Raw genomic sequence first — 57,671 nt, 5'->3', positions numbered from 1 at the left:
TGTGGTCTGCCGCGGCATTGCCCGCGACGCCCAGGCCCATTACGACGCATCGGCCGCCATCATGGCACGCTGCCCGTCGCGCGTGGTGCGTTCGCCGCGCATCATGTACGAGGTCTATCACGAGATCCTGACGCGCCTGCTGGCCCGTGGCTGGCTGGCCCCGCGCACGCGGGTGCGCGTCAACAAGGCCAAGCTTGCCTGGATCGTGCTGCGGCATGCCATTGCATGACCCGATGTTTTCTGCCGATGTGATGCACGCGGCCGCGGCCGCCGCATCGCCATGAGAGAAGTGCCCCCGAATTGATGAACCAGGCTGCAACGATCACCCGCCCTCATGACGACGCGCTGAACCGGCGCTCCACCGAGGCGTCCCTGCCCGACCCGCTCGACGACGGCATCGCGCATGCCGTCGATGCGCTGCTGGCGCAGCAGCAGGCCGACGGCCACTGGGTCTACGAACTCGAAGCCGATGCCACCATCCCGGCCGAGTACATCCTGATGGTGCACTTCCTGGGCGAGACGCCCGACCTGGCACTGGAAGGCAAGATCGCCAGCTACCTGCGCCGCATCCAGAATGCCGACGGCGGCTGGCCGCTGTTCCACGAGGGCAGCTCCGACGTCAGCGCCAGCGTCAAGGCGTACTTCGCCCTGAAGATGGCCGGCGACGACCCCGAGGCCGAGCATATGCGCCGGGCACGCGGCCGCATCCACGCGATGGGCGGCGCCGAGGAAAGCAACGTCTTCACGCGCACGCTGCTGGCGCTGTACGGCGTGATGCCGTGGCAGGCCGTGCCGATGATGCCCGTGGAAATCATGCTGCTGCCCGAATGGTTTCCGTTCCATCTGTCGAAGGTCTCGTACTGGGCGCGCACGGTCATCGTGCCACTGCTGGTGCTGAACAGCCTGCGGCCGCAGGCGCGCAACCCCCGCAACATCGGCATCGATGAACTGTTCGTGCGGCCGTGCCAGGCGGCGCGCCTGCCGCGCCGCGCGCCGCACCAAAGCCCGTTGTGGGTAGGCGTGTTCCGCGTGCTGGATGCCGTGGTACGCGTGGCCGAACCGCTATTTCCCCGCAGCATGCGCCAGCGCGCCATCGAGCGCGCCCGTGCCTTTACCGTCGAGCGCCTGAACGGCGAGGACGGCCTGGGTGCGATCTTCCCGGCGATGGTCAACTCGGTGCTGATGTTCGACGTACTGGGCGTGCCACCCGACGATCCCGACCGGGCCATTGCCCGCAAGTCCATCGACAAGCTGCTGGTGGTGCGTGACGACGAAGCCTACTGCCAGCCATGCCTGTCGCCGGTTTGGGACACCTCGCTGGCGGCCCACGCCCTGCTGGAAGTGGGCGAGCCGCGCGCCATTGCCGCGGCATCGCGCGGGCTGGACTGGCTGGTGCCGCTGCAGGAACTGGAATTGCGCGGCGACTGGACCGTGCGGCGCCTGAACGTCCGGCCCGGCGGCTGGGCCTTCCAGTACAACAATGCGCATTACCCCGACGTGGACGACACGGCCGTGGTGGCCGCCGCGATGGACCGTGCCGAGCGCGGCGACTGCTCGAACCGCTACACGCCCGCCATCGCGCGCGCCTGCGAGTGGGTCATCGGCATGCAAAGCAGCAACGGCGGCTGGGGCGCGTTCGAGCCCGAGAACACCCATCTCTACCTGAACAACATCCCGTTCGCCGATCACGGCGCGCTGCTGGACCCGCCCACCGCCGATGTATCGGCGCGCTGCCTGGCCATGCTGTGCCAGTTGGGCCAGATGCCGGCCAATAGCGAACCGGCGGCACGCGCGCTGCGCTACGTGCTCGACGAGCAGGAGGCGGACGGCAGCTGGTTTGGCCGCTGGGGCACCAACTATATCTACGGCACGTGGAGCGCGCTGTGCGGCCTCAACGCGGCCGGCATCGGCGCCGGCGCGCCCGAGATGCAGCGCGCCGCGCAGTGGCTGGCGTCAATCCAGAACGCCGATGGCGGCTGGGGCGAATCGGGTGACAGCTACAAGCTCGAGTACCATGGCTACGAGAAGGCACCCAGCACCGCATCGCAGACCGCGTGGGCCATGCTGGGCATGATGGCTGCCGGCGCCGGCGATCACCCGGCCGTGGCGCGCGGCGTGGAATACCTGCTGCGCACCCAGGCCAGCCACGGCTTGTGGGACGAGCCGTACTTCACGGCGGTAGGCTTCCCGCGCGTGTTCTATCTGCGTTACCACGGCTATTCGCGGTTTTTCCCGCTCTGGGCGCTGGCGCGCTTCCGCAACCTGCTACGCGACGGCAACCACGCCGTGGCCTGGGGCCTGTGAGCGCCACGGCGTCCCCGCAATCGCCGGTACTGGTGGTCTGCGGGATGGATTTCGAAGCCCGCATCGCGGCCGGCCCCGATGTGCAGACGCTGTACGGCCAGCGCGGCGTGATGCTGGCGCGTGCGCTGGACATCCGACTGATGCAGGGCTGCGCCGGCGTCATCAGCTTCGGCGTAGCCGGCGGACTCGATCCCACGTTGCCGCCGGGCGCCGTCATCGTCGCCACGGCCGTGCGCAACGGTCAGACGTCGTATAGCACGGCGCCCTACTGGACTGCCGCGTTGCGACGTGCCCTGCCTCACGCCGAAAGCGGCCTGCTGGCCGGCTCAGACACGCCCGTGCTGACCGTGGCGGACAAGACCGCGCTTCATAATTCGCACGGCGCCCTTGCCGTCGACATGGAATCGCATATCGCCGCACGCGCCGCCCAGACGCTGGGCATCCCGTTCGCCGCGCTGCGCGTGGTGATCGACCCCGCCGACCGCGCCGTGCCGCCGCTGGCATTCGCCGGCATGGCCGAAGACGGCAGTACCGACGTCGGGGCAGTCATCCTCGGACTGCTCAAGGCACCGCACCAGCTCGGCGGCCTGCTGCGGCTGGGACGCGACGCTTCGATTGCGAAGAAGGCGTTGGCGGAGGCCCGCAAAGCAGTGGGTGCGGGCTTTGCGCTGCCGGCGGTGATAGCTGTTTAGCAAAGTGCGATGGGCGCGCATTGCGCCCCGATTCAGCCTAGGCAGTAGCCACGCCCTTGGCAGCCATACAACGTCCTGTCGCAGACCTGCATCACATGATCCGGACGCTCCCCGCTGAAAGCAGCCAGATCGACAGCAGCGGAATGGCGGCCAGCACAATGACACCGTCAGCCGCCACGGTGAGCGGAGTCAAAAGAACCATCGCCTGCTTCAGTCCCTTGTGCAACTCCACCACTGAGACCTCATAGGAGCGGTTTAACTGCTTCAAACCGGCTGGCATGTCAAAACCGCTCGCTGAGTAGCGTTTGCCCCTGAGGTCATAGCGCAATCGCGCTTCCGTCTTGGACCCCGTGAACCCAAGCGATTCGGCCTGCGCGAATTCCTCATCGTTAGCATCTTTCAATGTCAGCACGACATTGCCAGACACCGAGGCATCCTCTCTGACAAAAAAGTCGGAAATCCCGGCAGTCAGCTTTTCCTGTAGCGGCGAACGCAGGATCTTAGAAAATTGCGGCTTGACATCGAAGATGTAGTGGAACTTTGGCCCTATCACCACAAGCTTCCGCCCGTCCTCGGTCATCATGACCTGATCGATAACCTCCTTGTACTCGTAGGTATCCGGGCTCCGCGCGGTCTCTAACAGCGCCTTCGTTGCACAACCCGATGCTCCCAATAAGGGCAAAACGGAGAGCATCAGGAATTGGCGCCGAGAGTGTTTTGTACGTGCGACGGGTCGTTGCATGGATAGATGGCCTCTTCTTCGTTGTGTGCCGTGATACGAGCCCGGCACAAATCTTGAAAGCCTATCGACAGTCCGCCCCAGGTTCGATCGGCAAACAACGAAATTGGAGCGCCGTGCGCAATCGCCGTTATCGGTGGCTCCTCTGCGCCGCCCCCGCCCCGCTCCCATCCCCGCTTGACAGCCCTCCCCATCGCTCCTATTCTCACAATCATTCCTTCTTTAAGATCGTTGTTCTGTACAATAGAACACAAGAAAATGGAGACAAGCATGACCCGTCTGCCCTTGCGCCGCAAGTTTACCTACACGTTGCTGGCCATTGCCGCCGCCCCGGCGCTGCTGGCCGCCCCCGTCATGGCCGCCGAAGCCTACCCTGCGCAGCCCATCCGCCTGGTGGTGCCGTTCCCGCCGGCGGGCGGCACTGACGTGCTGTCGCGCCTGGTGTTCAACAAGGTGGGCGTGGCCACCAAATGGACCGTGGTGGTAGAAAACCGTGCCGGCGCGGGCGGCAATATTGGCCTGGACCTCGTGGCCAAGGCGAAGAACGACGGCTATACCATCGGCATGGGCCAGACCGCCAACCTGGCGATCAACCCGACGCTGTACCCCAAGATGCCCTATGACGCGGTGAAGGACTTCACACCCGTCGCGCTGGTTGCCGCGCAGCCGGTGGTGCTGATCGTGCGCCAGGACGCGCCGTACAAGACGCTGGCCGATCTGGTGAACGCCGCCAAGACCAAGCAGCTGTCGATGGCATCGGCCGGCACCGGCACCGTGGGCCACCTGACCGGCGAGATGTTCCAGCGCCGCGCCGGTATCAAGGCGCTTCACGTGCCGTACAAGGGTGCATCGCCCGCGCTGACCGACCTGATGGGCGGCCAGACCGATTTCTACTTCGCCACGCCGCCCATCGCCATGCCGATGATCAAGGCCGGCAAGCTGCGCGCGCTGGCGGTGACGTCGGCCAAGCGCGTGGCGCTGCTGCCCAACGTGCCGACCGTGGCGGAACAAGGTTATGCCGGGTTCCAGGCCGAGGACTGGAAGGCACTGGTGGCACCCGCCGGCACGCCGGCCGACGTGGTGGCCAAGCTCAACGCCGAAGTCAACAAGGCGCTGAAGGACAAGGACACGATCGCCAAGCTGCATGACGAAGGCAGCGAGCCGCGCGGCGGCACGGCGGCGGAACTGGCCACCTTCATCAAGAGCGAGAACACGCGCTGGGGCGCGATCGTCAAGGAATCGGGCGCTCGCGTCGATTGATCCGCGCCGACTAACCATTTCCTGGCAGGACTGTATGTACAAGCCGCTTCGCAATATCCGCGTGCTCGACCTCACCAACGTGCTGGCCGGGCCCTTCTGCTGCCACCAGCTGGCCCATATGGGCGCCGAGGTCATCAAGGTGGAAACGCCGGGTACTGGCGACCTGGCGCGCCAGTTGGGCGCCGACGCCGAACTTAACCGTAACCTGATGGGGGTGTCATTCCTGGCACAGAACCCCGGCAAGCGATCGATCACGATCAACCTCAAGCACGCACGCGGCAAGGAAGTCTTCCGCAAGCTGGTACAGAGCGCCGACGTGGTCGTGGAGAACTTCCGCCCCGGCGTGATGACCCGGCTTGGCCTGGGCTACGACGAGCTGAAGCTGGTGAATCCCCGCCTGATCTATTGCGCGATCTCGGGCTTCGGCCAGGACGGCCCGCTGTCCGACCTGCCGGCCTACGACCAGATCATCCAGGGCATGTCAGGCGTGATGAGCATCACCGGCGACAAGGACAGCGCGCCGCTTCGCGTGGGCTATCCGGTTTCCGACACCATCGGCGGCATGACGGCCGCGTTCGCGATTGCGGCGTCGCTGGCCGACCGCGACCGCACCGAGGGCTATTTCCTCGACGTGTCGATGCTCGAAGCGACCATGGCCACCATGGGCTGGGTGGTGTCGAACCACCTGGTTGCCGGCAAGGACCCGGTGCCGATGGGCAACGAGAACATGACTGCCAGCCCTTCGGGCACGTTCCGCACCGGCGACGGCCCGCTCAATATCGCGGCCAATAAGCAGGAACAGTTCGAGGCCGTGTGCCGCGTGGTGGGCCGTCCCGACCTGGCCGGCGACCCGCGTTTTGCCGAGCGCCAGTCGCGCCTGGCCAATCGCGCCGCGCTGACCGCCGAACTCGAAGCCGAGCTGGCGAAGAAGCCCGCCACGGAATGGTGGCAGTTGCTGAACGAGGCCGGCGTCCCCGCCGGCCCGGTCCTGAAGGTGCCGGACGTGCTCGCGCATCCGCAGGTACGAGATCGCGGCATGATCGGCGACTTTGCCAACGTGCCCGGCGTGGGCCGCGACATCCGCCTGGTCGGCACGGGCTTCAAGGTCAATGGCACGGCACCGTCGGTGGATACCCCGCCGCCGCAACTGGGCCAGCATACCGACGACATTCTTGGCGAACTCGGCTACGCGGCAGACGACATCGCCACCCTGAAACAGGAGCGCGCACTATGAGCGAAGCATTTCCGATGGACGCGGGCCGGCAGGCCTCGCAGGACTGGTGGCGCACGAAGATCATCGACATGAAGCCCGGCGAGATCCGCTACAGCGGCTACCCGATCGAGCAGCTGATCGGCAATGTGTCGTTTGCCCAGATGATCTGGCTGATGCTGCGCGGCGAACTGCCCGAGAAGCGCCAGGGCGAATTGCTTGACGCGGCCCTGATGGCTGCCGTCGACCATGGTCCGCAGGCACCCAGCATCGCCATCGCCCGCATGGCCGCCACCTGCGGCGTGGGGCTGAACAACGCGATGGCTTCAGCCGTCAACGTCCTGGGCGACGTGCATGGCGGCGCCGGCGAGCAGGCCGTGGAGCTGTACCAGGACATCGCGCGGCGCTTCGACGAAGGTGTGCCGTTCGACGACGCCGTGGCCGCTGGCCTGGCAAACTACCGAGACCTGCACGGCAAGTTCGTGTCGGGCTTCGGCCACCGCTTCCACCCCCTGGACCCGCGCGCCCCGCGACTGCTGGCGCTGGTGGACCAGGCCGCCGACGCGGGCGTTGTCTCGGGCCGCTATGCCGCCATCGCACGTGCCGTGGAAAAGAAGCTGGGCGAAGGCCGCGACAAGGCAATCCCGATGAACATCGATGGCGCCACCGCCGTCATCTACGCGGAACTGGGGTTCCCGGCACCGCTGGCACGCGGCCTGTTCTGCCTGTCGCGCTCAGTGGGCATCCTGTCGCACGCCTGGGAACAGACCCAGCAGGGGGGCCGCAACAAGGGCCCGATCCCCCGTCAGTTCCTGTGGACGTACGACGGCCACCCGCAGCGGGATGTGCCGACGGGGGACGCTGCAGCCTGACGGCTGCTACGCGCGAGACGCTGGCGTTCCCGCCACCGCCGGCGCCCGATCCTTGAAGATGCGCGCAGGCAATACGAAGTTGCGCAGCCATAGCATTTCCAGCGGTCCATGGCCAACTTCCGAACGCAGCAGGTAGCGAATCGGATCAGTCATTGCCGCTGGCGCCGCTACACGCGGCAGGCGAGCGTTCAGGCTTTCATTGTTACCGGCTCCATCACCGCGTACGCCGGTTTCGGCCACCGAACGCGCGGTCGGAGCCGGCGATACGGGCGACGCCTGAGCGTCCGCAACCGCCTGCCAGCTCAACTGGAAAGTTGCGCTATCGACGGGCGTGACGCTCGCCCGCTCCAGCATCCGCACGAAACCCCAGGCGCCGGCAAACTCATGATTCTTGCTCGTTCCAGCCGTCTCGGTCTGCCACTGCAAGCGGGTGCCTGGCTCCTGCAGATTGTCGGATGGCCAGTGCATGGACATCCAGGCTTCCTTCTGATTGAAGTAACGCAGCGCCCGGTTGTCGACGATCAGTAGCGTATCGGTCAGGCCCGGTGTCGGGATCGGCTTGAGATGGAAGCGGTAGCGCGGTTCCCCCTGTGCAAGCATGTGCGTGGCGATGCGCTGCAACGTGTTGATACGCCGCAGAAACTCCGGATCGAATGCGAGCGACTGCCCGCCTGTCGTGGTAGGCAGCCATTCATCGCCTCGCAGTTCCAGCACCCCGGCAAGCTGGGTCGACAAGAATGCGGGGATCAGCCCACCCTGCGGCCGCAGAAAGCGCGCCAGTTCCGCTAGCGACGCGTCGTTTTCCGTGTCGAAGAACGGATAGCGGCCTGCGAACGAGCGCGTCCATGCCGTGGCGACACCCAACCGCCAGCTTTCATTCAGGCTCGCCAGCGCCGGCTGGACGATAGCCTGGCTGGCCTGGGCAATCGGCCGCACAAACAGCGCGTTGCCCATGCCGGCCCATTGGGCGCCGAGACTGGCCGCCATCCGCTGCGCATAGGCTTGTGTGTCGGCCAGTTCCGAGGTCTTGCCTTGAAACAAGGCCTGCGCCATCTGGCGCGCCTGCGCCTCGACATCGCTGGCCATGGCAATCTGCTGCAAATGGAGTCGAACCGCCGTCACGCGGTCCATGAACCGCTGCAGGCTCAACTCACCACTACCGGCATTGCGGGACGGGTCTACAAGGCGCATCACCGGGCCGAATGCGGCGTGCAAGGGACCGTCCGGATCGGCCCTCGATTTCACGGGTGCCGGATCGTTGCCGCTCAGGATTTCCCGGGTCTTGTTGACCAGTGTGTCCGACAGTGACGCGCTTCGCGTACCGGCTCCGCCCTGGTACTCCAGCGCACGCATCAACGCCATGACCGGCGACTGGCGCGCGTCAGCCATCAGCTTCAGCTGATCGGCCACGCCGGGCAGCGTTCGGGCCGGCTCCCATTGCAGCCCGTTCATGAACTGCTGCCAGTGCTCGGCATAGTCGGCAAAATAGCGGTCTGCCAGCGCCTTGCGGATCTCTGCGGGCGTTCCATCCGGGCCCTTGCCGATGGGCAACTGCTGTCCCACCGCGAGCGTCCAATCGCCCGCCACGTCCTGTTCGGTGGCGGCCTTCTCCATGGCGCTGGCCACGTAGCCCTCGAAGGCCTGCCGCGTAAAGACGCCAGGCACCACGGCGTCGCTTCGCAGCAGCCCGCGCGTATCCGTTCCCGCGGCGAGCGACGCCAGCGTCTGATCCGGATACTTGTTGCCAACGCCCTCAATCATGTTCCGATAGATGGTATCGACGGCGTTGCGCTCGCCCATGACGGCCAACAGCGTCTGACGTGCCCCATGGATCGGTTCGGCGCTTGCGGCGATGCGCCACTCCGGATTCGCCTTCAGATGCTCGACGAAGAATCTGGAGAATCGTTCGCCATAGTCCTGTTTGAGCGCCGGACCGATACGCGCATCGGTGGACCAATGCCGCGCAAGTTGTCCGGCCAGGAAAGCCGGATCGACCCGGTCCGGATGCGCCAGCATCAGATAGGCCTTGAGCGTGTCGTGGCCCGCCAGCGCCCATTTGCTCGTTTCATCGCTCAGGCCAGACGTCGGCAATTGGGACAGGTCGGCCAGCGACGCTTCGAGATCCCGCACCACAGGCCGGATCAGGATTTCACGGCTGGCCCTGGCATACGGCTGCATCAGGGCGGCCAGGACATCGGCGTCGCGATTCATGCCGAAGCGCATCAGTGCGGGCGCGTGGTGCCCGGCGCGGTACGCGTATCGCGCGATCTGTTGCTGCATGACATCCAGCGCGTTCAGTCGCGTAGCCGCATCGGACGCGGATTCCATGTCACGCACGGCCTGGCGCGCAACCCGGATATCGGTGTCTGTCTGCAGGCTTGAGAACATCATGCCGGCCGTCCATATCCCGATGCCTGCCAATACGAGACCGGCTCCGACCGTCAATGGATGCCAGACGGCGCGGCGCCCCGGCCTGCGTTGCGTCACCTCGGCAATGTGTTGCCACACCGACAAATCCGCCGCAGTACCGACGCTGCGGCTTTTTGTCGGGCACAGGCACGAACACGATGCCACGCACGCCCATCCGCTGCCGTACATGGCCTGCCACAGCGGCTGACATGGCGATCAGCTTGTCGACCTGGCCGCCCAGGTCCTGGGACAATTGGCCGAGATGGCGCGCGCACACATCCATCGGCCATCCATTCAGACTCCAGCAAGCCAGTCGATGCCGCAGCGCATGCAACGCGACTTCGACATCCGAAGCGTTGGCGCGCTCGGGAATCTCGCAACCGACAAGCGGCACCTCGGCAGCAGGCAGTGGAATCGCCGGCCCCACCTGCATCGCGAATGTCGGCGCGGACCACCGCAGGACATCTCCAATACGTAGCCGCCAGGTAGCAATGATTTGCGCCTGCCTGCCCTGGCGTGCCTCTTGCGTATGCTCGTCGAACAGCATGACGACGGCATCGAGCGGCCGCCAACGCCGCAGTCGGCGGAATTGCCGGAGCCACGCGATATCCGGCTGACCATCCTCGTCGTACTGTGCCAGCACCAGCACCGCATCGGGCGTCATAAGCCAGCCCTGTGCCTTCAGTTCCGGCAGCAGCGCGGCGGCAGTCGCGTGAGCGCCCGCATCGGCATCCGCCACTAGCAACCAAGGCTGGCGATAGCGCCAGCGCAGGCCGTACTTGTGGCGCAGCGCATCACGCAACGTGGCCAGCGACGGCGCAAGGCTTGGCGGTGCCGGGCGCTTTGGCGCCAGGGCCGCCTGGGTTGTATCCGCCATACTAGATTGGCGGGTGTTCAGCCAATCCCGGACATGTCGCATCGCTTCAATACAGCGGACTCCATACTGGAATGACACGGCGATGGCCAGCAACAACGCGGCCAGTGCCACGCCGGATAGCCATTCACTCCGGCGCTCGGCCGTTTCAATGCCAAGATCCTTGCCCCAAACAAGAATCGCACCACCGACAAGCAGTGCGATCAGGAGAATGGACAGGACATCAATTCGCAGCTTCTTCATCGATAGAAAGTCAAAGGCGAGAAGGGGCGGCTTGTGGACGATTCAGGACGAAGTGCGATCACTCGTCTGCCATACGTCCGTGTACGAGTCGAACTGGGACGCAATGAGCAGGGGACTCGGCGAACAGCCACACGCGCAAATATCGTCGCTCAATGCCGCCTCCCTGCCGCTCGCGTTCCGCATCGATTGGCGTGGCCCCTGACATGCGATGCGCCCTACCGTCTTGCATTGCGGGCACCAGACAGGATCGCCTTCGTAGGCTTGCTCGCGGCCACCAAGCGTGTCGCTGGCGTCTCCACCCAGCACGGTTCCACTGGACGACGTGGCGTCACCCCGCAAAATGTCATAGCGTCTGGTCATGGCAATCGTTTCGTGAGGGTTCTGTGTCCGGCACACCGTGCGCCCGGTTATCGCGCCTCATCACGGCGCAGTCAACGCTGGTGCCCTGACCCGCCATGACGACTTGCTTTGCAGTCGCGTCCGTCAGTGTCGCAGCAGCGCAAGACAGGGCGAGCCATCCGGCAGCGACCCCTGCGTGACCCACGGTTTGGTCGAGATCCGTGGCATGGAAGGCCATACCGAGCTTCATCGCCGTCTGTCGCAGCGCCCCCACCTGGCTGGCATCGAGCCCGGCTTGCCACGCGCCGGCCAACTCACCGGCCCCGATTCCGGCCCAACGCAGTGCGCGGGAAAACGCTTCCTGGGGTTCCATCGCCGAGCCGCGCACCGGGCGGTGCAGACTCGCAGCACGATGGATGCCATGCTTTTGTGCCAGCGCATCGGGCATCAACAATACGGCAACACCTGCCTCTGCCGATCCATCGGGGAGCGATGCATGCAGTACGGGACGAAGCTGAACGCTGACGAACAACGTTGCTCGCGGCTCGCCGCCCGCGAGCAATCGGTCCAGCCATCGGTCGAGCGCCATCAGGTCATCTGGCAACGCCGGGGTTTCCACCAACGCAGCTCGCGCGAACCTTGCGCCCCAGCATTCGTCCCACAGCCGCCGGTTCTGTTCGAGCTGCAACGCGTTGACGACGTGCAAGCGCACGTCGAGTGGCACAGCCAACGGCAACGCCTCGATGCGGGGAGCCAGTTCGGTCAGCAACTGGTCCAATAGCCAAGGCGTCAATAGACTTGCACGCTTGAAGTCCGCATTTATGGTGCCGGGCTCCATCGGAACGCCGGCCATATCGAACCATCGCGCCTTGACTGGCGCGGTGTCGTAGGCAACAGGCTTTTGTGTCTTGATGCGCAACGCACCCTCCCGTACGCCATCGGCGGAATTCTGCCTGGAATCCGCAGAAAACCGGTGCGCGGCGCCAATCAACGCCAGCGGGATGCTCGCGGCACTGAACACCTGTTCTTTGAAAGCGACGACGGCGGCGTTTCGCATCTCGGCATCGAGCCTGTTCGATTCATGGCGCGCAAACCGGCGCAGGACGACGAATGCCGGCATGGCAACCGGGAAGAGGATCAACGTCGCCCAGAATCGCCAGGTGTCCGTAGGCATGCCATCCGGCCAAAGCAGCAGGACGGCGGCCACACCCACCAGGACCGCGACAACAAACAGCACACCCCAGAGCCGCCAGGATGGGGGCTTTTCCTCAAACGTCTCTTCTGAAGGCAGCAAGGAGAAATCGACGGCCATATCAATTATCCGGTGCGTTGGCGGAATGACTGGAAACGTTTGCGCCGAACGAAAGCGTCTGCCGTGTTCGTCCGCTGTCTTGGCTGCTGCGTCGAACCGAATCGCGATGCATCAAAGTGCTCCAGGCCGCAGGCGGAAACTGTCGAGCAGCGTGTCCCAGGCCTGAAGGGCGCCGGCTTCGTCTACGGGGGAGGTGGCCTGCTCCGGAGGAAATCCTTCGCGAGGCATCCCTCCCAGATTCAATCGAATCGTCGTGTATGGCCGGCCATGGTCATCCTCGGTACCCGGTGCCATCAGATAGAAGCGAAAAACCTCAACACCATCCTCCTTCATCGACAGCAGCACTTCCTCCGCTTGCATCCCAGCAAACTCACGTTTGCGCTCGCGCAGCACTTTCACTTTGCTGAGCAGCAGGCGGCCATCCAATTGACGGCGCAGGTCGGGGACGGTCTTGAGCAGCGAGGCTTGCTGATCGATGTCTAGCGAACTGCGCATAGTGATGATGAATGTTGCAGGACGGCCAGGCATCAGCAGGATGGTCTGGTCGACCGATTCCGTGCCGCCTCTCGTGCTGCCAATCAGTGCGCCCTTTATGCAGAATCCTCGTGCTGTCGGGACGGACCAGTCGCCACGGTATGTGGTCTGACGGTACCACTCGCCGTCGCTCCGAAGAAATGTCTGCACGTCTCTGCTATCAAGTAGTCCGGTTACGGCCAACTGATTGCTACCCGCAAGGATGTATCCCTCGCGTACGAGAGCACTATCTGGAAACAGTGCCGATTTCTTATGGAAGAAGATTCTGGAATTAACCGACGGCGTATCCGTTTTTTCCAGCCACGGCATATCTGTTTCGATAAACATCGACTCTAAACCTCTAGCCAACATCTCCTTGTATGGAATGGTGTAGGTTCGCATCCTGCTCCTCAGCTCCGTCTCCCTAGATTCGACCAGACGCTGAAACGCATGCTGACTTACGTTTTCTTTTATTTCGATGGCGTTACCGTTGTACTCATACCTCTCATACGACATGCTGCTCTCTGCCGGTCTGTCGAACAGCAGCCGTCCAACACACCATGGTTTCAAGTTGGCAATTACTGGATTTTCTTTCACGTCAGAATCGGTCGATCGATAAGGGGTACAAGCGTGCAATCCCACTGCGAAAATAGCCAAGAGGAGGCGGAACACGCGTGCTCCAGCGAATGAGTTCTTCATGAGCAGCCCTCCTTCTTCGCCTTATGGACTACCAGTGCCACGCGATAGAGTGTGGCCCACCGCGTCCAACCCAAAACCCAACGCATCAAAGTGCCCCAGGCCGCAGGCGGAAACTGTCGAGCAGCGTGTCCCAGGCCTGAAGGGCGCCGGCTTCGTCTACGGGGGAGGTGGCCAGTTCTGCCGGAAAGTCCTCGCTGGGCTCGGCACCCAGGTCCAACTGGATCTCCGTGTATGGCCGGCCACGATCATCCTCGGTGCCCGGCGCCATCAGATGGAAGCGAAAAACCTCAACACCATCCTCCTTCATCGACAGCAGCACTTCCTCGGCCTGCATCCCGGCGAACTCACGTTTGCGCTCGCGCAGCACCTTCACTTTGCTGAGCAGCAGGCGGCCATCCAACTCCCGGCGCAGGTCGGGGACGGTCTTTAGCAGGGAGGCTTGCTGATCGATGTCAAATGAGTTACGCATTGTGATGATGAACGTTGCAGGGCGGCCAGGCATCAGCAGGATGGTTTGATCGACAGATTCGGTGCTGCGGGCCACGCCACCAATTAGCGCACCTTTGATACAAAAGCCTCGTTCGGTTGGAACAGACCAGTCTTCGCGATAGCTTGTCTGGCGGTACCAGTCACTATCGTCGCGAAGCACTCGCTGAATAGCAGTTCTTCCCAGCAGACCGGATAACGTCAATTGCGTCGTAGCAGCAAGAATGTACCCTTCACCCTGAAAAACGTCTTTCGGAACGTCTTCATCCTTCTTGAAGACAAACAACCGCGACTGAGGCGATGGTGACGCCATTGTTTCCAGCCATGGAGCGCTAGTCTCGATGTCCATGGATTTCAACCCCTTAGCCAGCATTTCCTTGTAAGGGATGGTGTACGTCCGTTTTCTGCTTCTAAACTCTGCCTCTTTCGCTTCGACCATACGCATAAACGTGTGCTGGCTTACGTTTTGCCTTATTGCGATGTCATTGCCGGCATACGTGTACTTCTCATACGACATGCTGCTCTCTGCCGGCCTGTCGAAAATCATTCGTCCAATACACCATGGCTTCAAGTTGGCAATTACTGGATTCTCTTTCATATTTGTCTCGATGGATCGGTAAGGAGCACAAGCGCTCAATCCCACCGCAAAGATCGCCATGATGAGGCGGAGTATGTATGCTGCCGTGCATGAACTTCTCATGAGCGGCCCTCCTTCTTCGCTTTATGGACTGCCAGTGCCACGCTGTAGAGCGTGGCCCACCGCGTCCACGGATGCCTGAAGCTGAACTGGTGTTCGTAGCCCTTCTGCCTGAATGCCATTTGCACGCCTTTGGCGGCATTTCCCGGGACGCCGGGAATTACGCCACGGGCCTGTGCTTCCGCAGACCATGCAGGCACAGTGCCATCGCCTGGAATAACACTGTTATCCATAAGACCATCCTTCCGTGGATCAGGTGCTCGCATTTCGCTCCACGCCGTCATGGTGACGGTCTGCCCGCCCACTATCAGCTTCAATACACCCTTGTGGTCGTCCTTATGGAGGTTCGCGCGCTTTAGTTCATCAGCCGAGGCGTCTTCCGGGATATCGCCCTGCCAGATAACCTTGCCAAATGTCAATAGCTCGTGCTCTGACGCGCTGACTTCACGTTTTGCTCCCCTTTCACCTGCTTCGTATCGCGGCGATTTAAGAGCACCACTCCCGAACATCGCAACGGTGTTGGGGTGATATGAGTTTGCTAATGCTGCCTGCCTCTCCACTACCAATTCCATGGTCCTTTTGTAGTAACCATGAACGTCAAGCTTGGTCTTGGTTCGCTTTAGATACTTCGCCACCACCCCCGCCGGATCCAGCAGCTTTGGATCTGGCAGCAACCCATACCGCGCATCGCTGACATATAGATCCTCTAACGCACTCGTTTCCGGAAACCGCAATCGCTCACGCCCCTTGGCATCCACCACGATCCACCACGGCTCTCCGTTGTTGTAATCGGGCATGGGTGCCAACTCCATCGGTCCTTGCGCATAGCTGGCCACTGCAATAAATTCGCGGGCATTGGCGCCGAACAGGCTCTGATTGATGAACCGTTCCAACCCACTTCTACCCTCGCCGCCAGCACGGAATCGTCTGGCAAACACTGGGGCACCCGTGGCCGGCTGGGCGCCATGCAGCACGGCAAGCATGTCGTCGGCGCCGCCGCATAGCACGGCAGCCATGCGCGCCACCAAACCACCCATCGAATGCGTAACGATGATGGCCTTGTCCGTATGGTTTTCTCTGCAGATCTCGCGGATACCCATGATGCGGGTCACCGTCTGGGCTTCTTCGTCCTTGAAATCAAGCCCATCAAGTACGTCCCTGCCCGAAAGTTCATTCGATTGCAAAAAGTTGTAGCCGATGGCATAGACCGGGTATCGATAGCTGACAAAGGTCTTGAATACTTCGGAATCCAGTGTCAGGGCTTCACCGGCGCCGTACCCACCGTATTCCGACGGGTGGGTACCCAGTACAGGCTTCAGGGCCGACTTCTCACCGTCTTCGCTTCCATTCGCCCACTCGCCAATGGGCTCGCCATACTGCATCGGTTTATTCAGCGCCACTTGCAACCATTCCAACGTCCGCTGATAGCTCCAGCGATGCAGGGTGCTCCAGCCGCGCCGGCGTGCTTCTGCGGCGTCGATCCCAAGCCTGGCTTCGTCGATGGAAATCAAGGGACCACGAGGGTCCACTACCGCGGGCTCCGGGTCGAAGCGGGCGGCGCGCGAGGCGGCACCCCGGAACCACCCGGCCAGGACAGAGAAGAAGCCCGCTAGGCTAGAGGAGACACCATCCATGTTGGCCGGATACCAGACCGATTCCCCGGTCTGACTATTCGCCAACAAACTCCCCATCACCCCCGGCAGAAAAATGACCGGTATGGGCGTTCGCGGATCGCAGTGAATTTCCTTGACGCACCGATCACTGTCAGGCGTAAGCACGGCGGACGCAACTGGCGTGCCGTCGAAGTCAAGGCCGGTGGGGAGCCGGACGGTTGGGCTGGCGCCGTCATGCGAGACATCGGCCGGAGCTTGCGGATCGGTGCTTTGCGGACTATCCATCGTTCAAATAGAAGAAGGGTGACAGTCGGGCAGGCGGTTCACGCCTTGCCCGCCTTAGGAAGAATCCGAATCCTGATGCGCTCGACATCCTGGTTCTTCTGGACGGAAGTCCTGCCGGATGCATCGGTCACGCCTGCGATTCGCGACCCGTCGTCGCGCAGGATCTCGTAAGGGTGGTCCCTCAACGGGTCCCCGGTGATCTCGTTACGGAGCACGTAGGCGTCGTTGAAGGCCGTCCTGGGCATTTCGTTCATCGACTGCGCCAGCGAAGCCGGCCCCTGCCGCGCCATGCCATTGGATCGGATCGTGCGTTCCCCGCGCGTTCCGTCTTCAATGCCGGTCGCCGACATGCGGAGATACGAGCCCCCGCACTTGAGCAGCAACTCGTCCTTGGCCTCGATCACGACCCGCCCGTTGGCGCTGGTGACGGTGATGTTCTGGTCCGCCATCAGTCGCATTTCGTCACGCTGCGCCTGTATCTCCACCTTGCCCCTGGCGGCGAACAGCTTGATGCCCAGTCGTTGGGCAAACATGGAGATACGCTCTCCCGCCGCCACCGTGAATCGCTTGATCGCACTCACGTCGACATGGTTCGTGGCCGTCGCAATCAGATTTTCGTTGGCCGAAAGTTGAAGATCGGCTCCCGATGCCAGCGCCATGCCGGCCGGCGCGGTGGCTAGCAGCCCTGAGCGTTTGAGCTGGTCCAGCGTATCGTCCAGCAGGGCCCTTTGGCGGGCGCAGTCCGCCGCCTCCGCTTGCGCCGTCCTGGCAGCTTCTGCCAGCGCTTCGCTCGACTGCAGCGCTTGCTGCAGCAGGCTTCGGACGCGCTCCATCTCCAGTTGCTGCCCGCTCGCCGCGGGCTGATCGTCCGCCGAGATCAGCACCCCCTTGCCTGCACGGATGGCGCCCCACCCTGACGTCCTCAGTTCAAAACCATCCCCGCGTTGTTTGCTCTCCGCATCGACGAGGTACCCAAGGTTGAGCTGGCTCTTGCCGCCGTATTCCGTCGACAGCTTGATGCCCTCATGGCCCTCCCAATCGTCCATGCGCAGCTTGTTGTTCCGCTGGGTACGGATGACATTGCGCGATGGCCAGCGGCCCTCATGGGTAATGAGATCCGGCTGCACGCTGTTGTGCAGGGCGTGCGCGATGTAGGGACGGTTCGGATTGCCGTCGTGGAAGGCAATGGCGACCTCCGTACCCTCCAGCAGCGGGAAGTGAAAGCCGGTCTGCAGACCGCCTGCGAAAGGCTTGGCAAGTCGCAGCGGCACGCTTTCGCCGCCTGGGCGCCACGCGTCGAAATCGAAGTCGAAGCGGACAACGTAGCGCCCCTCCCGGGTCAGATAGGCGTACTTGTACCGATCTGGCGCGCTGATCCTGCCGCTCAGCGTGCCGGCGATGCGTGGCCACTTCCTTTCGTCGATCGGTAGACGATAGCGCCTGTCCGATGGAATGGCCTTGTACGTGTTCCGATAGGCCTGGTCCCGCCCACCCTTGTGAATGACCTCGGTAACGACCTGTCCGTGCGGCGCATCGGGCAGAACCGCATCCATGCGCAGGATGCGCGCGGGGCAGAGTTCCAGGATATTGGTCTCACCCTCGTAGACGATCTGGCCGGCCAGCGCCGCTTCATGACGAAGCTGCGCCTCCCATCTGGCACCTTTCCAGTCCAGGTGATGGGTGCCGAAGACATAGGGCTGGCCGTAGTTTCCCTTGTCATTGAAAGCGAGATTGGCCTCGTCCCTTAACCGCTCGTAGGCATGGTCCGGGTTGTAATCGGCGGCCATGAATGACGCCGCCACGGTCCGCGCATGGGTCTGCAGCGAAAACACGGTCTCGGCGCCGGATTCCAGACCCGCCGTCTCGCGATACGGCACGTGCAAAGCCGGCTGATAGATGTAGTGGTCGATATCGTCGGCGACGGTAAAGACCTCGCCAAGATGGGTCCCGAACCTGCTTGGCACGAAGTAGCTGTACAGCCCTTCCTGCTCCATGAGCAGCCGGACGAAATCCCAGTCCGTCATCTGGTACTGAAGCCGGAACTTGTGCTCGGGATATTCGCGACGCGTCCGGAACGCGAACTGGTGGCCTTCCAGGCCGTGGCGACGCAGGATGGCCTCGATGATCTGCAGTGCCGTCTTCTGCTGGTAGATGCGACTGGCCGTGGTCAATTCAAGCAAGGCCACCGTGGGCCTCAGCTCCATTTCGTAGGCACAGAAATCGCGGGTGGTCCTGGTTCGCGAGAATTGCGAGATCCAGCCGGAGAACAGGCGCGGCACCGATCCGTCCGCTGGCGTCACCCTGAACGTGGCCGGCTTGCGCAGGTAATTTTCGCGCGCCAGTTCCAGCGGATGTGTCAGCACCGCCTTGAGGCGATAGGGCTCGCCCAGACGTTCAATGGCTTCGAATGACACCACTGACAATGCCGCGGCATCCGGTGCGGCGGGAACGTCGAGATGATAGGACTGCCGCCCCGTCAACGCGCCTTGCAGCGCCCTGCCAACCGTACTGAGCGTATCCACGACACCAGCCATGTTCCCTGCTCCGTGATTTGAGACGAACCGTGCGAACGGGGGGCGGCACACAGGCCACGCACCTCGCGGCGCACGTTATCCGGTTTCAAACCAGCGGGGAATATTGGTTTTGCGTCCGCTACAACTAACTCAAACGAAATCCCGAAATCAATTTTTGCCGATATACGGAGCCGAAATTCATCGGTAGCGGCTTGTCCCTTCCATCGCCAGTCGGAACATTCCGATGTCAATGAAAATCCCGGCTCCCCACCATCAGCCTGCCCAGCAGCGGGCTCAGGTCCACCAGTTCCTGGGCCACCAGGTGCCTCACGTCGCCCTGCCGTTGCCAGGTGCCGATCACGCCCATCAGCGTGGCGCCCAGTACCTCCTTGCGCTGGCGTTCGACCAGGTCGGGCCAGATGATCACGTTGATCGATCCGGTTTCGTCCTCGATGGACGTAAAGATCGTGCCGCTGGCCGTGGATGGACGCTGGCGCACCGTCACGATGCCGCACGCCCGCACGCGGCGGCCGTTGCCCAGGCGTGACAGCTGCTGCGCGGTGATGTACTTGAGCGCGGCCAGCCGACGTCGCAGCAGCGTCAGCGGGTGGCATTTCAGTGACAGGCCCAGGCTTGCATAGTCGGCCGCCACGTCCTCCCCGATCTTCGGCTCGGGCAGCGCCAGCGCCAGTTCCTGCGGCGGCGCCTCGTGCAGCAGGTCGCGATGCGCAGTCTGCACCGCCGCGCCGCGCGCATGCCAGCGCGCCTGGCGCCGATGGCCGGCCAGCGACACCAGTGCGTCGGCGGCGGCCAGCACGTCGATATCGTGGGCATCGAGCCGCGCGCGGCGCGCCAGGTCTTCCACGTTCTCGAAGGGCCGTTCGGCACGCGCGGCCTCGATGCGCAGCGCCGCAGCCTCGCGCATGCCCTTCACGCGATTCATGCCCAGCCGTACGTCGCGATGCAGCTGCCCTGGCCGCCGCGGTTCCAGCGCGCTTTCCCAGCCGCTGACCGTCACGTCCACGGGCTGCGCTTCCACCTTGTGACGGCGCGCGTCCTGCACCAGTTGCGATGCCGAATAGAATCCCATCGGCAGGCTGTTGAGCAGCGCGCACAGGAACGCGTCGGGGTGGTGGCACTTGATCCAGGCACTCACATAGACCAGCTTGGCGAAGCTGGCCGCATGGCTTTCCGGGAAGCCATATTCGCCAAACCCCTCGATCTGCTTGCAGATGGCCAGCGCGAAGGCCTCCGGGTAGCCGCGCGACGTCAGCGCACGCACCAGCGCGTCCTGGTGCTTCTTCAGGTCGCCCCGGCGGCGCCACGCGGCCATCGAGCGGCGCAGCTGGTCGGCCTGGCCCGGCGTGAAGCCGGCCGCCTCGATGGCCAGCTGCATCACCTGTTCCTGGAAGATCGGAATACCCAGCGTGCGGCCCAGCACGCGACGGATCACGTCGTTGAAGTAGGTGGGCAGCTTGCCCGTGCGGCGCAGGTCCTCGCGCCGCTTCAGGTACGGATGCACCATGCCGCCCTGGATCGGCCCGGGCCGCACGATCGCCACTTCCACCACCAGGTCGTAGTACTGGCGCGGCTGCAGGCGCGGCAGCATCGACTGCTGCGCGCGCGATTCGATCTGGAACACGCCGATGGTGTCGGCCTTGCAGATCATCGCGTAGGTGGCATCGTCGGTCTCGGGCAGGTCTTCCATGCGCGTGGGGAGGCCCGCGCGATCGGGCTCGGGATTCGGAATCATCGCCAGCGCACGCCGGATGGCGGTCAGCATGCCCAGCGCCAGCACGTCCACCTTGAGCAGGCCCAGCGACTCCAGATCGTCCTTGTCCCACTGGATCACGCTGCGGTCCTTCATGGCGGCGTTCTCGATCGGCACCAGCCGCGACAGCTTGTGCCGGGCGATCACAAAGCCGCCCACGTGCTGCGACAGGTGGCGCGGGAAGCCGCGCAACTGCTCGGTCAGGCTGGCCCATTGCTGCACGGCCGGCGAATCGGGGTCCAGCCCGTAGCGGGATATCCGCTCGATGAATTCGGTGCCGCCGTCCCACCACGCCTGGCCCTTGACCACCTGCTCCACCACGCTCGGGTCGATGCCGAGCGCGCGCCCCACGTCGCGCAACGCGCTGCGCGACCGATACGTGATCAGCGACGCCGCCAGCGCGGCACGATGGCGGCCGTACTTGTCGTAGATGTACTGGATGACTTCCTCGCGCCGCTGGTGCTCGAAGTCGACGTCGATATCGGGCGGCTCGTCGCGCTCGCGCGACAGGAAGCGCCCGAACAGCAGGTTGGCCTGCTCAGGGCTGACCTCGGTGATATGCAGGCAGTAGCAGACCAGTGAATTGGCCGCCGAGCCGCGCCCCTGGCACAGGATGCCCAGCTTGCGCGCATGGCTGACAATGTCGTAGACAGTCAGGAAGAATGGCTCGTAGCGCTTCTCTTCGATCAGTTCAAGCTCGCCTTCGAGCTGCTCTTTCCATTCGGGCTCCATGCCGTGCGGGAATCGTTCGTCGATGCCTTTCCTGACCGCCTGCCGCAGGTAGCCGATCGGCGTCAGCCCGTCGGGCACCAGTTCCTCGGGATATTCGTAGCGCAACGTGTCGAGCGAGAACCGGCACTGGTCGGCGATATGCAGCGTACGCGCGAGCGCCTCGCGCGGATAGAGCCGGGACAGCACCTGCCGCATGCGCAGGTGGGCTTCGGCATTGGGCGCCAGCGCCATGCCGCAGGCCGGCAGCGGCTGGCCAAGCCGGATGGCGGTCAGCACATCGGACAGCGGCTTGCGCGAACGCACATGCATGTTGACTGCACCGGTGGCCACCAGCGGCACGCCGGTATCGCGCGACACCTGCTGCAGGCGTTCGCGGTGCAACGCTTCGGCATGGCCCTGCAGCAGTTCCAGCGCGATCGATACGCGATCGCCGAATACGTGCCGGCACCATTGCGCCTGTGCGCGCAGCACATCGGCATCGGCGCAGTAGTCGGGCAGCAGGATCGCAAGGCAATCGGGCATGCCGCGCAAGTGGTGCTCGTCGGGCTGGGGATCGGCGATATCGGACGGATACAGCACGTAGCTGCCCTTGTCGGCACGGCGGCGCCCGAGCGTGATGAACTCGCTGAGATTGCCGAAGCCCTCGCGGTTCTGCGCCAGCAGCACCAGCCGGGGCGGCGGCATGGTGTCGCCCGGTGCCGCCGTCAGCGTGAAGCGGCTGCCGATGATCAGGTTGAACGCGTCGGCCGCCGCAGCCAGCGTTTCAAGCATCGCGTGCCGGCGTGCCGCGGCATCGGGGTCTTCGCCGAAGTCCACCGGCGCCCCTTCCTCCTCGCCATCCTCGCCATCCTCGCCATCCTCGCCATCCTCGCCACCCTCGCCACCCTCGCTGCCTTCGCCACCCTCGCTGCCCTCCTCGTCTTCTTCCTCGACGAAGGCCACGATGTCCTCCACCTCGTCCAGATCGCCCGCGCTTTGCCCCGCCGCCAGGCGCCGCGCGCTGCGGGCCACGGCTTCCCACATGTCCTCGCGCAATACCTTGATGGCGTGGTGCGCGCGGGCGGTGCCGGCCACCGAACACTCGTCGGTCAGTGCCAGGCCGCTGTAGCCCAGCTGGAACGCGCGGGAAATCAGCTCCTGCGGATGTGACGCGCCAGTCAGGAACGTGAAGTTGGAAATGCAGTGCAGCTCGACATAGTCGGGCAACGACGGCAACAGGGAAGGCAATCCGGGCAACATCGCCAAACTCCGGGCACTCAGGCAAACAGGCCGTGCAGGAACCAGCGGTATTCGCCGCCGTCTTCCTGACCGTCGCGCAGGGGGCGGCCTGGGCGTTCACGATAGACCCAGCAGCGCAGCCCGTCGGCGCGTTCGGCAATGAAATAGTCGCGCGTGGCCAGGCCGCCATCCCACCAGCCGGCCTCGATACGCTCGGGGCGCGTCAGCATGACCAGCGGCCCCTGGTACACGGGACGGTGCTTTTCCACACGCAGCGGCTGCGGCGCTTCCAGCAGCCAGAGCGGCCGCTCCGGCGGCAAGGCCCCGGCCGCCGGGCTGCGCGCGGGCGTCTCGCCCACCGGGCACCACTGGTTGGCGCGCTCGGGACGATGGTCGGCCAGCGACTGCGGCTGCAGCACGTTGTCGCGGCCCAGGCGGGCGACCAGCGTATCGATCAGCCGGCCCAGTTCGGCCGGTTCGGCGCCGGGCTCCGGAAACAGCGAATCGCTCTGCGGCACGCAGGTTTCCATCGTCTCCACGCGCAGGCCCAGGCCGCCTACCGGCGCATGAAAACGCACCTTGTCGAGCTTCTCGCGCAGCAGCTTCGACAGATGCACGGGATCGCGGCTCGGCTGCGCCAGCGCCAGCGGCACCGGCGTGCTGTCGGTGTCCTCTCCCAGCCGGTAGCGTTCATGTTCCAGTACCAGCACGCAGCGCGTCACGCCGGCCTGCTGCGCCGCCAGCCAGCCCGACAGCGCCAGCAGCAGCCGCTGCGCGCCGGCCAGCACGCCTTCGGCCGATTCGATGCGGCCCGGCAACTCCATGCGTTGCGCAAACGCGGGCGGCGCTTCGAACCATGCAAAGCCCGAAGGAACCTTGCCATAGGCCTGGTCCAGCCGCGCCAGCAGTTCGGTGCCGATACGGCGTGACAAACCCGCGCGCGGCAACTGCCGCACCTGTCCAAGCGTGTGGCAGCCAACGCCTTCGAGCCAGTCCGGATCGGTGTACGCCTGCAGGCAGGTCACGGGCAGGCGGTCCAGCAGGCGCATCATGCGCGGCGCCTGCACCGCGCGCCGGGCCGGCCGGACGATGCCGCGCGGCGTGCGGCGCAGCGGCTGGCGCGCCAGCCATGCCGCGCCCTGCGCCGTGGTGCCGCTGCCGACCTGCACGAACGTGCCCAGTTGCCGTACGCGGGTGCGGATCGCCCGGCACAGCGCGCGATGCCCGCCGAACAGCCGCAGGCTGGCCGTGACGTCGAGCATCACCGTGGCCGATTCGGGTTCCGGGTCGATCGTCACGGCCGGCGTGAAGTGCAGCAGCGTCAGCGCCACCGATGTCACCAGACCGGCTTCGGCGACCGGGTCGCGTTCAAGCTGCAGCACATCGGCAGACAACGCCTGCACGCCGCCGCGCCGCATGCCGTAGCACACGCCCAGCGCCGCGGCCGGGCCATTGGCCAGCACCACGCGCTCGTGCGCCATCACGGCCACCGGCAGTTGCTGCAGCGTACCGTTGCCATGCGCGGCGGGGGTGCCGGCGGGCTCAGGCCAGCTCGGTTGCAGCGCGTCCAGCGGCAGGCGCGGCAGATGCACCGCGATCCAGTACGTCATGGGCAATCGGATCGAGACCCGCCGCGACGGCGGGCGTGGGAACGGCAGGCATGCCCGTGCGCCGGGGCACATGGGCCATGCCTTCGAGTGGCAACAGCAACGGCGTGTCGCGCACCGGGCCGCGCCGCTTGTGGAAGGTGATCGACATCAGGTTGCCGGGCTGCGGCGACAGCGCCAGCCGCAGCACCGCTGGCGACGAGTCGTGCAGCACCCGCATGGGCCGCAGCACCCACACCACGGTATCGCCGGCCTGCGCCAGCACCTGCAGGCGCCGCAGCGCCTCGGGCCGCGCGCCGGCCAGCCACACCAGCACCGCGCCAAACGCCTGGCTGCGCAGCATCTGCTCGGCCGCCCAGAGCATGTCCGTGCGCTGCGAGGCCATCGTGGCGGCCACCGGCGGCCGCACCCAGTAGAGCTGCCGTGCGGGCAGGCGGCCATCGTTCAATTCGCCCGCCAGTCCGCCAGCATTCGGCAGGTAAGGCGGATTGACCAGCGCGATGCGCCGCCCACCGGCCGCCAGCGTGCGCAGCGCCGGCATCAGCAGGCGCAACTCGCCTGCTCCGTCCTGTGTCAGCAGCAGTTCCGTCACCGCACCGGCCGGCCAGCCGCCGCCCGGCAACTCGGCGGTCAGCGCGTCATAGCCGGTCGGACAGACGGGCAGCCGGCCGGCACGGCCCAGCTGGCCCGCGCGCCACAGGCCGGGATACCGCTGTTCGAGTTCGCGCACCGATTCGCGGGGCGGCTCGGCAAGCGGGAAGGACGGGGGCGCATGGTCCTCCGCCAGAAGCGAAGGCTGCCCATGCGGGGCGGGGGTCATGATCGGGTTGTCGGCCCACGCGCAATCGGCGCAGACATAGGAATTCGTCGAATACTGTATGTTTATACAGTATCGAGGCCGGCGCAAGGGGTACGCTATCCAAGTGTCTGAATCGACGCTTATGAAGTGATTTTTGCGTCCTTGCCACACTTCCACGTGGACGATTGCAAACAAGTGTCAAGTGTCATTGTGAAGTGTCAGGCAGTGCGGAAAAATGCCCGGCATGAAAAGGAATACGCGCGAATGCGTGCATCTGCTGATTGAAGGTCTGCAGCGTCAGGGCCCGGTGCGCCGTGACGGGCTGGCCGACGCCTGCGGCCTGTCCGCCGAGGAGACCACGCGCGCCCTGAAAGCCGCGCGGCAGATGAGCGTGATCGACCATGTGCCCTACGGCCCCGGCACGCCGCCGGCCGCCGTGTTCTATCAGCTGACCGGACGCCAGTTGCCGCCGGCCCGCAAGAGCACGCGAATTCCGCCGGCCCCCGACGACCGCTTCCAGCCGCTGCTGGAAGCCTGGTGGAACAGCAGCGAACTGGACCGGGCCTGATCCAGGCTGAACGCAGGATGACCGGCCGCCCCGCCCCGATGGGCGCCTCGGCTACCTGTCCCGCCGGTAGCGGGCCTGCATGATCTGGATCCACTCGCCGTTGTCGGTCTGCATGAATGACGTCAGCGTGCGGTTGTCGTCGTCCTGAAACGCAATCACATCGCGATACTTCGCCATCTTGCCCGGCACCACGGTGCCATCCGGACCGAACGCCGGACCATCGGCGCGGAGGGTCAACGTCTTGCCATCGGCCTCCAGGTCACCCTCGTAGACCCACATGTGGGTCATCATCGAACCGATGAAGGTGCCCACGAAATGCTTGCGGGCGGGGTCGTAACCCAACGTCATGACCGTCACGGCCGGCCCGCAACCGGGGAATTCCCCTTCGGAGCGGGTCTGCACCCAGGTGTCGCCAACCTTGCTCACCTGCTCGGGGATCTTCCACTTCTCGGCAGGGCCTTCGGGGCCCATCTGCGCTTCGCCTTCTGCCGTCCAGTTGCCAACCAGCCTGTGCAGCCAGCGATGTTCGTTGGTGATTTCGACATTCATGCCAGGGTCTCCTGTGGATACGTTCGGATCGATCTCGCTGCCTTGTGTACAGCGTACACAAATCGTAGGAGATGAACGGATCGATGTCCACATCGGCGTGCCGGCATGACAGAAACTTAATCTTGAGGCGCGTAGATCACTTTTAGCAACGGAAAGCGCTTTGAGACGGAAGAGCAAGACATTGAGTCGCCCGCGTCTGCTGCACCGCCCATGTCTGCGTACTATCCGATACGTCAACACGAACCGAATGCGAGCCAATCATGGGCGCCCCCACCCTGTCCCCCACCTCCTCCGCCGCGGTCCGAACCATTCCGCTGTCGTTCTTCGGCATGGCCGTCGGCACGCTGGCGCTGGCCAATGTCTGGCGCGGTGCCATTCACGTATGGGCCGTGCCCGCGTTGCCGGCCACGGTACTGACGTGGGTGGGTCTGGCCATGTGGGTGGTGTTGCTGGGTGCCTATGCGCGCAAATGGGGGGTGGCACCGGCGGCCGCCCGCGCCGAGATGGCCGATCCGGTGCAATCGTCGTTCGCTGCGCTGATTCCGACTTCCACGCTGCTGGTCACACAACTGGTACATCCCTATGCGCCGCAGATAGCCGTTGCGCTGTTCATCGCCGCGACGGTCGGGCAACTGGCGCTCGGCGCCGCGCTCCATGGCCGGCTCTGGCAAGGCGGCATGCGGCCCGAAGCCGTGACGCCGGCCGCCTACCTGCCAGCCGTGGCGCCGGGCTTCGTGGGCGCCACCTCTGCCGTGCTGTTTGGCTGGCAGACCATCGGCATGCTGCTGTTCGGCGCCAGCCTGCTGTCGTGGATCGCCATCGAATCGGTGTTGCTGAATCGTGCGGCTGTCAACGCGCCGCTGCCCGAGGCACGTCGTGCGCTGCTGGGCATCCAGATCGCCCCGCCCGTGGTGGGTGGCACGGCCTACCTGGCACTGACGCAGGGTCATCCCGACCTGTTCGCCTACGCGTTGCTGGGTTATGGCCTGTACCAGGCGCTGCTGATGCTGCGGTTGCTGCCGTGGATCGGCACGCAGCGTTTCTCGCCGGGCTACTGGGCATTCAGCTTTGGCGTGGCGGCCCTGCCCGGCATGGCGATCCGCATGGTCGCCCGGGGTGCCGGCGACCTGGACGGCGCCGCGTTCGCGTTGTTCATAGCGGCCAATGCGATCATCGGGCTGCTGATCTGGAAGACCGTGGCGCTGCTGCTGCGCGGCAAGCTGCTGCCCACGCCAACGGTGCCCGCCGCCTCCGCGCCCGTGGGGGCCACCGAGACGGCCTGACCGGCTGCCGCCTGCCGATTACTGCGGCAGGCGCTTACTGCGGCAGGCGGACCTTCGGCACGATGAACTGGTTGCCCGGTGCGCGCATCACGTCGCACTGGGCCTCGCCCTTGCGCGCCTCGCCGGCCTGGTTCACGAATTCAATGCTGCCGACCACGCTGTAGACATCCTCGGCCACGCGGCGCGAGGTGCCCTGCACCCAGCGGAATCTGTCCGGGTTCGGCAGTTTGGCCTTGACGGCCTCCATGCAGGCCACTGGCGCCTCGGGCGCTTCCGGCCGGCCGCCACGCTGCCCCATTTCGATATTGACCGGTGCATCGGCGGCGGCTGCCACCATCGGCAGTCCGATGGCCACGCAGGCCAGGGCCGGCACGAGCTTGCGGCGCATGTATGTTGTCACAGGTGTACTCCAGAACGAAAACGGCCGGCACGCGCGATGCATGCCGGCCGGTTGCCATTGTACTGCGGCGGAAATCCCTTACGCGCTCACGCCATTACACGGACATGTCGCGCGGTTCGGGCTTGCGGTCGTCGAACCAGCGATACAGCGTGGGCACCATCACCAGGGTCAGCAATGTCGACGTGATCAGCCCGCCGATCACCACCACGGCCAGCGGCCGCTGCACCTCCGAGCCCGGGCCGTCCGAGAACAGGAACGGCACGAGGCCCAGCATGGCGATGGTAGCGGTCATCATCACCGGCCGGAACCGCTGGGTGGCGCCGCGCACCACCGCATTGCGCAGCGACATGCCCGACTCGCGCAGCGTGCGGATGTACGACACCAGCACCACCCCGTTCAGCACCGCCATGCCCCACAGCGCGATAAAGCCCACCGATGCCGGCACCGACAGGTATTCGCCGGTGACGAACAGCCCGATGATGCCCCCGATCGATGCAAACGGCAGCACCGTGATGATCAGCGTGGCAAAACGCAGCGAGTTGAACAGCAGGAACAGCAGGAAGAAGATCGCGGCGATGGTGATCGGCACGATCACCTTCAGGTGGCCCATGGCGCGCTCCATGTTCTGGAACTGGCCGCCCCACTCGTAGTAGTAGCCCTCCGGCAGCTTGACCTTGGCCTCCGTGGCCGACTGCAGTTCGGCCACGAAGCCGCCCAGGTCGCGGTCCTTCACATTGATCATCACCACCACGCGGCGCTTGGCCATTTCGCGGCTGATCTGCGCCGGGCCATCGCTGACCTCGATCTTCGCCACGCTCTGCAACGGCACCTGCACGCCGTCGGGCGCCTGCACCAGCAGCTGGCGGATGGCCTGCACGTTGCCGCGGAACTCCTCCGGCAGGCGCACCGCCGCCGCAAAGCGGCGCTCGCCCTCGAAGATGTCCGTGGCGCGCTTGCCGCCGATGGCGATCTCGATGATGTCGTGGATGTCCGATACGTTCAGCCCGTAGCGCGCAATCGCCTGCCGATCGATTTCGATCGACAGGTACTGCTGGCCCGAAATCCGCTCGATACGCACATCCTCCGAGCCCTTGATGCCGCCCGCCACGCGCGCGATCTCGCCGGCCAGCCCGCGAAGGCGGTCGAGATCATCGCCGAAGATTTTCACGGCGATGTCGGAACGCACGCCGCTGACCATCTCGTCCACGCGGTCCGAGATCGGCTGCGCCATCACGATCTGCACGCCCGGAATGGCCTTGAGCTTTTCGCGGATGGCGTTGGCGATATCGTCCTGCGTCCAGCCGTCGGGCCACTCGTCGCGGTCCTTGAGGCTGGCGATCGGCGTCGACTCGTTCTGTCCCTGCGGGTCGGCCGGGCTTTCGCCCCGGCCCACGCCGGACACCACCGACTTCACGCCCGGCACCTCAAGCACCAGCTTGTTGGCCTGCCGCTCCAGCTTGATCGACTCCTCCAGCGAGATGTTCGGCACGCGGTCCAGCGCCGGCACGATCGACCCTTCCTTCATTTCCGGAATGAACGACGTCCCGAGCATCGGCACGATCAGCACCGTGGCCACGAACAGGCCCACCGCCGACAGCACCGTCTTCCTGCTGTTGAGCAGCGCCCAGTGCAGCATGCGCAGGTAGTGCCGCTTCATGAACGCGATCACGCGCGTGTCATGCTCGGCACCGCCCTTGAGCAGGTACGACGACAGCACGGGCGACAGCGTCAGCGACAGGAACAGCGAGATGGCCAGCGCAATCGAGATCGTGATGGCCAGCGGCGCGAACATCTTGCCTTCCATGCCCTGCAGCGTCATCAGCGGCAGGAACACCAGGATGATGATGCCCACCCCGACGATCACCGGCGTGGCCACTTCCTGCACCGCCTTGACCAGGACCTGGTTGCGGGTCAGCCCCGACTTGTCCGCATGGCCCAGCCGCTCGAACGCGTTCTCGACGACCACCACCGAGCCATCCACCATCAGGCCGATGGCGATGGCCAGCCCTCCCAGCGACATCAGGTTGGCCGACAGCCCGATCCGGTTCATCACCATGAACGTCAGCAACGGCGTCAGCACCAGCGTGGCCAGCACGATGACCGACGAGCGCACGTCCCCCAGGAACAGGAACAGCACGATCACCACCAGCACCACCCCTTCGAGCAGCACCTTGGTGACCGTCCACAGCGCGGCGTCCACCAGTTCGCTGCGGTCGTAGTACGGCACGATCTGCAGGCCGCCGGGGATCATGCCCTTCGCGTTGATCTCCGCCACACGCGCCTTGACGCGGCTCACCACCTCCTTGGCGTTGCCGGCGCGCATCATCATCACGATGCCGCCCACGGCTTCGGTCTGGCCGTTCTTGACCACGGCCCCCTGACGCACCTCGTGGCCGATCGTCACCTGCGCCACGTCGCGCAGGTAGACCGGCGTGCCGTTGATCTCCTTGAGCACGATGCTGCCGATATCGTCCACGCCCTTGGCCAGACCCACGCCGCGAATCAGGTACTGCTCCGCGTAGTGCGGCAGCACGCCGCCGCCGGAGTTGGCGTTGTTGCGCGCCAGCGCCTGGTACACCTGCTGCAGGCTGACTTCGTAGTGACGCATGCGCTCCGGGTTGACCAGTGCCTGGTACTGCCGCACGTAGCCGCCCTGCGAGTTGATTTCGGCCACGCCCGGAATCGAGCGCAGCAGCGGCCGCACCACCCAGTCCTGCGCGATGCGGCGCTCGGCAAGCTCTTCCTGGGTCAGTTCGCGGTTACCGTCGTCGGGGCGGTCCAGCGTGTACTGGTAGACCTCGCCCAGGCCGGTGGATACCGGCCCCAGCACCGGCGTCACGCCTTCCGGCATGCGGCCTGACACCTCGATCAGCCGCTCCATAACGAGCTGCCGCGCGAAGTAGACGTCGGTCTTGTCCGTGAACACGAGCGTGATCAGGGACAGGCCGGCCTTGTTCAGCGAGCGCATCTCCTCGAGTCCGGGCAGGCCCGTCATCGACATTTCGATGGGCACGGTGACAAAGCGCTCCACCTCTTCGGGCGAGCGGCCGGTGGCTTCGGTGGCGATCTGCACCTGGACGTTGGTCACGTCCGGGAACGCATCGACCGACAGCTTGCCGGCCGCGCGCAGGCCAAAGAAGAACAGCACCACCGCCACCACGCACACCACCAGCCGCTGCTTGATCGCGGCCTCCACAAGCGATGTCATCATGGCGGCTTACCCCTGTTCCAGGCGCTTGCGCTCGTTGTCGAGGTGGAACGCACCCTCCACGACCACGCGATCGCCTGCCTTGATACCGCTCTGCACCACGCGCATGCCGTCGCTTTCCGAACCCAGCTTCACCTTGGTCAGGCGATACTGGCCGGGCGCCGTTTCCACGTAGACCTGCTCGTCGTTGCCGTCGCGCACCACGGCGGAACCGGGTACCACCAGCGTATCGACGGGCTTGCCCGCGATCAGCATGCTGGCCAGCATGGCCGGCTTCAGGCGCCCTTCCTTGTTCTCCAGCTCGGTACGGACCAGCACCGTGCGCGATTGCGGATTCACGGTACGGCCCACGTAGATCAGCTTGCCCGTGATGCGGCCGTTGGTATTGGCCAGCGACGGCACCTCGATGTCGACGGCCTGGCCTTCGGCCACCTGGGCGGCCTGCTGCTCGGGCACCTCGGCCACCACCCAGACGCGCGACAGGTCGGCCACGGTGTACAGCGCGTCGGCCGGCTGCACCACCTGGCCCTGGGCCACGTTGCGCTCCACCACGGTGCCGCTGATGCTCGAAAACACCGGCGAATACGACTCGATGCTGCCGTTCTTCGCCAGCGTGGATATGGCCTGCGCGGACATGCCCAGCACGCGCAGCTGGTCGCGATAGGCGCGCATCTCCGCGGCGGCTATCGCGTATTCGCTCTGGCGGCGCTGCAGTTCGGCGCGGCCGATCACGTCGGCGTCGAACAGCTGGCGCGCGCGCTCGGCGTTGCGGGCCTGCAGGTCGTTCTGGGCCTCGGCCTTCAGGAAGGCCATCTGCGCGGCGCCAAGTTCGCTGCTGTGAAGGCGGGCCAGCACCTGGCCGGCCTTCACTTCATCGCCCAGGATGGCGTAGAGATCGGTCACACGGCCGGTGACGGTGGCGCCGATGCGCGACACACGCTGTTCGTCGAAGTCGATACGGCCCGCCACGCGCAGCATTTCGCTGAACGGGGACGATGCCACGGGTGCCACCTTGAGGGTCTTCTGCAGGTTGTCTTCGGCCTTGACGATGCCGGGCGGCAGCTTGGGCGCCTCGGCAACGGCTTCGGGTTCCTTGGAGCAGCCGGCCAGCGACATCACCATCACGACAGCGGCGGCAATGGAAAGCAGGGAATGAGAGGGACGCATGTTCAGTTCAGATTCTGTGAGACGGGCCGGGAGGGCACGACGGCAGCGGCGCCAGGCGTGGCCGACATGAGCTTTTCGATCTGGATGGCGGCGATCTGCAGTTCGTACTGCGCGTTGATCAGTTCACTGCGCGCATTGCGCAGCACGCGCTGCGCGTCGAGATAGTCGAGAATGCCGCGCTCGCCAAAGCGGTAGGCGGCTTCCGCCACGCCCAGCGCCGACTCGGCTTCCCGCACGATGCCCGATTCCAGCGCGGTGACCTGCGCCTGCGTGATCTCGTACTGCTGGTAGGCGGTGTCCAGCTCCTGCGTGAGTTCGAACTCGCGCGCCTCCAGCGCGGTGCGCGCCTGCGTGGCCTGCGCCGTGGCTTCGCCCACCGGGCCGCTGCGGCGGTCCCACAACGGAATCGTCATCACCAGGCCGATCTGCGAGACGTTGTTGTCCGGCTGGCGATCGGTACTGGCGCGCAGCGACACCTCCGGCCAGCGCAGGGAACGCTGGTAGTCCACGCCCAGGCGGGCGCGTTCCAGTTCGCTGCGGCGCTGGTTCAGTTCGGCGTTATTGGCCTGCATGCTGTCGCGCAACAAGGCCAGGTTCGGCACGTCGGGCGTATTGGCCAGGCTGCCCACCAGCCCGAAGCGCGCGGGCATGGCGCCCCCCACCTGCTGGCGCAGGGTGGCCTTGGACTGATCGACGCGCAGTTCGGCCGTCTGCAGCGTCTTCTGCGCCGCCAGCAGTTCGGTATCGGCCTTGATCAGTTCGTAGCGTGGCGCCTCGCCCACATCCACGCGCACCTTGGCGCGCTCCTGGATCTGGCGCATCAGGTTCAGGTCCTCGCGCGCGGCGGCCAGTTCGGTCTCGCGCCGCAGCACCTGGAAGTACGCCGTCTTGACCCGCGCGGCCAGTTCGGCACGGAAGGTCTGGCGCTGGGCCTCGGATGCCTCCAGCCCGCGGCCGGCCATCTGCTGGCGCAGGTTGCGCTGGTTCGGATAGTCGAACTTCTGGACGACAGCGTACGACGGCGCATTGCCACTGGCCACGCCAGGCTGCTTGCCGGACAGCCGCCCGTACATCACTTCCACCTGCGGGTTCGGATACGCACGGGCGCTGCTGATGGCGGCGGTGGCCGCATCCACATTGGCCTGCGCGGCCTCCGCGCCCTTGTTGGTCGATTGCGCAAGTTCCAGCAGCTGCGGCAACCCGAAGGATTCCGCCTCGGGCGTGGTGGCGCGCGGCATGGCCTTGGCCGCCGGCTTCATGCCCGGCGCCGTGATGCCGGCGGATGTCGCGCTCGGCAACTGGCCAGCGCCGGCCTGCGTCCCGGTATGGGCCATCTTCGCGGGCGCGTTGGCGGGCGCATCGGCCGGTACGGACTGGACGGCCCAGGCCGGCGCCGCCACGAACGACAGCGACGCGACCCAGGTCAACGATTTCTTGGTCTTCATGTCGGAATGGTTCAAACGGTGCGGCTTGCCCGGCCACCCACGACAGGCGTGCCGCGTGCCGGCCGGCATCGGGACACCGGGGGCAAACGGCAAACGCTTTCAGCCGCGACACAGGACGGTCGCGGGCATTACGGGGCGCAAGGGCAAGGACGAGCGCACCGTCCGGGCATCAGCCGGGACGGTGGCCAGTAGACTCAGGCGAGGAGATTGGGCGGCCGGAACAGGCCTTCGGATTCGAACGTGGTACGCGCCGTGGGCGCCTGGAAGCGGTCGCTCACCGATTCAGCGGGTTCGAAATTGGGCAGGACAAAGAGGGCGCTGGTTTCGTCGACCGCATCGAACAGGTCCAGCGGGTCGAGCAGGTCAGCCGACCAGATATTGCAGTAGCCCGGCGGCGGCCCATCGTCGACGATCTCATCGTCGGCACCGAAATCGGGATCGCCCGGCAACACCAACTGGGCGAGGTCGTCGCCGGTCGCCAGCGATGCATAGTCCGGGGCGTCGGCCTGTGCCGCATCCACCACCTGGATCGCCTGCTCCACCTGCGGCACGGTCGCGCGCACGTTCGCCGCTGCCGAAAAGGACAGCGCGGACAGGCACATGGCAGTCAGCAGGAAGAGGACGAAACGTAACAAGATGGGGGCGCGTTTGCAGACATTTGGCAGACAATGCCGACGACATTGCTGCGGTACAGCATTGTAACCGAACGCAACAATTGACTCAGAAAACGGCTATGAGTTCCTTTGCGTCCGCTCCCGCGCTCCCGTCTTGTATGGCTGTATGTCTCAGGCGGCCCTGGCAGCCAGGGCGGGATAATCGGTCAGCCCCTGCGCGCCGCCACCGAACAGCGTGTTGCGGTCGTGCGGGGTAAGCGCGGCGCCGGTGCGCAGGCGCTCGGGCAGATCGGGATTGGCCACGAACGGACGGCCGAAGGCGATCAGGTCCGCCCAGCCTTCCCGCAGCGCGGCGTTGGCCCGCTCGGCGTTGTACTTGCCGGCGTAGATCAGCGTGCCCGGAAATACGTCGCGCAGGCGCCGCTTGAACGCCAGCGGCATATGCGGGGCGTCGTCCCAGTCGGCCTCGGCAATGTGGATGTAGCCCACGCCAAGCTCGCCCAGCCGCTTCGCCGCCGCTGTGTAGGTGGTTTCCGGGTCCGCATCGACGCAACCGTTCAGCGTGGTCAGCGGCGCCAGGCGCACGCCGACCCGATCCTTGCTGCCCGTGCCTTCGATCAGCGCCTGGGCCACCTCGCCCAGGAAGCGCAGGCGGTTGTCCAGCGATCCGCCGTATTCGTCCGTGCGGTGGTTGGCCCCGGAATCGATGAACTGGTTGACCAGGTACCCGTTGGCGGCGTGCAGCTCCACGCCGTCGAAGCCGGCCGCCATCGCATTGCGCGCGGCCTGGCGGTATTCGTCGACGATGGCGTGAATCTCGTCCACGGTCAGCGCACGCGGCTGCGATGCCTGCACAAAGCCCGGCGTGCCGTCGCGCTCGGCCACGAAGACGTTGACACCCTGTGCCTGGATCGCCGACGACGAGACCGGAGACCGGCCGTCCAGCAGGCTGATATGGCTAAGCCGCCCCACGTGCCAGAGTTGCGCGAAAATGCGGCCGCCAGCGGCATGCACGGCGCGCGTTACCTTGCGCCAGCCGGCCACCTGCTCGGACGTATGGATGCCGGGCGTCCAGGCATAGCCCTTGCCCAGCGGCGAGATCCACGTGCCTTCGCTGACGATCAGGCCGGCACCGGCGCGCTGAGCGTAGTACTCGGCCATCAGGTCATTGGGCACATCGCCGGGCTCGCTGGCGCGCGAACGCGTCATCGGGGGCATCACGATGCGGTTGGGCAGGGTCAGGCCGCCCAGTGTCAGGGGCTGGAACAGCGGCGCTTGCGAAGCGGTGTCGATCGAAGAAAGGCTCATCGGAAACTCCTGTGTGGATCGGTCGGATCAGTCCCACGCCGGCGCCAGGGCTTCGGGGCTGACCTCGCGGCCGTTGCGCTCCAGCGCGGCAATGGCGGCCATGTCGTCGGCATCTAGCTTCAGGTCGCGCGCCAGCAGGTTGCTGGCCAGGTTTTCGCGCTTCGTCGACGACGGAATCACGGCATAGCCAAGCTGCAGCGCCCAGGCGAGCGTCACCTGGGCCACCGTGGCGTTGTGCTTCGCGGCGATGCGCGCCAGCACCGGGTCCTTCAGCACCTTGCCGTAGGCCAGCGTCATGTACGACGTCACGGCGATGCCCTGCTCCTTCAGGTATGCGGTGAGCTTGCGGTTCTGCAGGTACGGGCTCAGTTCGATCTGGTTGGTCGCGATCTCGCCCCGGCCCACCACGTCGATGGCCTGCTGCGTCAGCGCGATATTGAAGTTCGACACGCCGATCTGGCGCGTCAGGCCACGCGCCTTGGCCTCGGCCAGCGCGGCCATGAATTCGGGCAGCGACACGCCGTTGCCCGGGGCCGGCCAATGGATCAGCGTCAGGTCCACGTAGTCGGTACGCAGCTTGTCCAGGCTCTCGCGCAAGCTCGGCACGAGCTTGTCAGCGGCGTAGTTCGCGGTCCAGATCTTGGTGGTGACGAACAGCGTGTCGCGCTTGACGCCGCTTTCGCCGATGGCCTGGCCCACGTCGGCCTCGTTGCCATAGATCTGCGCGGTATCGATGGCCCGGTAGCCCAGGTCCAGCGCGTTACGCACCGAATCCACGGCGGCCTGACCTGTCAGACGAAACGTGCCAACACCAAAAGACGGGATGCTCATCGGTAACTCCTGTGAAATTGCGGATTCAGTCCCGCTGGGATGACCGCAGTATGCCGAAGCTACCTTTGCCGATTAAGCCGCGTATCGGCGAATAAATGTTGATCTTAAATCAACAATCAACCGCTCAGTCATCCATCTCCTGCAGCGCGCGCCACTGGATCTTGCCCGTACCGGACTTGGGCAGGGCGTTCAGGAAGCGCACCATCCGAGGCACCTTGTAGGTCGCCATGTGCTCCCTGCACCACGCGATAATCGACGCCTCATCGGTGCCCGGCGCTCCGTGCTGCCCTGGCTTGAGCACCACCACGGCCTTTACCGTTTCGCCGCGCCGGGCATCCCGGGAGGCCACCACGCAGGCCTCGTGGATGGCGGGATGCCCGTACAGCAGACTTTCCACCTCCGCCGGCCACACCTTGTAGCCGTTGGCGTTGATCATGCGCTTGAGCCGGTCGCGCATGAAGAAATAGCCCTCGTCGTCCATGTAGCCCAGGTCGCCCGTGCGCAGGAAACGCTTGCCATCGATCTCGATGAAGGTTTCGGCGTCGGCGTCGGCATTGCGCCAGTAGCCGGTCATGATCTGGCCGCCGTGCAGCACGATCTCCCCCGTCTCGCCGGCCCGCAGTTCGGCAAACGTGGCTGGGTCCACCACGCGGGCGTCCACGCCGAAGGTGGCCACGCCCAGGCACTCGCGCTTGGGGCGATGGCGCGGATTCGACAGGATGAACGCCGCCGTCTCGGTCATGCCATACGCTTCCACATAAGGCAGGCCAAAGCGCGATTGCAGCGTGGTGGCGACCGCTTCTGGCATGGCCGCGCCGCCGCCGCCAAGGAACGCCAGGCTGGACAGGTCGCGGGCATCGATGCCGGGCTGCGCAAAGAAGTCCACCAGCATCGCCGGGGGCGCATTCCAGTTGCTGACCCGGAAACGATCGATCAGCGCCGCCGCCAGCGCCGCATCCCAGCGCGGCATCAGCACGATCGTTGCGCCCAGGTACAGCGGCGCGTGCATGCCGTTCTGCAGGCCGAGCATGTGGAACAGCGGCGCCACGGCCAGAAACACGCTCTCGGGCCCGTTCGCGCGCCAGACCTGCGAACCAGCCGCCGCGCACATCAGCGAGCGATGCGTGTGCATGCATCCCTTCGGCCGTCCGGTGGTGCCCGATGTGTAGGCCAGCAGTGCCAGCGTGTCCGGGCCGGCGCGGTGCGGCAACGGCACCCGTTGCACCGCCATCGCCGCCAGCCACGTCGTGGCCGGCCCGGTCATGCAGGACACGGACAGCGGCTTGCGATCCCGCACCCACCCCGGCACCGGCAGGCCGCCGTCGTCGGCCAGCGCATCGGCATAGGCGAAGGTGATGACACGCTCGATGGCCGTCCCATGCAGCGGCGCCACCTGCGCGTAGAGGTCTTCGGCAACGATGGCCACGCGTGCGCCGCTGTCGTCCGCGACATGTTCGATCTCGCCCGTCAGCCACATCGGGTTGGCCGGCACCAGCACGGCTTCCGCGCGCAGAATTGCGTAACTGGCAATGATGTATTGCGGACAGTTCTGCGCGCACAGCATCACGCGGTCGCCGGGCTGGACCCCGCAGTCCTGTTGCAGGTAGCCGGCCAGCTGCTCGATCTCCTGCAGCAGTTGCGTGTACGGCATGGCGGTGCCGAAATACTGGATGGCAGTCTTGCCGGGATAGCGGCGCGCCGCGTGTTCGACGTTGTAGACCAGGCTGGTGGCCGGAACGTGGATCGTGCGCGGTAGCCCTGACGGCCAGTGCGCGGCGCGGAAGGCGGTCGATGCGGGCACCATGGATGCGAGGGTCATCGTGGAGTCTGGAAGTCATCGGGGAGGCATGGCGCCCAACGATAGTACGGGGGCGCCGCATTGCGTATTTGCGATTTGCGAATCGGGCCTTCGCCTGCCGCAAACCGGGGCGGCCCCGGGTATTCATGCGCGCAGAACCCATGTAACAATCGCGCCCACAAGAACATCGATCCAGGAGACCCTCCGCCATGCAGCCCAGCCCGCCGGGTGCGCAGCGGCACCACGCCGACGGCACCGCGAAGCCGCAGGCGATGCCGACGATGCCGACGATCGTTGCGTCGAAACTGGTGCCACCGGCCCGTGCCGATTCCCATCTGGCACGTCCGCACCTGGTCGACAGCATGCTGGCCGCGCACAGCGCCCGGCTGGTGCTGATCCGTGCGCCAGCCGGCTTCGGCAAAACCACGCTGATGCAGCAATATGTGGCGGCGCGACACTCGCTGGGGCACACCACGGCATGGCTGCGGCTGGACGCCGCCGACAACGACCTGCCGCGCTTCCTGGGGCACCTTGGCGCCGGGCTCCGTGCAGTGGCGCCCGACACGACGCAGGCACCGGCCTCCGCCGAACGGCTGGCGGCCAGCGTGATTGCCACCGCGGCCTCTCAGAAGGCACCGTTCGCGATCCTGCTCGACGATTTCGAAACGATTCAGAGCGAATCCGTGCTGAACTTCGTGCAGTTGCTGCTGGAATCGCTGCCGCCCATCGGCACGCTGGTGGTGGCCTCGCGCACCACGCCTGCGCTGGGCCTTGGCCGCATCCGCGCCCGGGGCCATCTGCTGGAACTCCAGCCCGGCGCACTGCGGTTCACCCTGCCCGAAGCCACGGTATTCATCCGCGACAAATGCGGCCTGCCGCTGGGCGATGCAGAGATATCCAGGCTGCACCGCTATACCGAGGGCTGGGCCACGGCCATCTTCCTGGCCACGCTGTCGCTGCGCCAGCGCACCGACTACGGCCGCTTTGTCTCGTCGTTCTCAGGCTCGAACACCGAACTGGCCGAGTATCTTGCCGAGGACATCCTCGGCGGGCAGAGCGACGCGGTGCGCAGCTTCCTGCTGGAAACCAGCATCCTGTCCCAACTGTCGGCGCCGCTGTGCGATGCCATCCTGGGCCGCACCGACAGCCAGGCCATGCTGGCCACGCTGGAGCGCAACAACCTGTTCCTGTTCCCGCTCAACGGCGAGCACGACGAATACCGCTACCACAGCCTGTTCGCCAGCTTCCTGCAGCATCGGCTGCACGCGCTCGACCCGGCACGGGAAACCGCGCTGCATGCGGCGGCGGCGCGGTGGTATCTGGCGGCCGACCGGCCCGTCCCCGCCATCGATCATCTGCTGCGCGCGGGCCTGCACCACGAAGCCATCGCGCTGATGGCGCAACACGCCGACGCCCTGCTTAACAACGGCCGCGTCAGGCTGCTGTCGCGCTGGTTCGATCTGGTCCGCGACAAACTCCGTACTGCCGACCCGCGCGTGCGGATCAGCGCGGCATGGGCCTTGCTGCTGAACCGCCGCTTCGACGAAGCCATGGCCACGGTGCAGCAGATTGCCGACGACACCGTCGCCGATGCGGCGCGCGAGGCGGTGCTGTTGCAGGCCGAAACGCTACGTTGCGTGCTGTTCGCCATGACGGACCAGATCGACGCCTGCCGCCGCACGGGTCTGCCGCTGCTCGACCGCCTGCCACCCGACGACTCGTTCCAGTACTGGATGCTGGCCAATTCGGTGGCGTATGGCCTGGTGTCGGGGCGACGGCACGACGAAGCGCGCAAGGTGCTGGCCCATGCCGGCGCCAGCGGGCGGCTGGGGGCCGCGCCGGGTGCCGCGTTGCTGCGCAGCGTGGCCGACTGCCTGGAGAGCATCATCGACCTGATCCACGGCAGGCTGGGCCGTTCGATGGCCCGGCTGCGCATTGCACAGCAGGCGTGGCACGAGCGCCCGGACGCGGTCACCGGCGGCCGCGCCGCCGCGGGCGTGATCCTGGGGCTGCTGCTCTATGAATCGGACCAGATCGATGAAGCCGCGCGCTTTGTCAACGACACGCTGCCGTTCGCCAAGATGACCGGCCCGGTCGATTCGATGACGACCTGCCATATCCTCAGCGCGAGGCTCGCGCTGGCGCGCGGTGACCGCGACCTCTGGCACCGCCGCCTGCACGAACTCGATGAACTGGGCCGCCAGGTGCAATCGCAGCGGGCAATCTGCTCGGCATGGCTTGAGCGCGCACGTGTCGCCACCCTCGACGGCGCACTCGATGCCGCCGCGCAATCGCTGGATGCCGCGCAGGCGCACAGCGCGTGGGAAGCCCTCGACGACGCCGGCTACGGCAATGAGGTGGACACCCCGACGGTTGCCCGCTGGCGGCTCGACATAGCGCGCGGCGCCGGCCGCGCGGTGTGCGACGCGCTCGCCGCCGCCATTGCCACGGCTGCCGCACAGCAGCGCCACTGGCGCCTGCTCAAGCTCCGGCTGCTGCATGCGATGGCCCTTGATTCGGTGGGCGACGAGCGGGCCGCCTTCGACGCGCTGACCGCCGCACTGCGCATGGCCAGCCACGAAGGTCTGATCCGGACCTTCGTCGACGAAGGCGAACGCCTGGCCGGGCTGCTGCAGCGGTGGATGACAGCACAGCGCGGCGGCACGGTATCCGGCGTGGCCACGACGTTCGTGCCGGCACTGCTGACGCGCATGGGTGCGTCGGAGACCACTGACACGGCCGCCCCTTCGCCAGTCGAGAGGCAGGCCGCACCGGACGCGGGCCTCGACGCGCTGACGGCGCGCGAACTCGATGTCCTGCGGATGCTGTCGCTCGGTCACCGCAATCGCGCGATTGCCGAAAAGCTCTTCGTCTCCGAGCTGACCGTGAAATCGCACCTGCGCCGCATCAGCGCCAAGCTGGGCGCGCAAAGTCGTACCGAGGTGGTGGCCATTGCGCGTGCGAGGCGGTTGCTGGACTGAGCGGGCCTCAAGGGCCTCAGGCGCCGCCATCCCTTGTTTTGCTCCCCCTCTCCCTTTAGCGGGAAAGGGGTGTAACAGCCGACTGCGCGCAGCCTTACAAGGTCCGCGCGATCAGTTCCTTCATGATCTCGTTCGACCCGCCGTAGATCTTGCCCACCCGCGCGTTGACGTAGAGCCGCGCGATCGGATACTCGGCCATGTAGCCGTAGCCGCCGTGCAACTGCAGGCACTCGTCGATGATCTCGCAGCTCTTCTGCGTGCACCACCACTTCGCCATGGCTGCAGTCTCGGCGGTCAATTCGCCGCGCAGCACCTTGTCCATGCAGTCATCGACAAAGGCACGCGCCACGGTAGCGTGCGTCTTGCATTCGGCCAGCTTGAAGCGCGTGTTCTGCATCTCCAGCAACGGGGCGCCGAATACCTGCCGGTCGCGCACGTAGGCCACGGTCGTCTCCAGCGCGCGCTCCATCGACCCCAGTGCGCCCAGCGCGATCACCATGCGTTCCTGCGGCAACTGCTGCATCAGCTGGTAGAAGCCGCGCCCCTCCTCGTCGCCGAGCAGGTTTTCGCGGGGTACGCGCACGTTGTCGAAGAACAGCTCGGCGGTGTCCTGCCCCTTCTGGCCGATTTTCTCCAGCACGCGGCCGCGTCGGAAACCTTCCAGCCCGGCCGTTTCCACCACCACGATCGACACGCCCTTGGTGCCCTTGTCCGGATCCGTCTTGACCACCACCAGGACCAGGTCGGCCAGCAGGCCGTTCGAGATAAAGGTCTTCGACCCGTTGATGACGTAGTGCGCACCGTCGCACACCGCCCGCGTCTTGACGCTCTTCAGATCCGATCCGGCACCGGGCTCCGACATCGCGATCGCGCCGACCATCTCGCCGGTGGCCATCTTCGGCAGCCACCGCTGTTTCTGCGACGCCGAGCCATAGCGCAGGATGTAGTGCGCCACGATGGCGCTGTGCACATTGGTACCCAGGCTGGTCGCCATGGCGCGCGCCTGCTCGTAGGCGATGATCGCCTCATGCGCGAACGACCCGCCCCCGCCGCCATAGGCTTCGGGAATGCTGGCGCAGAGCATGCCGACCTCGCCAGCCTTGCGCCAGGTTTCGCGGTCCACGTGCTGCTGCTTCCACCAGCGTTCCTCGTGCGGCACGAGTTCGCGCTCGATGAACTTGCGGATCGCGTCCTGGAATATCGACAGATCCTCGGTGATCCACGGGCTCTGGCTTGTCGGCATGGCAGTGCTCCTTTACGTTGCGCGCGCGGTTCAGGGGCGTCCGCCGCCCACCACCAGCACCTGTCCGCTGATGTAGTTCGACTCCGGAATGCACAGCAGGTAGACCGCCCCGGCAGCCTCGGCCGGCGTGCCACCGCGCCCCACCGGGATCATGGCCTCGACGTTCTTCATCAACTGCGCATTCACGCCCACCTTGATCTCCTTGCCAGCGATGTCGATGGTCGAGCTATTGCCGTCTCCGGCCACGGCTTCGGTCAGGCGCGTCTTGATCAGGCCGAAGGCCACGCTGTTGACGTTGACCTTGTAGCGTCCCCATTCCTTGGCCAGTGCGCGGGTCAGCCCGTTGATGGCAGCCTTGGCGGCCGAGTAGTTGGCCTGGCCCGCATTGCCCATCACGCCCGACACCGAAGAGATGTTGACCACCTTGCGGAAGATCTCCTGGCCGGCCTCGGCCTCCGCCTTGGCGGTCTCCTTGAAATGGTCGGCCGCGGCGCGCAGGATGCGGAACGGTGCCGTCACGTGCACGTCCATGATCGACGACCATTGTTCATCGGTCATCTTCTGGATCACGTTGTCCCACGTATAGCCGGCGTTGTTGACGACGATGTCGAGCGCGCCGAACGACTGCAGCGCGGTCTGTACGAAACGCTGGCCGAAGTCTGCCTCGGTGACGCTGCCCGTGCAGGCCACGGCGCGCCCGCCGGCTGCCACGATCTCGCGCACCACGGCATTCGCCGGCTCGGCGTCCAGGTCGTTGACCACCACGGCGGCACCCTCGCCGGCCAGCTTCAGTGCAATCTCGCGGCCAATCCCACGGCCCGAACCCGATACGATGGCAACCTTGCCATTGAGCTTGCTCATTGTGTTGTCTCCCTTGATGTTCAGCGGCCCGGCGCGATCAGCGCCTCGCCCGTCAACTTGATGTCGCCCTGCTGGTTGCGCGTGGTCAGTGCGATGCGCACCGTCCCCGTTGCCTCGTCCTTCTCCGTCACCACGCCCGTGCACGAGACCGCATCGCCTACATGCGTGATGGCCGCGAAGCGCACAGAGAATTCGCGGATCGCGTGCTGCGGCGCCCAGTTGGTCAACAGGCGGCCCAGATAGGCCATCGACAGCATGCCGTGCGCAAACACGTCGGGCATACCGGCGCGTCTGGCGAAGTCGGTATCGACGTGAATCGGGTTGTGATCGCCGGATGCCCCGGCGTAGAGCGCCAGCGTGAGCCGGCTCAGCGGCTCGGCGGTGAACGACGGCAGCGTGCTGCCCACCTCCAGTGCTTCGAATCGAACCGGATTCATGCGGCCTCCTGGCTGTTGCGCACCACGACCACGCTGCGCAGGTCGGCCACGGCGGCGCCATCGGCATCGGTCACGCGGGTCTCGCGCACCACGAAGCCCAGGGCCCCGCCTTTCTTCTCGTAGATGTCCGCGATGCGCATCTCGAAGTGCAGCCGCTCGCCGGCGAACGCCATGCGGTGATAGCGGAATGCCTGTTCGCCGTGCAAGACGCGGCCGATGTCGATGCCCAGCAAGTCCAGCGTGGCGCGCGGGTTCGGCGCCTCCATTTCCAGGCAGAACAGGAACGTGGGCGGCACGGGCAGGCCCGGATACCCTGCGGCCTTGGCAGCCTCGGCATCCGTGTAGCGGGCGTCCACCTGACCCGTGGCCTTGGCGAAGAAGCGCAGGCGTCCGGCTTCCACCTCCGCCACGTGGCGCGACACCACCGCGCCGATATGTTTCGTGTCCAGCATCGGGGACTCCTTACTGGCGCTCGTACAGCGTCACCACGCAGGCGCCGCCCAGCCCAAGGTTGTGCTGCAGCGCCAGGCGTGCGCCCGCCACCTGCCGGTCCTGGGCCTGGCCCCGCAGTTGCCAGACCAGTTCGGCACATTGCGCCAGGCCCGTTGCGCCGAGCGGATGCCCCTTCGACAGCAGGCCGCCGGATGGATTGGTCACCACGCGGCCGCCATACGTGTTGTCGCCGTCGAGGATGAATTTCTCGGCGGTGCCTTCCGGGGTCAGGCCAAGCCCTTCATAGGTGATCAGCTCGTTGGCGGTAAAGCAGTCGTGCAGCTCCACCACGTCGATGTCGGTGGGCGCCACGCCCGATGCCTCGTACACTGCCTGCGCGGCGGCGCGCGTCATGTCATAGCCCACTACCTTGCGCATGTCGCCTTCGTCGAACGTGCTGTTGCGGTCGGTAGTCATCGACTGGGCGCGAATCGCCACGCGCGTATCCAGGCCGTTTCGCTTCGCGAAGTCTTCCGAGCACAGGATGGCCGCCGCCGCACCGCAGGTGGGCGGGCAGCATTGCAGGCGCGTCAGCGGGTCGAACACGGTCGGCGACGCCATTACCTCTTCCAGCGTGACCGTATTGCGGAACACCGCGAACGGATTGCGGGCAGCGTGCTGGCGCGCCTTGACCGAGATGCGGCCGAACGTATCGGGCCGGATGTCGTATTCCTTGATGTAGTCGCGGCCTGCACCACCGAAGAACTGGGCGGCACGCGGCGCTGCTTCGTCAAAGCCCTGGATGGCCTGCATCGCATCGACAAAGCGGGCCATCGGCGACGGACGGTCGGTATAGGCGCCCTTCAACGCACCGGGCACCATCTGCTCGAAGCCCACCGCGATGGCGCACTCGATGGCGCCGCTGGCCACCGCCTGGCGTGCCAGGAACAACGCCGTCGATCCGGTGGCGCAGTTGTTGTTGACGTTGATGACCGGGATGCCGGTCAGCCCCACGCCATAGATGGCGGCCTGGCCGGCCGTGGAGTCGCCGTACACATAGCCCACGTAGGCCTGCTCCACCAGCGCGTAATCGACGCGGGCGTCGGCCAGCGCCGCGCGGGCCGCGTTGGCGCCCATGACCGGGTAGTCATCGCTGGCACCGGCCTTGGTGAACGGAATCATGCCGACACCTGCAACCAACACTTTCCTGCTCATGTTCGTTTCCTTGAAGATTGGAGATTCGTGAAACCGGGGGAATCGGGGAAATCGGGGGAAACCGGTTCAGCTCACCTGGCGGGCCTGGCCGCGCCAGTACTGCTCGCGCAGATCGCGCTTGAGGATCTTTCCGGCGGCGGACAGCGGCAGCGCCGGCCGGAACTCGAAACTCTTGGGGCACTTGTAGCTCGCCAGCGCGGCGCGGCAGTGCTCGCGCAACGCCACGTCGGTAGGCGACATCCCGGCGCGCGGCACCACCACCGCATGCACGGCCTCGCCCCAGCGCTCGTCGGGAATGCCGATCACCGCGCAGCTGGCCACTTCCGGATGCAGCGACAGCACGCTTTCCACTTCGGCCGAATACACGTTCTCGCCGCCGGTGACGATCATGTCCTTGAGCCGGTCGACGATGAACAGGTAGCCGTCGTCATCCATGTAGCCGCCATCGCCGGTGTAAAGCCAGCCGTCGCGCAGCGCCTGCGCGGTCTCCTGCGGGCGGTTCCAGTAGCCGCGCGTGATATTGGCGCCGCGCACCACGATCTCGCCCACGCTGTTGCGCGGCACCTCGTTGCCCTGCGGATCGACGATGCGCATCGTCACGCCGAAGCCGGCGCGGCCAGCCGAGCGGTACAGGCCGCTGGCGCGGCCCGCCGGGCCATGGTTTTCGGGCGGATTGACGCTGATGACCGGCGACGCCTCGGTCATGCCATAGGCGTGATAGAACGCGATGTCCGGCATGGCCGCCAGCGCGCGGTCCAGCACGCCGGCCACAATCGGCGAGGCGCCGTAGTAGATGCGCTGCAGGCTCGACAGGTCGTGGTCGCCAAAGGACGGATCGTCCAGCACGGCCTGCAGCATCGTCGGCACCATCATCACTTCCTCGATGCGCTCGCGCTCGATGGCCTGCAGGACCGCCGCCGGCGCAAAGCCCGGATGAATCACCTGCACGTCGCCGGCCACGATATGCCCGACGGCGCGCGCCATCGCGGCGGTGTGGAACAGCGGCGCCACATGCAACGACACGAAGGTGCCGTGCCCGGCGCGAAACTCGGCCATGCGCGAGACCGCCGACGCCCAGAGATTCAGGTGCGACTGCATCACGCCCTTGGGCTTGCCGGTGGTGCCGCCCGTGTACATGATCGTGGCCAGGTCCTCGCCGCCGCGGAACACGTCGGCCACGGGCCCGGCCGCGGCGATCAGCGCCTCGTAGCCGAGCATGCCGTCGGGCACTTGCCGTTCGCCGGCGTAGATCACGCGCGGGGCCCGCCGGGCCGCGGCCACGATGCCGGCCACCATCGGCACGAACGCGTCGTCGACGATCAGGATGCCGGTATCGCAGTCGTCCAGCGAATACACGATCTCCGGCACGCTCCAACGGATGTTGACCGGGTTCAGCACACCGCCACCCCACCACACCGCCAGCATGTATTCGATATAGCGGTCCGAATTCAGCGCCAGCATGCCCACACGGTCGTCGGGCGCCATGCCCAGCGCCCGCAGCGCACCGGCCAGCCGCGCCACGCGATCATGCAATGCCCGGAAGGTACGGGTGCGGCCGCCAAAGACGGTGGCACGGCTGTCCGGCGTCTGCTGCATGCAGCGATGCAGCCCCTGCGTCAGATACATGTCTCGTCTCCTTGATGTGATGCGAACGCCGGGTGCATTGCCGGGCGATGGGTGTCATGTCCTTGGGCATCGACTGTACGGAGGCGCCGGCGCCGTGTCGTGCTCCGAACGAACCAATTTGCATGCTGCAGTGCGATTGGTCCGAACGGACCAAGACAGCCTTTGCCCCCAGTGAAAGAATCGGCCGGACTTCAACTCCACGGGTGAAACGGGCATGAGCGGACCGCTGGCAGGGCTGAGGATTCTTGATTTTTCGACGCTGCTGCCCGGGCCGTTCGCGACCCTGGCGCTGGCAGACCTTGGCGCCGACGTGATTCGGATCGAGGCGCCCACACGCGCCGATCCCGTGCGGCGGCTGGCGCCGCAACGGCATGGCATATCGGCCGTCCACGCCTGGCTCAACCGGAACAAGCGTTCGCTGGCGCTGGATCTCAAGCAACCGGAGGCCACCGGCATCGTGCATCGGCTGCTGCGCACGCACGACATCGTGGTCGAGCAGTTCCGGCCTGGTGTGATGGCCCGCCTGGGCCTCGGCTACGACGATCTGCGCGCCATCAATCCGGCGCTGATCTACTGCTCCATTACCGGCTACGGGCAGGATGGCCCCTACCGGGACCGCGCCGGCCACGACATCAACTACCTGGCCATTGCCGGCGCGGCCAGCTACAACGGCCACGACCATCCCGCCCCGCTGGGCATCCAGGTGGCCGATATCGCGGGCGGCAGCCTGCACGCCAGCGTGGCCATCCTGGCGGCACTGGCGCACCGTCACCGCACCGGCGAGGGCCAGCACGTGGATGTCAGCATGACCGACGCGGCGTTCAGCCTCAACGCCATGTCGGGTGCGGCCCACCTGGCCGGCGGCCGTGCCCCGCGCCCCGGGTCGGAGCGCCTGAACGGCGGCACCTTCTATGACTACTACGCCACGGCCGACGGCCGGCATTTCTCGGTCGGCAGCCTGGAACCGCAGTTCCTTGAACGCTTCTGCGATGCCATGGGACACCCCGAATGGCTCGCACTGGCGCAAGCCGACATGCCGCGCCTGAAGCGCGAGATCGCCCGCGCGTTCGGCAGCCAGCCGTTCGCGCACTGGTGCGCGGTGTTTGCCAAGGTGGATTGCTGCGTGGAGCCCGTGCTCACGCTGGAGGAATCGGCCTGCCATCCGCAGTTGCGCGCGCGCCGCATGGTGGTCGATGTGCCCGTCACTGACCCTGGCGATGCGGACACCCTGCCGCAGATCGCCCATCCCGTGCGCTATTCGGCAACGCCGCCTGCGTACCGCCACGCCGGCGAGACGCTTGGCCGACAAAGCCGGGCCATCCTGGCCGAACTGGGCTATGGCGATGCCCAAATCGCCGCACTGGCCGGCGCGGGCGTCATCGCACCGGGCGACGCCACATAACAGACCAGACCAAGGAGACTGACATGCAGCACAGCAGGAGACACTGGCTTGGCCAGGCGGCGGCATTGGGTGGCGCGGCGGCGCTGGCAAGCTGGCCCGCACGGGCAGACAGCGCCTATCCGGGGCGGCCGCTGCGGCTGGTCGTACCGTATCCGGCAGGTGGCGGCACCGACACCATTGCGCGGCTGATCGGCCAGCAGCTGGCGCAGGCCTGGAAGCAGCCGGTGGTGGTGGACAACAAGCCCGGCGCCAGCGGCATCCTCGGCAACGACATCGTCGCCAAGGCCGCGCCCGACGGGTACACGCTGCTGCTGGCCATCACCGCGATGATCCAGTCGCCCAGCCTGTACCGGAAGATGCCGTACAACGTGGAACGCGACTTCCAGCCCGTATCGCTGGTAGCCCGTTCGTCCGACCTGTTCGTCGTGCCGTCGCGCGTGCCGGCGCGCACGCTGGCCGAGTTCGTCGCGCTGGCCAAGGCCAGCCCAGGAAAGCTGAGTTACGGCTCGTACGGCAACGGCACGTCGTCGCACCTGCATGGCGAGCAGTTCAAGATCCAGGCCGGCATCGACATCGTCCATATTCCGTACAAGGGCGCGGCGCCGCTGGTCAGCGACATTCTCGGCGGTCAGGTGGACTGCGCGTTTGTCGACGTCACCTCGGCCAACAGCTACCTGGCCGGCGGCAAGTTCCGCGTGCTGGGCATCACGGGCACCCAGCGGCATGCGGCGCTGCCGGCCGTCCCCACGTTTTCGGAGGCTGGCCTGCGTGGATTCGAACCCAATGGCTGGTTCGCCATCTTCCTGCCCGCCGGCACGCCGCGACCGATCGCCGACCGGCTGGCAGCCGAAATCGGCCGCATCGTGAAGCAGCCCGAAGTGTCGCAGCGGCTTGCCGCCATGGGCCTGCAGCCGGTGGCCTCCAGCCCGGCCGAACTGGCCACGGTGGTCAGCAACGACACCCCGAAATGGGCGGAAATCGTGCGCACGGCACGCATCCAGCTCGACTGAAGCCCTGAAGGGCAAGGCGGGACGCGGACCGGCGTCCCCGCTATCGCTTCAACAAAGCCCACCTTCAACAAATGCAAATTGCCTGACCGGCGGGCGTGCCGCAAAGTCTCCCCAACAACAGCCTGATACAGAAACAGGAGGAGACAATGCTGCGAATCATGCTTGCCGGCGCCGTGCTGGCGCTGGCCCACGGGGCGGCCCTGGCCGACACCTATCCCTCGCGCCCGGTGCGGCTGCTGGTGGGCTATGCGCCCGGCGGCCCCGTGGACACCGCCGCGCGCATCTACGCGGACTACATGGGCCGCGTGCTCAAGCAGCCGGTAATCGTCGACAACCGCGCCGGCGCCAGCGGTGCCATTGCGGCTGGCATGACCACCAGCGCCAAGCCCGACGGCTACACACTTTACTTCGTGGCCAGCCCCACGATGACGATGACGCCGCTGATCCAGAAATCGGTCAGCTTCAAGCCGGCGCATGACTTTACCTACGTGGGCCTGATCACCGACTACACCAACGTCCTGCTCATCAACAAGGACTTCCCGGCAAAGAACGTCGACGAACTGGTGTCGTATGCGCGCAAGCATCCGGGCGACGTGAGCTTCGGCTCGGCCGGCATCGGCGCCTCGAACCACCTGTCCGCCGAACTGCTGGCGCAGATGACCGGCGTAAAGATGCTGCACGTACCGTACAAAGGCAACGCGCCGGCCATGGCCGACGTCATCAGCGGCAAGGTGACGTTCATGTTCGACATCACCGGCACCGCCATCGGCCATATCCAGGGCGGCAAGGTGCGCGCGCTGGCCGTGACGTCGAAGACCCGCAACCCCGCGCTGCCAACGGTGCCCACGCTGGTCGAGTCGGGACTCAAGCAGTATGACCTGACCGGCTGGTACGGCCTGGTGGGCCCCCTTGGCATGCCCGCCGACGTCACCGAGCGGCTGGTCAAGGCCCAGCAGACCGTGGGCCAGGACCCAGCGTTCCGCGCCCGCATGGCCGACGGTGGCTACGACCTCAACATCACCGGCCCGGCGCCGCTGCAGGACCGCATCAAGAAGGAACTGGCCCTGTGGGGCAACGTCGTCAAGACCGCCAACATCGAGGTGGAATGAGCATGCCGCCCCCGGGGCGCACCGTTCCGCCCCGGCGAAGTACCGCTTTCCGGATGACGAATTGCGCGGCCACCGGGCTGCCCATACACTGCGACGATCCGGCATCCGCGTGAACGCGGGGCCGGCGCCACTCCGAAATCCACTCTGCAAAGGACTTGAGCGAGATGCCGCAGAACCGAGCCATCGCGAATCGCATCAGCGACATTCCCCGCCATTGGGCGGCCCATGCGCCCGACCACGTGGCCGTGCATGAAGGCGAGCGCACGGTGAGCTTTGCGCAGCTCTGGGAAGGCGTCGGGCTGGCGCGGCAGTATCTGGAGGGCCAGGGGGTCGGCACGGGCGACCGGGTCATGATTACCGGCGAAAACTGCCTGGCCGTCATCACGCTGGTCTTTGCCCTGTCCGAACTGGGCGCCTGGCCGGTAGTGACCAACGCCCGGCTGACGGCCCGCGAGATCGAGGAAATCCGCGCACACTGCACGCCCAGGCTGATGCTGTTCACGCACGCCGCATCCCCCGACGCGCTGCGTCACGGCCTGCGGTACCGCGCCCGCGAGATCGCTCCGCCCGGGCTGGGGGCGCTGATGGCTGCCGACGTGGACGTGCGCAGTGAGCGCGAACCGCAGGCGCTGGCGCACGAGGTGGCCGCGCTGATCTACACGTCGGGCACCACGGGCCAGCCCAAGGGCGTGATGGTCACGCATCGCGGCCTGCTGCACTATGCGCGCGTCACGGCCGACACCCGCAAGATCGGGCCGGGCGACTGTGCCTACGCGGTGATGCCGATGTCCCATATCTTCGGGCTGGCCACGCTGCTGCTGGCCACCTTCCAGGGTGGCGGGAGCCTGTACCTGGTGGCCCGGTTCAATGTCACCGACGCCTGCGCCGCGCTGCAACGCGACGCGATCTCCATCCTGCAGGGCGTGCCGGCCATGTTCAGCCGCATCCTGGCGCATCTGCAGAAGCAGGGCATCGCCACGCTCCACCCCAGACGCCTGCGCTATCTCTATACCGGCGGCGGCCCGCTGGAGCCCACGCTCAAGCGCAACGTCGAAGCCGTCTTCGGCCAGCCGCTGCACCATGGCTATGGCATGACCGAATACGCGGGTTCGCTGTTCATCACCCGCATGGACCGCCCGCGCAGCGACTGCTCGGCCGGCGAGATTGTCGAAGGGGCCGAACTGCGCATCGTGGGGGCCAACGGCGAAACGGTGCCGCCCGGTACGGCAGGCGAGCTGTGGGTAAAAGGCCCCGGCGTCATGCGTGGCTACTATCGCGACCCCATACAGACGGCGGAAGCAATACGCCCCGAAGGCTGGCTCAACACCGGCGATATTGGCCGTCTGGGGCCCGACGGCGCGCTGTATATCGTCGGACGCACGCGTGACCTGATCATCCGCTCAGGCTTCAGCGTCTATCCGATCGAAGTGGAATCGGTCATCAACACGCATCCGTCGGTGCGCCTGTCCGCCGTGGTCGGCCGGCCTGCGGCCGATGGCAACGAAGAGATCGTGGCGTTCGTCGAGCTGCGCGAGGGCGAGAGCTTCGATGCGGGCGAACTGCACGCCTATCTCGCCGAGCGGCTGTCGCCTTACAAGCGCCCCGCGCAGATCGTGCGCGTACCGGCCATTCCGACGACCGCCAGCGGCAAGCTGCACAAGCACCAGTTGCGCGGCATCGTCGCCGAGATGGCCTAGCACTCCGCGCGCGGGCGCCGGCCGTATCAGGCCGTCAGGCCGGGTTCCCGGTGCCGTCTTCCACCAGCAGGTCCACCAGCTTGCGCGCAAAGACCGGCAGCGCGTCCAGGTCCGCCACGCAGATCTGCAGCTTGCGTTCCGCCCAGTCGTCCTCGATCTGCACGATATTTAGCGCCATGGTCTGCGCGTGGCGGCGCGCGGTGCTCTCCGGCAGCACGCCGATGCCGACATTGGCCTCGATCATCCGGCCCGCCGTCTCGAAATTGCTGACCTGGATGCGCCAGTGCAACTGGCGCTGCAGGTCGGAGGCGGCGCGCTTCAGGAAGTTGTGGATGGCGCTTTCCTCGGGCAGGCCGATGAAATCGTAGTCCAGCGTCTCGACAAACCGCACGCGCTTGCGCTGGGCCAGGGGGTGGCTCAGCGCCGTGGCCAGCACCAGGCGGTCCAGCCGGTACGGCATCACCTCCAGCCCTTCCATGTTGACGCCGCTGGCGGCGATGCCGATATCGACCATGCCTTCCTGCACGGCCCGCACGATGTCGGGGCTGAGCCGCTCGCGGATGTCGACGGTCACGTCGGGATGATTGACCAGGTACGTACGCAGCACTCCGGGCAGGAACTCGCTCATGGCCGTGGTGTTGGCGAACACGCGCACATGGCCCTTGATACCGGACGCGTACTCCTGCAGGTCGCCGCTGAGCTGCTCGATCTGCCGCAGCACCCGGCGCGCGTGGGCCAGCAGCGTCTCGCCGGCCGGCGTGACCTTGACGCCCTGGCTGCTGCGGCTCAGCAGCTTGACGCCCACCTGCTCTTCCAGGTTCTTGATGCGCGTGCTGGCCGCCGGCAGCGACAGGTGGCAACGTTCTGCACCGCGGGTCAGGCTGCTGGCTTCCGCAATATGCGTGAAGAGATTCAGATCGACCAGATCGAAGCGCATGTCGTTGTCTCCAGGGTAACCAGCGATTATCCCCCGAACGCCGGCATTTTTTCCATTCTCGCAATTACCGAGAGGCCTTCACTGCCGGCGAATGCCGGATTCAAAACATGCAAATAGCCGCGCGGCCGTGCTTCGGTCAAGCTGTGCCATCGAACCCTCCTGGAGACACCCGATGGCAGAAGAACACACCCTGCTCGTGGACATTGCCGACGGCATTGCCACGCTGACGCTGAACCGCCCCCAGTACAAGAACGCACTGAACGGCCCGATGCGCGACGCCCTGCGCGAGGCCGTGCAGCAGATCCGTGCCGACCGTACGGTACGCGCCGTGGTGCTGCGCGGGGCCGGCACCGACTTCTGCTCCGGCGGCGATATCCGCGCGATGAACGTCACCGCTGCCGACGCCGGCCGCAACCGCATGGACGACCTGCACGGATGGATCGCCCTGCTTGTCGATCTGGACCGTCCGGTCGTGGCCGCAGTGGATGGTGTGGCGTACGGCGCCGGCTTCAGCCTGGCATTGCTGGCCGATTTCATCGTGGCCACGCCGCGCGCGCGGTTCTGCATGCCATTCATGAAGGTCGGGCTGGTGCCCGATTGCGGCGCCCTGTACACGCTGCCGCGCGTGGTGGGCATGGCGCGCGCCCGGGACCTGGTCTTCAGCGCGCGCGAAGTCGGCGCCGAAGAGGCCCGGCAGATGGGGGCGGTGTTCGAGATCGTCGAAGAGGGCCAGCTTCACGTGCGCGCCGACCAGTTGGCACGCGGCCTGGCCGGGGCTTCCCCGACAGCGTTCGCGCTGACCAAGCGGGCGCTGAACCAGTCGAACAGCGCCGACGTGCGCGCCATGCTGGAGCTGGAATCGCTCGGCCAGGGCATCGCGTTCACCACCGACTACCACCACGAGGCCGTGCGCCGCTTCAAGGAAAAGGAGCCGCCGCTGTTCCAGTGGCCCACTGCGCCTGGTTGATGGGTTTTCCGCCCTCTCCCATTTCGTGGGAGAGGGCTGCGCATCGTTGCGCCCTTCGCTATCTCAACCCGCCGTGATCCCCGCCGTCTGGATCACCTTTCGCCATTTCTCGATTTCGCTGTGCAGGCGCTGGCGCATCTGGTCCTGCGTGCCGGCGTCCGCTTCGGCGCCGGCCTGCAGCAGCCGCTGCCTGACACCGGCGTCCTTCATGGCGAGGTTGAAATCGGCATTGATCTTCTCGAGGATCGGCTTCGGCGTCTGGGCCGGCGCAAACAGTGCGGCCCAGGAGTAGGCCTCGTAACCGGGCACCCCCAACTCGGCAACGGTCGGCACGTCGGGCAACATGCCCGAACGCTTGCGGCTGGCTACGCCCAGCACCTTGATGCGTCCCGACTTGATATGTTGCAGCGCGGTAGGCGCGTCGCTGAACATCAGCTGCACCTGGCCGCCCAGCAGGTCGTTCATGGCCGGGCCACTGCCCTTGTACGGTACGTGCTGCAGCTTGGTGCCCGCTTCCATGTTGAACAGCTCCCCCGCCAGGTGCGTGCCGCCACCGTTGCCCGACGACCCGTAGGCCAGCGTGTGGCCGCTTTTGGCGTAGGCGATCAGCTCCCTGATGTTGCTGGCCGGCACCGACGGATGCGCGACGACGAACACCGGGAACATCGCGGCAAAGCTGACCGGCGCAAAGTCCTTCTCGATGTCGTACGGCAGCTTGCCCATCAGCGACGGGTTGACCGCGTGATGGATCGATCCCAGGAACAGCGTGTAACCGTCAGGCGCTTCCTTGGCGGCGATGGTGGCGCCGATGGTGCCGCCCGCGCCGGCGCGGTTGTCGATGACGATCGGTTGCTTCCAGATCTCGCCCAGCTTCTGGCTGAAGATGCGCGCGGTGCTATCCACCGGACCGCCAGGCGGAAATGGCACGATCAGGCGCACGGGCTTGGCCGGCCACGTTTCCGTGGCGAACGACGCAAACGGATACGCTGCGGCGCCGAACAGGCCGGCGGCCAACAGGCGCCTGCGCATGGCGGACGATGGGTTCATGCTGGGTCTCCTTGGATCGACATCGAACCGGCCTGCTCCTGCAGCACACGCTTGAGGATCTTGCCGTTGTTATTGGTGGGCAGTTCGGCCAGCGCCACGATGCGCGCCGGCCGCTTGTACGGGGCCAGGCGGCTTTGCAGGTGGCCGCGCAAGGCCTCCGGTTCCAGCGCCGCGCCGGGGCGCAGTTCGACGAAGGCGACGATCTCCTCGTTGCCGTCGCCCTCGGCCACGCCGACCACGGCAGACCGCTGGATGCTCGGATGCGTGTTGAGCGCGGTCTCCACTTCAGCCGGGTAGACGTTGAAACCCGAGCGGATGATCATTTCCTTGAGGCGACCCACCACGAACAGCGCACCATCGGCATGCATCTCGCCGAGGTCGCCGCTGGCGTACCAGCCGCCCTCGCGCATCACCGCGTTGGTGGCCGCCGCATCGCGGAAGTAGCCCGGCATCAGCCCCCTGCCCCGCAGCCAGAGTTCGCCGCGCTGGCCCAGCGGCAACGGCTGGCCGGTCACGGGATCGGTCACCTGCACCTCGGCCTCGGCCACGGCGTAGCCGGCGCTGGTATCTGGACGCCGCTCGCCCAGACGCGTCACATGGACCGATCCGGCGTATTCGGACAGGCCATAGCCATGGTGCAGCGTCAGGCCGAACGTGGCTTCCACGCGCGTCTTCAGCGACAGGTCGAGCGGACCGGCACCGGTGTAGAGATAGCGCAGCGCAGGGGCCAGCGGCTGCGCGATGCCCTGTTCCTGCAGATAGACCAGCAGCCGCGAGAACAGCGTGGGCGGCCCCTGCAACTGCGACACGCCGTGATGGGCCAGCGCGTCGAGCAGATCGGCGGGATCGAACTGCGGCCGCATCACCAGCTGCGCGCCGGCCAGCAGCGAACTGAGCAGCACCGTGCCCAGGCCGAAGATATGGGTCATCGGCACGAAGGCATAGCTGCGGTCGGCGGGACCCAGCGCGCGGGCATCGCGGGTCACGCGCGCGAAATGGATCAATGCGTCATGCGTCAGCATCACGCCCTTGGGCTCGCCCGTGGTGCCCGATGTGAAGATCAGGGCGGCCACCTGGTCACGCAGCGGCGCCGGCTCCGGCATGGCATCGGCGCGCACCGCCGAACGCTGTATGCCGGGCAGCGCCGACGGTGCGGCCCCGAAGCGCTGCGCGTGCGCGGCGGCGGCGCGCGACGCCGCTGCGGTGAAGTACACCAGCCGCGCATCGGCACGGATGGCAAAGGCATCGATCTCGCCGGCGGCCATGCGGGCATTGACGCCGCACGACCACGCGCCCACGCGGCTGCAGCCCAGGATCAGCGCGGCGTGCTCGGGACAATTCTCGGCCACCACCATCACGCGATCACCGGGTCGCACGTCGAGTTCGCGCAGTTCCGCCTCGGCCGTGTCGGTCAGCGCGCCCAGATCGGCAAAGCTCAGGCTGCGGCCGTCCGGCAGGTGAAGAAACGGTTCATTGGGGGCCTCGGCCAACCAATGGTCAAGCAGCTCATGAATCCGGGTGGTCACGCTGGCCGTCCTTGCTGAATGCGATGAAGAGGTTCGCGCAGCATGGCGCCAAAGCCGGGCCGGCGCCATTCGTAAATCACAAGGGTCGGCTTCGCTGGCCTGAAACCGCGCTGCGGAATGCGGCGGCCGTGCATTTCGGTATCCGGAAGGCTGGATTCGGCAATCTCGAACCAGCGTGGCGTACACGCCCATAGAATCGTTTTCACTGACCGGAGACAGTTCATGGACCTGCGTTTCACAAGAGAAGAAGAAGCCTTTCGCGAGGAAGTCGGCGCCTTTGTGCGGGCCAGCCTGCCCGCCGACATCCGCGACAAGGTACTGGGCCATCGCCGTGTGGAGAAAGACGATTACGTGCGCTGGCACCGCATCCTGCACGCCCAGGGCTGGGGGGCCCCGACCTGGCCCACCGAGTGGGGCGGCACGGGCTGGAACGCACTGCAGCGCCTGATCTTCGAGATCGAGACCTTCCGCGCCGGCGCACCGCGCATGCTGCCGTTCGGACTGACGATGATCGGCCCCGTGCTGATGAAGTACGCCAGCGCCGAGCACAAGGCCCGCTTCCTGCCGCGCATCCCGACCGTGGAAGACTTCTGGTGTCAGGGCTATTCCGAGCCGGGCGCCGGCTCCGACCTGGCATCGCTGCGGACCCGCGCGGTGCGCAAGGGCGACAAGTACATCGTCAACGGCCAGAAGACCTGGACGACGATGGCGCACTTTGCCGACTGGATCTTCTGCCTCGTACGGACGGACGCCGAGGCCAAGCCGCAGGAAGGCATTTCGATGCTGCTGATCGACATGAAGTCGCCCGGCGTGACGGTGCGCC

At 66.0% G+C, this 57,671-nt stretch carries 45 protein-coding genes (2 of these 45 only partly in view); 15 read left to right on the top strand and 30 right to left on the bottom strand.

Annotated elements, in window-relative coordinates:
- The 3 genes from hpnD to BLQ58_RS10885 all read left to right on the top strand — a co-directional run.
- Positions 1–229: the end of a presqualene diphosphate synthase HpnD gene (gene hpnD / locus BLQ58_RS10895; RefSeq protein WP_029051334.1), read on the top strand. 620 nt of this gene lie to the left of the window's left edge; the window shows 229 of its 849 coding nt (coding positions 621–849); its start codon lies beyond the left edge, outside the window; its stop codon occupies positions 227–229.
- 74 nt (positions 230–303) lie between these two features.
- A complete protein-coding gene (shc, locus tag BLQ58_RS10890) occupies positions 304–2,304 on the top strand; it encodes a squalene--hopene cyclase (RefSeq protein WP_029051333.1) in 2,001 nt (666 codons plus the stop codon).
- On the top strand, positions 2,292–2,996 hold the full coding sequence (locus BLQ58_RS10885) for a phosphorylase (RefSeq protein ID WP_302847643.1): 705 nt from the start codon (positions 2,292–2,294) through the stop codon (positions 2,994–2,996). The genes shc and BLQ58_RS10885 overlap by 13 nt, the downstream gene beginning before the upstream one ends.
- Before the next feature lie 91 nt (positions 2,997–3,087).
- Here the strand turns inward: BLQ58_RS10885 and BLQ58_RS10880 are convergent, their stop codons facing one another.
- Complete coding sequence (locus BLQ58_RS10880) at positions 3,088–3,738, bottom strand: hypothetical protein (RefSeq protein ID WP_139186092.1); 651 nt, start codon at positions 3,736–3,738, stop codon at positions 3,088–3,090.
- Positions 3,739–4,005: 267 nt separating this feature from the next.
- Between BLQ58_RS10880 and BLQ58_RS10875 the strand changes: the two genes are divergently transcribed.
- The 3 genes from BLQ58_RS10875 to BLQ58_RS10865 are packed head-to-tail and all read left to right on the top strand — an operon-like array spanning position 4,006 to position 7,077.
- A complete protein-coding gene (locus BLQ58_RS10875) occupies positions 4,006–4,995 on the top strand; it encodes a Bug family tripartite tricarboxylate transporter substrate binding protein (protein ID WP_049815922.1) in 990 nt (329 codons plus the stop codon).
- 34 nt (positions 4,996–5,029) lie between these two features.
- Positions 5,030–6,229: a CaiB/BaiF CoA transferase family protein gene (locus tag BLQ58_RS10870; RefSeq protein WP_029051329.1), complete on the top strand. Its 1,200-nt coding sequence runs from the start codon at positions 5,030–5,032 to the stop codon at positions 6,227–6,229.
- Entirely contained in the window at positions 6,226–7,077 is an 852-nt protein-coding gene (locus BLQ58_RS10865; protein ID WP_029051328.1) for a citryl-CoA lyase, read from the top strand. Before BLQ58_RS10870 ends, BLQ58_RS10865 begins: the two co-directional genes overlap by 4 nt.
- Before the next feature lie 6 nt (positions 7,078–7,083).
- Here BLQ58_RS10865 and BLQ58_RS10860 read toward each other — a convergent pair whose 3' ends face one another.
- The 11 genes from BLQ58_RS10860 to imuA form a co-directional block, all read right to left on the bottom strand.
- Positions 7,084–9,405: an ImcF-related family protein gene (locus BLQ58_RS10860; protein WP_254775896.1), complete on the bottom strand. Its 2,322-nt coding sequence runs from the start codon at positions 9,403–9,405 to the stop codon at positions 7,084–7,086.
- 1 nt (position 9,406) lies between these two features.
- Entirely contained in the window at positions 9,407–10,603 is a 1,197-nt protein-coding gene (locus BLQ58_RS29460; RefSeq protein WP_254775895.1) for a hypothetical protein, read from the bottom strand.
- 42 nt (positions 10,604–10,645) lie between these two features.
- Positions 10,646–10,963: a PAAR domain-containing protein gene (locus tag BLQ58_RS10855; RefSeq protein WP_092597588.1), complete on the bottom strand. Its 318-nt coding sequence runs from the start codon at positions 10,961–10,963 to the stop codon at positions 10,646–10,648.
- Complete coding sequence (locus tag BLQ58_RS10850) at positions 10,947–12,254, bottom strand: hypothetical protein (protein ID WP_029051327.1); 1,308 nt, start codon at positions 12,252–12,254, stop codon at positions 10,947–10,949. The genes BLQ58_RS10855 and BLQ58_RS10850 overlap by 17 nt, the downstream gene beginning before the upstream one ends.
- Positions 12,255–12,365: 111 nt before the next feature.
- Positions 12,366–13,466, bottom strand: a complete 1,101-nt coding sequence (locus BLQ58_RS29110; protein WP_175459884.1) for a T6SS immunity protein Tli4 family protein — start codon at positions 13,464–13,466, stop codon at positions 12,366–12,368.
- Positions 13,467–13,551: 85 nt separating this feature from the next.
- The gene (locus BLQ58_RS10840) at positions 13,552–14,550 is read right to left on the bottom strand and encodes a T6SS immunity protein Tli4 family protein (protein ID WP_254775894.1); all 999 of its coding nucleotides are present in this window, start codon (positions 14,548–14,550) and stop codon (positions 13,552–13,554) included.
- A gap of 98 nt (positions 14,551–14,648) precedes the next feature.
- Complete coding sequence (locus BLQ58_RS10835; protein ID WP_049815892.1) at positions 14,649–16,547, bottom strand: esterase/lipase family protein; 1,899 nt, start codon at positions 16,545–16,547, stop codon at positions 14,649–14,651.
- 38 nt (positions 16,548–16,585) lie between these two features.
- The gene (locus tag BLQ58_RS10830) at positions 16,586–19,081 is read right to left on the bottom strand and encodes a type VI secretion system Vgr family protein (RefSeq protein WP_029051146.1); all 2,496 of its coding nucleotides are present in this window, start codon (positions 19,079–19,081) and stop codon (positions 16,586–16,588) included.
- Positions 19,082–19,307: 226 nt separating this feature from the next.
- Complete coding sequence (locus tag BLQ58_RS10825; protein ID WP_029051145.1) at positions 19,308–22,802, bottom strand: error-prone DNA polymerase; 3,495 nt, start codon at positions 22,800–22,802, stop codon at positions 19,308–19,310.
- 17 nt (positions 22,803–22,819) lie between these two features.
- Positions 22,820–24,391, bottom strand: coding sequence for a Y-family DNA polymerase (locus BLQ58_RS10820; RefSeq protein ID WP_029051144.1), 1,572 nt, complete (start codon positions 24,389–24,391; stop codon positions 22,820–22,822).
- Positions 24,324–25,208, bottom strand: a complete 885-nt coding sequence (gene imuA / locus BLQ58_RS10815; protein ID WP_029051143.1) for a translesion DNA synthesis-associated protein ImuA — start codon at positions 25,206–25,208, stop codon at positions 24,324–24,326. Before imuA ends, BLQ58_RS10820 begins: the two co-directional genes overlap by 68 nt.
- Before the next feature lie 223 nt (positions 25,209–25,431).
- Here imuA and BLQ58_RS10810 point away from each other — a divergent pair, with 223 nt between their 5' ends.
- Complete coding sequence (locus BLQ58_RS10810) at positions 25,432–25,755, top strand: hypothetical protein (protein ID WP_029051142.1); 324 nt, start codon at positions 25,432–25,434, stop codon at positions 25,753–25,755.
- A gap of 51 nt (positions 25,756–25,806) precedes the next feature.
- Here the strand turns inward: BLQ58_RS10810 and BLQ58_RS10805 are convergent, their stop codons facing one another.
- A complete protein-coding gene (locus BLQ58_RS10805; protein WP_029051141.1) occupies positions 25,807–26,304 on the bottom strand; it encodes a DUF1579 domain-containing protein in 498 nt (165 codons plus the stop codon).
- A 260-nt stretch (positions 26,305–26,564) separates the two neighbouring features.
- On the opposite strand from BLQ58_RS10805, the gene tehA reads away from it, so the two are divergent.
- Entirely contained in the window at positions 26,565–27,587 is a 1,023-nt protein-coding gene (gene tehA, locus BLQ58_RS10800; protein ID WP_049815890.1) for a dicarboxylate transporter/tellurite-resistance protein TehA, read from the top strand.
- Between the two features lie 34 nt (positions 27,588–27,621).
- On the opposite strand, the gene BLQ58_RS10795 is transcribed toward tehA, so the two are convergent.
- From BLQ58_RS10795 to BLQ58_RS10760, 8 genes are all read right to left on the bottom strand, one after another.
- The gene (locus tag BLQ58_RS10795) at positions 27,622–27,987 is read right to left on the bottom strand and encodes a DUF2880 domain-containing protein (RefSeq protein WP_254775893.1); all 366 of its coding nucleotides are present in this window, start codon (positions 27,985–27,987) and stop codon (positions 27,622–27,624) included.
- Between the two features lie 94 nt (positions 27,988–28,081).
- Positions 28,082–31,198 carry an efflux RND transporter permease subunit gene (locus tag BLQ58_RS10790; protein ID WP_029051138.1) on the bottom strand — a complete coding sequence of 1,039 codons (3,117 nt, stop codon included), beginning with the start codon at positions 31,196–31,198 and terminating at the stop codon, positions 28,082–28,084.
- 6 nt (positions 31,199–31,204) lie between these two features.
- Positions 31,205–32,362, bottom strand: coding sequence for an efflux RND transporter periplasmic adaptor subunit (locus tag BLQ58_RS10785; RefSeq protein WP_092597585.1), 1,158 nt, complete (start codon positions 32,360–32,362; stop codon positions 31,205–31,207).
- 2 nt (positions 32,363–32,364) lie between these two features.
- Positions 32,365–33,807 (bottom strand): TolC family protein, encoded by a 1,443-nt coding sequence (locus tag BLQ58_RS10780; protein ID WP_092598084.1) that lies wholly within the window; start codon positions 33,805–33,807, stop codon positions 32,365–32,367.
- Positions 33,808–34,001: 194 nt separating this feature from the next.
- Positions 34,002–34,442, bottom strand: coding sequence for an auxiliary protein of the heavy metal cation-transporting efflux system HmyCBA (locus BLQ58_RS10775; protein ID WP_254775892.1), 441 nt, complete (start codon positions 34,440–34,442; stop codon positions 34,002–34,004).
- Positions 34,443–34,592: 150 nt separating this feature from the next.
- Positions 34,593–35,729 carry an alkene reductase gene (locus tag BLQ58_RS10770; protein ID WP_092597582.1) on the bottom strand — a complete coding sequence of 379 codons (1,137 nt, stop codon included), beginning with the start codon at positions 35,727–35,729 and terminating at the stop codon, positions 34,593–34,595.
- Positions 35,730–35,756: 27 nt separating this feature from the next.
- Positions 35,757–36,560, bottom strand: coding sequence for a 2,5-didehydrogluconate reductase DkgB (gene dkgB, locus BLQ58_RS10765; protein WP_029051738.1), 804 nt, complete (start codon positions 36,558–36,560; stop codon positions 35,757–35,759).
- A 124-nt stretch (positions 36,561–36,684) separates the two neighbouring features.
- Positions 36,685–38,364: a long-chain fatty acid--CoA ligase gene (locus BLQ58_RS10760; protein ID WP_092598078.1), complete on the bottom strand. Its 1,680-nt coding sequence runs from the start codon at positions 38,362–38,364 to the stop codon at positions 36,685–36,687.
- 203 nt (positions 38,365–38,567) lie between these two features.
- Between BLQ58_RS10760 and BLQ58_RS10755 the strand changes: the two genes are divergently transcribed.
- The gene (locus BLQ58_RS10755) at positions 38,568–41,339 is read left to right on the top strand and encodes a winged helix-turn-helix domain-containing protein (RefSeq protein WP_254775891.1); all 2,772 of its coding nucleotides are present in this window, start codon (positions 38,568–38,570) and stop codon (positions 41,337–41,339) included.
- A 94-nt stretch (positions 41,340–41,433) separates the two neighbouring features.
- Here the strand turns inward: BLQ58_RS10755 and BLQ58_RS10750 are convergent, their stop codons facing one another.
- The 6 genes from BLQ58_RS10750 to BLQ58_RS10725 form a co-directional block, all read right to left on the bottom strand.
- Positions 41,434–42,582, bottom strand: coding sequence for an acyl-CoA dehydrogenase family protein (locus BLQ58_RS10750; RefSeq protein WP_092597579.1), 1,149 nt, complete (start codon positions 42,580–42,582; stop codon positions 41,434–41,436).
- Positions 42,583–42,612: 30 nt separating this feature from the next.
- Entirely contained in the window at positions 42,613–43,443 is an 831-nt protein-coding gene (locus BLQ58_RS10745; protein WP_092597576.1) for an SDR family NAD(P)-dependent oxidoreductase, read from the bottom strand.
- 20 nt (positions 43,444–43,463) lie between these two features.
- Positions 43,464–43,880: a MaoC family dehydratase gene (locus tag BLQ58_RS10740; protein WP_092597573.1), complete on the bottom strand. Its 417-nt coding sequence runs from the start codon at positions 43,878–43,880 to the stop codon at positions 43,464–43,466.
- Positions 43,877–44,332 (bottom strand): MaoC family dehydratase N-terminal domain-containing protein, encoded by a 456-nt coding sequence (locus BLQ58_RS10735; protein ID WP_092597570.1) that lies wholly within the window; start codon positions 44,330–44,332, stop codon positions 43,877–43,879. Before BLQ58_RS10735 ends, BLQ58_RS10740 begins: the two co-directional genes overlap by 4 nt.
- Before the next feature lie 10 nt (positions 44,333–44,342).
- Complete coding sequence (locus tag BLQ58_RS10730) at positions 44,343–45,527, bottom strand: lipid-transfer protein (RefSeq protein ID WP_092597567.1); 1,185 nt, start codon at positions 45,525–45,527, stop codon at positions 44,343–44,345.
- A 66-nt stretch (positions 45,528–45,593) separates the two neighbouring features.
- Entirely contained in the window at positions 45,594–47,153 is a 1,560-nt protein-coding gene (locus tag BLQ58_RS10725; RefSeq protein ID WP_092597564.1) for a long-chain-fatty-acid--CoA ligase, read from the bottom strand.
- Between the two features lie 214 nt (positions 47,154–47,367).
- On the opposite strand from BLQ58_RS10725, the gene BLQ58_RS10720 reads away from it, so the two are divergent.
- The 4 genes from BLQ58_RS10720 to BLQ58_RS10705 all read left to right on the top strand — a co-directional run bounded on the left by BLQ58_RS10720 (position 47,368) and on the right by BLQ58_RS10705 (position 52,371).
- Positions 47,368–48,555 (top strand): CaiB/BaiF CoA transferase family protein, encoded by a 1,188-nt coding sequence (locus tag BLQ58_RS10720; protein ID WP_092597561.1) that lies wholly within the window; start codon positions 47,368–47,370, stop codon positions 48,553–48,555.
- 23 nt (positions 48,556–48,578) lie between these two features.
- Positions 48,579–49,565 (top strand): tripartite tricarboxylate transporter substrate binding protein, encoded by a 987-nt coding sequence (locus tag BLQ58_RS10715; RefSeq protein WP_092597558.1) that lies wholly within the window; start codon positions 48,579–48,581, stop codon positions 49,563–49,565.
- Positions 49,566–49,711: 146 nt separating this feature from the next.
- Entirely contained in the window at positions 49,712–50,674 is a 963-nt protein-coding gene (locus BLQ58_RS10710) for a Bug family tripartite tricarboxylate transporter substrate binding protein (RefSeq protein WP_092597555.1), read from the top strand.
- A 164-nt stretch (positions 50,675–50,838) separates the two neighbouring features.
- The gene (locus BLQ58_RS10705; RefSeq protein WP_092598071.1) at positions 50,839–52,371 is read left to right on the top strand and encodes a class I adenylate-forming enzyme family protein; all 1,533 of its coding nucleotides are present in this window, start codon (positions 50,839–50,841) and stop codon (positions 52,369–52,371) included.
- 34 nt (positions 52,372–52,405) lie between these two features.
- Here BLQ58_RS10705 and BLQ58_RS10700 read toward each other — a convergent pair whose 3' ends face one another.
- The gene (locus BLQ58_RS10700) at positions 52,406–53,308 is read right to left on the bottom strand and encodes a LysR family transcriptional regulator (RefSeq protein WP_092597552.1); all 903 of its coding nucleotides are present in this window, start codon (positions 53,306–53,308) and stop codon (positions 52,406–52,408) included.
- 172 nt (positions 53,309–53,480) lie between these two features.
- Between BLQ58_RS10700 and BLQ58_RS10695 the strand changes: the two genes are divergently transcribed.
- Positions 53,481–54,275: an enoyl-CoA hydratase/isomerase family protein gene (locus BLQ58_RS10695; RefSeq protein WP_092597549.1), complete on the top strand. Its 795-nt coding sequence runs from the start codon at positions 53,481–53,483 to the stop codon at positions 54,273–54,275.
- Positions 54,276–54,338: 63 nt separating this feature from the next.
- On the opposite strand, the gene BLQ58_RS10690 is transcribed toward BLQ58_RS10695, so the two are convergent.
- Together BLQ58_RS10690 and BLQ58_RS10685 are read right to left on the bottom strand one after the other, a co-directional pair.
- Positions 54,339–55,304 (bottom strand): tripartite tricarboxylate transporter substrate binding protein, encoded by a 966-nt coding sequence (locus tag BLQ58_RS10690; protein ID WP_092598068.1) that lies wholly within the window; start codon positions 55,302–55,304, stop codon positions 54,339–54,341.
- Between the two features lie 14 nt (positions 55,305–55,318).
- Entirely contained in the window at positions 55,319–56,848 is a 1,530-nt protein-coding gene (locus BLQ58_RS10685; protein WP_092597546.1) for a class I adenylate-forming enzyme family protein, read from the bottom strand.
- A 222-nt stretch (positions 56,849–57,070) separates the two neighbouring features.
- Between BLQ58_RS10685 and BLQ58_RS10680 the strand changes: the two genes are divergently transcribed.
- Positions 57,071–57,671 carry the 5' portion of an acyl-CoA dehydrogenase family protein gene (locus tag BLQ58_RS10680; RefSeq protein WP_092597543.1) on the top strand. It continues 593 nt past the right edge of the window, so 601 of the gene's 1,194 nt are visible here — the first part of the coding sequence; it begins with the start codon at positions 57,071–57,073; the stop codon falls past the right edge of the window.

Origin of the sequence: Ralstonia sp. 25mfcol4.1, assembly GCF_900104095.1 — a bacterium.
GTDB lineage: Bacteria > Pseudomonadota > Gammaproteobacteria > Burkholderiales > Burkholderiaceae > Cupriavidus.
The sequence above is the reverse complement of the archived record's forward strand: the minus strand, read 5'-3'. Positions and strand labels throughout refer to the sequence as shown.

Bases quoted from the DNA above. Each gene is read 5' to 3' on its own strand.
- shc (WP_029051333.1), top strand. From the start codon at position 304: ATGAACCAGGCTGCAACGATCACCCGCCCTCATGACGACGCGCTGAAC.
- BLQ58_RS10880 (WP_139186092.1), bottom strand. From the start codon at position 3,738: ATGCAACGACCCGTCGCACGTACAAAACACTCTCGGCGCCAATTCCTG.
- BLQ58_RS10875 (WP_049815922.1), top strand. From the start codon at position 4,006: ATGACCCGTCTGCCCTTGCGCCGCAAGTTTACCTACACGTTGCTGGCC.
- BLQ58_RS10870 (WP_029051329.1), top strand. From the start codon at position 5,030: ATGTACAAGCCGCTTCGCAATATCCGCGTGCTCGACCTCACCAACGTG.
- BLQ58_RS10865 (WP_029051328.1), top strand. From the start codon at position 6,226: ATGAGCGAAGCATTTCCGATGGACGCGGGCCGGCAGGCCTCGCAGGAC.
- BLQ58_RS10860 (WP_254775896.1), bottom strand. From the start codon at position 9,405: ATGGAATCCGCGTCCGATGCGGCTACGCGACTGAACGCGCTGGATGTC.
- BLQ58_RS29460 (WP_254775895.1), bottom strand. From the start codon at position 10,603: ATGAAGAAGCTGCGAATTGATGTCCTGTCCATTCTCCTGATCGCACTG.
- BLQ58_RS10855 (WP_092597588.1), bottom strand. From the start codon at position 10,963: ATGACCAGACGCTATGACATTTTGCGGGGTGACGCCACGTCGTCCAGT.
- BLQ58_RS10850 (WP_029051327.1), bottom strand. From the start codon at position 12,254: ATGGCCGTCGATTTCTCCTTGCTGCCTTCAGAAGAGACGTTTGAGGAA.
- BLQ58_RS29110 (WP_175459884.1), bottom strand. From the start codon at position 13,466: ATGAAGAACTCATTCGCTGGAGCACGCGTGTTCCGCCTCCTCTTGGCT.
- BLQ58_RS10840 (WP_254775894.1), bottom strand. From the start codon at position 14,550: ATGAAAGAGAATCCAGTAATTGCCAACTTGAAGCCATGGTGTATTGGA.
- BLQ58_RS10835 (WP_049815892.1), bottom strand. From the start codon at position 16,547: ATGGATAGTCCGCAAAGCACCGATCCGCAAGCTCCGGCCGATGTCTCG.
- BLQ58_RS10830 (WP_029051146.1), bottom strand. From the start codon at position 19,081: ATGGCTGGTGTCGTGGATACGCTCAGTACGGTTGGCAGGGCGCTGCAA.
- BLQ58_RS10825 (WP_029051145.1), bottom strand. From the start codon at position 22,802: ATGTTGCCCGGATTGCCTTCCCTGTTGCCGTCGTTGCCCGACTATGTC.
- BLQ58_RS10820 (WP_029051144.1), bottom strand. From the start codon at position 24,391: ATGACGTACTGGATCGCGGTGCATCTGCCGCGCCTGCCGCTGGACGCG.
- imuA (WP_029051143.1), bottom strand. From the start codon at position 25,208: ATGACCCCCGCCCCGCATGGGCAGCCTTCGCTTCTGGCGGAGGACCAT.
- BLQ58_RS10810 (WP_029051142.1), top strand. From the start codon at position 25,432: ATGAAAAGGAATACGCGCGAATGCGTGCATCTGCTGATTGAAGGTCTG.
- BLQ58_RS10805 (WP_029051141.1), bottom strand. From the start codon at position 26,304: ATGAATGTCGAAATCACCAACGAACATCGCTGGCTGCACAGGCTGGTT.
- tehA (WP_049815890.1), top strand. From the start codon at position 26,565: ATGGGCGCCCCCACCCTGTCCCCCACCTCCTCCGCCGCGGTCCGAACC.
- BLQ58_RS10790 (WP_029051138.1), bottom strand. From the start codon at position 31,198: ATGATGACATCGCTTGTGGAGGCCGCGATCAAGCAGCGGCTGGTGGTG.
- BLQ58_RS10785 (WP_092597585.1), bottom strand. From the start codon at position 32,362: ATGCGTCCCTCTCATTCCCTGCTTTCCATTGCCGCCGCTGTCGTGATG.
- BLQ58_RS10780 (WP_092598084.1), bottom strand. From the start codon at position 33,807: ATGAAGACCAAGAAATCGTTGACCTGGGTCGCGTCGCTGTCGTTCGTG.
- BLQ58_RS10770 (WP_092597582.1), bottom strand. From the start codon at position 35,729: ATGAGCCTTTCTTCGATCGACACCGCTTCGCAAGCGCCGCTGTTCCAG.
- dkgB (WP_029051738.1), bottom strand. From the start codon at position 36,560: ATGAGCATCCCGTCTTTTGGTGTTGGCACGTTTCGTCTGACAGGTCAG.
- BLQ58_RS10760 (WP_092598078.1), bottom strand. From the start codon at position 38,364: ATGGTGCCCGCATCGACCGCCTTCCGCGCCGCGCACTGGCCGTCAGGG.
- BLQ58_RS10755 (WP_254775891.1), top strand. From the start codon at position 38,568: ATGCAGCCCAGCCCGCCGGGTGCGCAGCGGCACCACGCCGACGGCACC.
- BLQ58_RS10750 (WP_092597579.1), bottom strand. From the start codon at position 42,582: ATGCCGACAAGCCAGAGCCCGTGGATCACCGAGGATCTGTCGATATTC.
- BLQ58_RS10745 (WP_092597576.1), bottom strand. From the start codon at position 43,443: ATGAGCAAGCTCAATGGCAAGGTTGCCATCGTATCGGGTTCGGGCCGT.
- BLQ58_RS10740 (WP_092597573.1), bottom strand. From the start codon at position 43,880: ATGAATCCGGTTCGATTCGAAGCACTGGAGGTGGGCAGCACGCTGCCG.
- BLQ58_RS10735 (WP_092597570.1), bottom strand. From the start codon at position 44,332: ATGCTGGACACGAAACATATCGGCGCGGTGGTGTCGCGCCACGTGGCG.
- BLQ58_RS10730 (WP_092597567.1), bottom strand. From the start codon at position 45,527: ATGAGCAGGAAAGTGTTGGTTGCAGGTGTCGGCATGATTCCGTTCACC.
- BLQ58_RS10725 (WP_092597564.1), bottom strand. From the start codon at position 47,153: ATGTATCTGACGCAGGGGCTGCATCGCTGCATGCAGCAGACGCCGGAC.
- BLQ58_RS10720 (WP_092597561.1), top strand. From the start codon at position 47,368: ATGAGCGGACCGCTGGCAGGGCTGAGGATTCTTGATTTTTCGACGCTG.
- BLQ58_RS10715 (WP_092597558.1), top strand. From the start codon at position 48,579: ATGCAGCACAGCAGGAGACACTGGCTTGGCCAGGCGGCGGCATTGGGT.
- BLQ58_RS10710 (WP_092597555.1), top strand. From the start codon at position 49,712: ATGCTGCGAATCATGCTTGCCGGCGCCGTGCTGGCGCTGGCCCACGGG.
- BLQ58_RS10705 (WP_092598071.1), top strand. From the start codon at position 50,839: ATGCCGCAGAACCGAGCCATCGCGAATCGCATCAGCGACATTCCCCGC.
- BLQ58_RS10700 (WP_092597552.1), bottom strand. From the start codon at position 53,308: ATGCGCTTCGATCTGGTCGATCTGAATCTCTTCACGCATATTGCGGAA.
- BLQ58_RS10695 (WP_092597549.1), top strand. From the start codon at position 53,481: ATGGCAGAAGAACACACCCTGCTCGTGGACATTGCCGACGGCATTGCC.
- BLQ58_RS10690 (WP_092598068.1), bottom strand. From the start codon at position 55,304: ATGCGCAGGCGCCTGTTGGCCGCCGGCCTGTTCGGCGCCGCAGCGTAT.